At 72.9% G+C, this 57,671-nt stretch carries 49 protein-coding genes and 1 pseudogene (2 of these 50 running past the window's edge); 45 read left to right on the plus strand and 5 right to left on the minus strand.

Features of this window, described 5'->3' with window-relative positions; genetic code table 11:
* On the plus strand, window positions 1-647 hold the 3' end of the coding sequence (locus LG379_RS10400) for an FAD-dependent oxidoreductase (RefSeq protein WP_225754467.1). The gene continues 1,111 nt to the left of window position 1, outside the view; 647 of the gene's 1,758 nt are visible here — the last part of the coding sequence; the start codon falls outside the window, past its left edge; the stop codon is at window positions 645-647.
* Here the strand turns inward: LG379_RS10400 and LG379_RS10405 are convergent.
* Complete coding sequence (locus tag LG379_RS10405; RefSeq protein ID WP_225754468.1) at window positions 577-1,038, minus strand: PPOX class F420-dependent oxidoreductase; 462 nt, start codon at window positions 1,036-1,038, stop codon at window positions 577-579. The genes LG379_RS10400 and LG379_RS10405 overlap by 71 nt on opposite strands.
* A gap of 157 nt (window positions 1,039-1,195) precedes the next feature.
* Between LG379_RS10405 and aspS the strand changes: the two genes are divergently transcribed.
* On the plus strand, window positions 1,196-3,001 hold the full coding sequence (gene aspS / locus LG379_RS10410) for an aspartate--tRNA ligase (RefSeq protein ID WP_225754469.1): 1,806 nt from the start codon (window positions 1,196-1,198) through the stop codon (window positions 2,999-3,001).
* Window positions 3,002-3,049: 48 nt separating this feature from the next.
* A complete protein-coding gene (locus tag LG379_RS10415) occupies window positions 3,050-3,874 on the plus strand; it encodes a GNAT family N-acetyltransferase (protein ID WP_225754470.1) in 825 nt (274 codons plus the stop codon).
* 3 nt (window positions 3,875-3,877) lie between these two features.
* Here LG379_RS10415 and LG379_RS10420 read toward each other — a convergent pair whose 3' ends face one another.
* On the minus strand, window positions 3,878-6,112 hold the full coding sequence (locus LG379_RS10420; protein ID WP_225754471.1) for an MMPL family transporter: 2,235 nt from the start codon (window positions 6,110-6,112) through the stop codon (window positions 3,878-3,880).
* Window positions 6,113-6,189: 77 nt separating this feature from the next.
* On the opposite strand from LG379_RS10420, the gene LG379_RS10425 reads away from it, so the two are divergent.
* From LG379_RS10425 to LG379_RS10520, 20 genes and pseudogenes are all read left to right on the plus strand, one after another.
* Complete coding sequence (locus LG379_RS10425) at window positions 6,190-7,584, plus strand: replication-associated recombination protein A (RefSeq protein ID WP_225754472.1); 1,395 nt, start codon at window positions 6,190-6,192, stop codon at window positions 7,582-7,584.
* 397 nt (window positions 7,585-7,981) lie between these two features.
* Window positions 7,982-8,878 (plus strand): type IV toxin-antitoxin system AbiEi family antitoxin domain-containing protein, encoded by an 897-nt coding sequence (locus LG379_RS10430; RefSeq protein WP_225754473.1) that lies wholly within the window; start codon window positions 7,982-7,984, stop codon window positions 8,876-8,878.
* Window positions 8,879-9,237: 359 nt separating this feature from the next.
* Window positions 9,238-9,864, plus strand: coding sequence for a 30S ribosomal protein S4 (gene rpsD, locus LG379_RS10435; RefSeq protein WP_225754474.1), 627 nt, complete (start codon window positions 9,238-9,240; stop codon window positions 9,862-9,864).
* A gap of 206 nt (window positions 9,865-10,070) precedes the next feature.
* Window positions 10,071-10,433 carry a DUF948 domain-containing protein gene (locus tag LG379_RS10440; protein WP_225754475.1) on the plus strand — a complete coding sequence of 121 codons (363 nt, stop codon included), beginning with the start codon at window positions 10,071-10,073 and terminating at the stop codon, window positions 10,431-10,433.
* Window positions 10,433-10,840, plus strand: a complete 408-nt coding sequence (locus tag LG379_RS10445; protein WP_225754476.1) for a hypothetical protein — start codon at window positions 10,433-10,435, stop codon at window positions 10,838-10,840. The genes LG379_RS10440 and LG379_RS10445 overlap by 1 nt, the downstream gene beginning before the upstream one ends.
* Window positions 10,841-10,948: 108 nt before the next feature.
* Window positions 10,949-13,495, plus strand: a pseudogene (gene alaS / locus LG379_RS10450) (alanine--tRNA ligase); the annotation flags it as partial.
* A 206-nt stretch (window positions 13,496-13,701) separates the two neighbouring features.
* Entirely contained in the window at window positions 13,702-14,184 is a 483-nt protein-coding gene (gene ruvX, locus LG379_RS10455; protein WP_370634495.1) for a Holliday junction resolvase RuvX, read from the plus strand.
* A 22-nt stretch (window positions 14,185-14,206) separates the two neighbouring features.
* Window positions 14,207-15,358 (plus strand): endolytic transglycosylase MltG, encoded by a 1,152-nt coding sequence (gene mltG, locus LG379_RS10460; RefSeq protein WP_225754478.1) that lies wholly within the window; start codon window positions 14,207-14,209, stop codon window positions 15,356-15,358.
* Entirely contained in the window at window positions 15,355-16,233 is an 879-nt protein-coding gene (locus tag LG379_RS10465; protein WP_225754479.1) for a shikimate dehydrogenase, read from the plus strand. Before mltG ends, LG379_RS10465 begins: the two co-directional genes overlap by 4 nt.
* A 97-nt stretch (window positions 16,234-16,330) precedes the next feature.
* Window positions 16,331-18,004, plus strand: a complete 1,674-nt coding sequence (locus tag LG379_RS10470) for a GspE/PulE family protein (RefSeq protein ID WP_225754480.1) — start codon at window positions 16,331-16,333, stop codon at window positions 18,002-18,004.
* Window positions 18,005-18,146: 142 nt separating this feature from the next.
* Window positions 18,147-19,925: a type IV pilus twitching motility protein PilT gene (locus tag LG379_RS10475; RefSeq protein WP_225754481.1), complete on the plus strand. Its 1,779-nt coding sequence runs from the start codon at window positions 18,147-18,149 to the stop codon at window positions 19,923-19,925.
* The gene (locus tag LG379_RS10480; RefSeq protein WP_225754482.1) at window positions 19,925-21,160 is read left to right on the plus strand and encodes a type II secretion system F family protein; all 1,236 of its coding nucleotides are present in this window, start codon (window positions 19,925-19,927) and stop codon (window positions 21,158-21,160) included. Before LG379_RS10475 ends, LG379_RS10480 begins: the two co-directional genes overlap by 1 nt.
* A 556-nt stretch (window positions 21,161-21,716) precedes the next feature.
* Entirely contained in the window at window positions 21,717-22,148 is a 432-nt protein-coding gene (locus LG379_RS17000; protein WP_304522435.1) for a type II secretion system protein, read from the plus strand.
* A gap of 100 nt (window positions 22,149-22,248) precedes the next feature.
* Window positions 22,249-24,030: a prepilin-type N-terminal cleavage/methylation domain-containing protein gene (locus LG379_RS10490; RefSeq protein WP_225754483.1), complete on the plus strand. Its 1,782-nt coding sequence runs from the start codon at window positions 22,249-22,251 to the stop codon at window positions 24,028-24,030.
* Between the two features lie 37 nt (window positions 24,031-24,067).
* Window positions 24,068-24,706, plus strand: a complete 639-nt coding sequence (locus LG379_RS10495; protein WP_225754484.1) for a type II secretion system protein — start codon at window positions 24,068-24,070, stop codon at window positions 24,704-24,706.
* Between the two features lie 489 nt (window positions 24,707-25,195).
* Window positions 25,196-26,239 carry a hypothetical protein gene (locus LG379_RS10500; protein ID WP_225754485.1) on the plus strand — a complete coding sequence of 348 codons (1,044 nt, stop codon included), beginning with the start codon at window positions 25,196-25,198 and terminating at the stop codon, window positions 26,237-26,239.
* Window positions 26,240-26,241: 2 nt separating this feature from the next.
* On the plus strand, window positions 26,242-27,048 hold the full coding sequence (locus tag LG379_RS10505) for an A24 family peptidase (RefSeq protein WP_225754486.1): 807 nt from the start codon (window positions 26,242-26,244) through the stop codon (window positions 27,046-27,048).
* Between the two features lie 80 nt (window positions 27,049-27,128).
* Entirely contained in the window at window positions 27,129-28,178 is a 1,050-nt protein-coding gene (pilM, locus tag LG379_RS10510) for a type IV pilus assembly protein PilM (RefSeq protein ID WP_225754487.1), read from the plus strand.
* Complete coding sequence (locus LG379_RS10515) at window positions 28,175-28,891, plus strand: fimbrial assembly protein (protein WP_225754488.1); 717 nt, start codon at window positions 28,175-28,177, stop codon at window positions 28,889-28,891. The genes pilM and LG379_RS10515 overlap by 4 nt, the downstream gene beginning before the upstream one ends.
* Window positions 28,891-29,700 (plus strand): hypothetical protein, encoded by an 810-nt coding sequence (locus LG379_RS10520; protein WP_225754489.1) that lies wholly within the window; start codon window positions 28,891-28,893, stop codon window positions 29,698-29,700. Before LG379_RS10515 ends, LG379_RS10520 begins: the two co-directional genes overlap by 1 nt.
* Window positions 29,701-29,766: 66 nt before the next feature.
* Here the strand turns inward: LG379_RS10520 and LG379_RS10525 are convergent, their stop codons facing one another.
* Complete coding sequence (locus LG379_RS10525) at window positions 29,767-30,612, minus strand: trypsin-like serine protease (protein ID WP_225754490.1); 846 nt, start codon at window positions 30,610-30,612, stop codon at window positions 29,767-29,769.
* 148 nt (window positions 30,613-30,760) lie between these two features.
* On the opposite strand from LG379_RS10525, the gene aroC reads away from it, so the two are divergent.
* The 8 genes from aroC to nusB all read left to right on the plus strand — a co-directional run bounded on the left by aroC (window position 30,761) and on the right by nusB (window position 36,532).
* The gene (gene aroC, locus LG379_RS10530; RefSeq protein ID WP_225754491.1) at window positions 30,761-31,981 is read left to right on the plus strand and encodes a chorismate synthase; all 1,221 of its coding nucleotides are present in this window, start codon (window positions 30,761-30,763) and stop codon (window positions 31,979-31,981) included.
* Window positions 31,978-32,583, plus strand: coding sequence for a shikimate kinase (locus LG379_RS10535; protein WP_225754492.1), 606 nt, complete (start codon window positions 31,978-31,980; stop codon window positions 32,581-32,583). The genes aroC and LG379_RS10535 overlap by 4 nt, the downstream gene beginning before the upstream one ends.
* Window positions 32,580-33,725, plus strand: a complete 1,146-nt coding sequence (gene aroB, locus LG379_RS10540) for a 3-dehydroquinate synthase (RefSeq protein ID WP_225754493.1) — start codon at window positions 32,580-32,582, stop codon at window positions 33,723-33,725. The genes LG379_RS10535 and aroB overlap by 4 nt, the downstream gene beginning before the upstream one ends.
* A gap of 25 nt (window positions 33,726-33,750) precedes the next feature.
* The gene (locus LG379_RS10545; RefSeq protein ID WP_225754494.1) at window positions 33,751-34,197 is read left to right on the plus strand and encodes a type II 3-dehydroquinate dehydratase; all 447 of its coding nucleotides are present in this window, start codon (window positions 33,751-33,753) and stop codon (window positions 34,195-34,197) included.
* Between the two features lie 56 nt (window positions 34,198-34,253).
* On the plus strand, window positions 34,254-34,883 hold the full coding sequence (locus tag LG379_RS10550) for a hypothetical protein (RefSeq protein ID WP_225754495.1): 630 nt from the start codon (window positions 34,254-34,256) through the stop codon (window positions 34,881-34,883).
* Entirely contained in the window at window positions 34,880-35,395 is a 516-nt protein-coding gene (locus LG379_RS10555) for a hypothetical protein (protein ID WP_225754496.1), read from the plus strand. Before LG379_RS10550 ends, LG379_RS10555 begins: the two co-directional genes overlap by 4 nt.
* Window positions 35,396-35,548: 153 nt before the next feature.
* Window positions 35,549-36,112, plus strand: coding sequence for an elongation factor P (gene efp / locus LG379_RS10560; RefSeq protein ID WP_225754497.1), 564 nt, complete (start codon window positions 35,549-35,551; stop codon window positions 36,110-36,112).
* Between the two features lie 3 nt (window positions 36,113-36,115).
* Window positions 36,116-36,532: a transcription antitermination factor NusB gene (gene nusB, locus LG379_RS10565; protein ID WP_225754498.1), complete on the plus strand. Its 417-nt coding sequence runs from the start codon at window positions 36,116-36,118 to the stop codon at window positions 36,530-36,532.
* Here the strand turns inward: nusB and LG379_RS10570 are convergent.
* Both LG379_RS10570 and LG379_RS10575 read right to left on the minus strand, forming a co-directional pair.
* Window positions 36,510-37,988 carry a bifunctional diguanylate cyclase/phosphodiesterase gene (locus LG379_RS10570; protein WP_225754499.1) on the minus strand — a complete coding sequence of 493 codons (1,479 nt, stop codon included), beginning with the start codon at window positions 37,986-37,988 and terminating at the stop codon, window positions 36,510-36,512. The genes nusB and LG379_RS10570 overlap by 23 nt on opposite strands.
* 101 nt (window positions 37,989-38,089) lie before the next feature.
* Window positions 38,090-41,428, minus strand: a complete 3,339-nt coding sequence (locus LG379_RS10575) for a bifunctional proline dehydrogenase/L-glutamate gamma-semialdehyde dehydrogenase (protein WP_225754500.1) — start codon at window positions 41,426-41,428, stop codon at window positions 38,090-38,092.
* A 107-nt stretch (window positions 41,429-41,535) separates the two neighbouring features.
* Between LG379_RS10575 and LG379_RS10580 the strand changes: the two genes are divergently transcribed.
* From LG379_RS10580 to LG379_RS10645, 14 genes are all read left to right on the plus strand, one after another.
* A complete protein-coding gene (locus tag LG379_RS10580) occupies window positions 41,536-42,435 on the plus strand; it encodes a helix-turn-helix domain-containing protein (RefSeq protein ID WP_225754501.1) in 900 nt (299 codons plus the stop codon).
* 74 nt (window positions 42,436-42,509) lie between these two features.
* Window positions 42,510-43,163 (plus strand): bifunctional pyr operon transcriptional regulator/uracil phosphoribosyltransferase PyrR, encoded by a 654-nt coding sequence (gene pyrR / locus LG379_RS10585; RefSeq protein ID WP_225754502.1) that lies wholly within the window; start codon window positions 42,510-42,512, stop codon window positions 43,161-43,163.
* 5 nt (window positions 43,164-43,168) lie between these two features.
* Window positions 43,169-44,164: an aspartate carbamoyltransferase catalytic subunit gene (locus LG379_RS10590; RefSeq protein WP_225754941.1), complete on the plus strand. Its 996-nt coding sequence runs from the start codon at window positions 43,169-43,171 to the stop codon at window positions 44,162-44,164.
* Entirely contained in the window at window positions 44,161-45,501 is a 1,341-nt protein-coding gene (locus tag LG379_RS10595; RefSeq protein WP_225754503.1) for a dihydroorotase, read from the plus strand. The genes LG379_RS10590 and LG379_RS10595 overlap by 4 nt, the downstream gene beginning before the upstream one ends.
* On the plus strand, window positions 45,498-46,055 hold the full coding sequence (locus tag LG379_RS10600) for a hypothetical protein (protein WP_225754504.1): 558 nt from the start codon (window positions 45,498-45,500) through the stop codon (window positions 46,053-46,055). The genes LG379_RS10595 and LG379_RS10600 overlap by 4 nt, the downstream gene beginning before the upstream one ends.
* Window positions 46,052-47,341 (plus strand): glutamine-hydrolyzing carbamoyl-phosphate synthase small subunit, encoded by a 1,290-nt coding sequence (gene carA / locus LG379_RS10605; RefSeq protein ID WP_225754505.1) that lies wholly within the window; start codon window positions 46,052-46,054, stop codon window positions 47,339-47,341. Before LG379_RS10600 ends, carA begins: the two co-directional genes overlap by 4 nt.
* Window positions 47,325-50,669 carry a carbamoyl-phosphate synthase large subunit gene (carB, locus tag LG379_RS10610; RefSeq protein ID WP_225754506.1) on the plus strand — a complete coding sequence of 1,115 codons (3,345 nt, stop codon included), beginning with the start codon at window positions 47,325-47,327 and terminating at the stop codon, window positions 50,667-50,669. The genes carA and carB overlap by 17 nt, the downstream gene beginning before the upstream one ends.
* 4 nt (window positions 50,670-50,673) lie before the next feature.
* Window positions 50,674-51,582, plus strand: coding sequence for an orotidine-5'-phosphate decarboxylase (pyrF, locus tag LG379_RS10615; RefSeq protein ID WP_225754507.1), 909 nt, complete (start codon window positions 50,674-50,676; stop codon window positions 51,580-51,582).
* A 174-nt stretch (window positions 51,583-51,756) separates the two neighbouring features.
* A complete protein-coding gene (mihF, locus tag LG379_RS10620; RefSeq protein WP_034228230.1) occupies window positions 51,757-52,068 on the plus strand; it encodes an integration host factor, actinobacterial type in 312 nt (103 codons plus the stop codon).
* Window positions 52,069-52,138: 70 nt separating this feature from the next.
* On the plus strand, window positions 52,139-52,702 hold the full coding sequence (gene gmk / locus LG379_RS10625) for a guanylate kinase (protein ID WP_225754942.1): 564 nt from the start codon (window positions 52,139-52,141) through the stop codon (window positions 52,700-52,702).
* Between the two features lie 126 nt (window positions 52,703-52,828).
* Complete coding sequence (rpoZ, locus tag LG379_RS10630; RefSeq protein WP_225754508.1) at window positions 52,829-53,092, plus strand: DNA-directed RNA polymerase subunit omega; 264 nt, start codon at window positions 52,829-52,831, stop codon at window positions 53,090-53,092.
* A gap of 10 nt (window positions 53,093-53,102) precedes the next feature.
* Entirely contained in the window at window positions 53,103-54,302 is a 1,200-nt protein-coding gene (gene coaBC, locus LG379_RS10635) for a bifunctional phosphopantothenoylcysteine decarboxylase/phosphopantothenate--cysteine ligase CoaBC (protein WP_225754509.1), read from the plus strand.
* 73 nt (window positions 54,303-54,375) lie between these two features.
* A complete protein-coding gene (gene metK, locus LG379_RS10640) occupies window positions 54,376-55,575 on the plus strand; it encodes a methionine adenosyltransferase (protein ID WP_225754510.1) in 1,200 nt (399 codons plus the stop codon).
* 130 nt (window positions 55,576-55,705) lie between these two features.
* Window positions 55,706-57,671 carry the 5' portion of a primosomal protein N' gene (locus LG379_RS10645; RefSeq protein WP_225754511.1) on the plus strand. The gene runs 263 nt beyond the window's last position, so only the first 1,966 of its 2,229 coding nucleotides appear in the window; it begins with the start codon at window positions 55,706-55,708; the stop codon falls past the right edge of the window.

A 57,671-nucleotide genomic window follows, 5' to 3' on the forward strand; every position in this document is an offset into this window, starting at 1 on the left:
GCAACCCCCTACGGGCCGTGCGGACGCTCACCCCCTACCGGTGGAGCGAGCGCACGGCGATCGCCCTGGTGATGCAGTCGCTGGACAACTCGCTCGTCGTGCGGCTGCGGCGCGGACCGCTGGGCACGCGCCTCGTGAGCAGGCAGGGCCCGGGGGAGCCGAACCCGACGTGGATCCCGTCGGCGCACCGCACGGCCACGCTGCTGGCAGAGGAGCTCGGCGGTATCGCGGGCGGGTCGTGGGGCGACGTGGCGAACATGCCGCTGACCGCCCACTTCCTCGGCGGCTGCCCCATCGGGGCCTCCGCGGCCGAGGGCGTCGTCGATCCCTACCAGCGCGTGCACGGCCACCCGACGCTGCACGTCGTGGACGGCGCTGCCGTCACCGCCAACCTCGGGGTCAACCCGTCGCTCACCATCACCGCCCAGGCGGAGAGGGCGTTCGGGATGTGGCCCAACGTGGGGGAGGACGACCCGCGCCCCGCGGACCAGACCGTCTACCGGCGCGTCGCCCCGGTCCCACCGGTGCAGCCCGTCGTGCCCGACCACGCGCCGGGTGCGCTGTGGACGGCGGCGGTCAGTCGGCCAGCCGTGGCGGGAAGCCGCCCGTCGCCACCGGCCCCCACGCGTCGATCGTCACGCGGATGAGGGACTTGCCCTGCTCGACCATGGCACGCCGGTACTCGTCCCAGTCGGGGTGCTCCCCGGCGATGCACCGGTAGTACTCCACGAGCGGCTCGACCGAGTCCGGCAGGTCCAGCACCTCCGCCGTGCCGTCCACCTGGACCCACGGGTCCCACTCGTCCGAGACGACGCAGAGGCTCACCGCGGGGTCCCGACGGGCGTTCGTGGCCTTCGCGCGGTCCGGGTAGGTGGAGATCACGATGCGCCCCGCCTCGTCGACGCCGCACGTGACGGGAGACATCTGCGGTGCGCCGGACCGCCGTCGGGTGAGCAGGACGGCGTGGTGACGCGGCCGCAGGAACTCCAGGAGCTCCTCCCGGCTGACACGGTCGGCGGTGGCGATCTTCCGGGCCATGGGGCCTCCTCCTCGGGCGGGTGCTGGTCCATCCTGCCCGCTCCAGGGCGGTGACTAGACTCGTCCGGGCGTCCCGACGGCGACGCCGTGGCGCGTCGGGCGCCCCGCTCACCGTCCGCCGACCAGCACCCCGCTCGACCCATCCGGAAGGACCCTCGTGCTCCGCACCCACACCGCCGGCTCGCTGCGAGCCGACCACATCGGCCAGACCGTCACCCTCACGGGGTGGGTGGACCGGCGGCGCGACCACGGCGGCGTGGCCTTCATCGACCTGCGCGACGCGTCGGGCATCGCCCAGGTCGTCGTCCGGGACGAGACCGTCGCCCACGGGCTCCGCAACGAGTACGTCCTGCAGGTCACCGGGACCGTCGGCGCCCGCCCCGAGGGCAACGAGAACCCCAACCTGGCGACGGGACAGGTCGAGGTGACCGCGAGCGACGTCGTCGTCCTCAACGAGGCCGCGGCCCTGCCGTTCCAGGTGTCCTCGGCGCTCGACGAGCACATCGGCGAGGAGGCGCGCCTGCAGCGCCGCTACCTCGACCTGCGCCGCCCGCGGCCGGCCGCGGCCCTGCGCCTGCGCGCCCGGGTGAACGCGGCGGCACGGCGCGTGCTGGACGGCCAGGACTTCGTGGAGGTGGAGACGCCGACGCTGACGCGCTCGACACCCGAGGGCGCCCGGGACTTCGTCGTGCCCGCGCGGCTGTCCCCGGGCTCCTGGTACGCGCTGCCGCAGTCCCCGCAGCTGTTCAAGCAGCTCCTCATGGTGGCCGGGATGGAGCGGTACTACCAGATCGCCCGCTGCTACCGGGACGAGGACTTCCGCGCCGACCGGCAGCCGGAGTTCACCCAGCTCGACGTCGAGATGAGCTTCGTCGAGCAGGACGACGTCATCGCCGTCGCCGAGCAGGTGCTGGTCGCGCTGTGGGACCTCATCGGCTACACGGTCCCGACGCCCCTCCCGCGGATGACCTACGCCGAGGCGATGGCCCGGTACGGCACCGACAAGCCGGACCTGCGCTTCGGGCTCGAGCTCGTCGAGCTGACGGAGTACTTCCGCGACACGCCCTTCCGGGTGTTCCAGGCGCCCTACGTTGGCGCGGTCGTGCAGCCCGGCGGTGCCGCCACCCCGCGCCGCGGGTTCGACGCCTGGCAGGAGTGGGCGAAGCAGCGCGGAGCCAAGGGGCTCGCGTACGTGACGGTCGCTGACGACGGCGAGCTCGGCGGCCCGGTCGCGAAGAACCTGTCCGACGACGAGCGGGCCGGGCTGGCCGCGGCCGTCGGCGCAGAGCCCGGCGACGCCGTGTTCTTCGCCGCCGGCAAGGCGTCGGAGGCACGGGCGCTCCTCGGGGCGGCCCGCCTGGAGATCGGCCGTCGCGCGGACCTCATCGACGAGGACGCGTGGTCGTTCCTGTGGGTGGTCGACGCGCCGTTGTTCAAGTCCGCCGACGAGGACGACGACGTCGCCCTGGGTACCGGTTCCTGGAACGCGGTGCACCACGCGTTCACCTCGCCGACGCCGGAGTGGATCGACCGCTTCGAGGAGGACCCGGGCAACGCGCTCGCCTACGCGTACGACATCGTCTGCAACGGCAACGAGATCGGCGGCGGGTCCATCCGTATCCACCGTCGCGACGTGCAGGAGCGCGTGTTCGCGGTCATGGGGATCGGTCAGGAGGAGGCGCAGGAGAAGTTCGGCTTCCTGCTCGACGCCTTCCAGTTCGGCGCGCCCCCGCACGGCGGCATCGCGTTCGGCTGGGACCGCATCGTGGCGCTGCTGACCCGGTCGGAGTCCATCCGCGAGGTCATCGCGTTCCCCAAGTCCGGTGGTGGCTACGACCCGCTCACCGGTGCGCCGGCGCCGATCACGCCGGAGCAGCGCAAGGAGGCGGGCGTCGACGCCACGCCGGAGCCGCGGGGCGGCAGCGAGCCCGTGCCCGCCGCCGAGGCGGTCGCGGGGGCCTGACCGACGCGCCGCCGCGACGCGGGCGCGTGACGGTGGCACGGTGTGCCGGTGACTCCTGAGGTGCTCGGGCCGGTGTGGGCCTCGGACCGGATGCTGCTGGGGGACCGGGCACGCTGGGCGGGTGCGACGGTCTCACGCACGGGGGACGAGCGGAGCCTGCTCGTCGCCGCCGAGCGGGGTGATCGGCTCGTCCTGTTCGGCCGCGGTGAACCCGGCGGCGTCGTCGAGCTGCTGCGCGACCGCGTGGCCGCGCTGCGGTCGTCGGCGGGCCTCGGTGTCGCCGGCATGCGGGGCGCCGCAGGCACGCCCGGCCTTGCCGGGTGGATGAGCGTGCCGCGGGGCGCCGTCGTCCCGGAGGACGTCCTGCGGCCGCTGCACCTGGAGCCGTTCTCGACGTGGGACTGGCTCCTCGCGGAGGCCCCACCCGGCACGGTTGCCGGTGAGGACGTCGTCGTCCCGCTCGACCCGATCGCGGAGGCGTCGGCGATCGCGGACTGCCTCGCCGAGGCGAACCCCGGCACGACGGCGGACCCGACCGGCCCGCACGAGGCGGCGTGGGTCGGCGTGCGCGACGAGGACGGCGGCCTGCTGGGCGTCTTCGGCGCCCAGACCCGCGGAGGAGCGGAGGAGGGCGGGTTCTCGTGGCACCTGCACGGGCTCGGCGTGCGCCCGGCCCTGCGCGGGCGTGGTCTGGGCGCGGCGCTCACCGCGGCGCTGAGCCGCGCCGGCTTCGCCGCAGGAGCGCAGTGGGTGTCCCTGGGCATGTACGCGGACAACGAGGTCGCGCGGCGGATCTACCACCGTCTGGGGTTCGCGACGCTGGCCGAGTTCTCGTCGTTCGGGCCGGCGGGGAGCACGCGCCCGCCGACGTGAGGGTCAGTGCTCGATCGCGAAGCGACGGTGGACGCGCTGCAGGAACCGCGGCGCCCACCAGTTGTACCGGCCGAGGAGCGTCATCGTGGACGGCACGAGCAGCATCCGGACGAGCGTGGCGTCGACGAGCACGGCCACGGCGAGGGCGAAGCCGACCGCCTTGATGACGAGCAGCTCGCCGAACACGAAGCCGGTGAACACGACGATGATGATGAGCGCCGCGGACGTGATGATCCGGCCGGAGCGCTGCAGCCCCACCCGCACCGCCTCGTCGTTGGGTCGCCCGGCGTCGTACGCCTCCTTGATCCGCGAGAGCAGGAACACCTCGTAGTCCATGGCGAGCCCGAAGCCGAACGCGATGATCAGTGCCACCACGTACGTCTCGATGCCTCCGGTCGAGGTGAAGCGCAGCAGCCCCTCGAGGTTGCCGTCCTGGAACGCCCACACCATGACACCCAGCGACGCCGCGAGGGAGACCGTGTTCGTCAGCAGGGCCTTCACGGGGATGACGACCGAGCCGGTCATGAGGAAGAGCAGCACGAAGGTCGCGGCCACCACGATGCCGATGGCGAGCGGCGCGCGGTCCACGAGGGCCTGTGTGAAGTCGATCTGGTTCGCGGCCTGGCCGGTCACCCACGTGTCGAAGGCCGGGTCGAGGTCACGGACGGCCTGGACGGCGTCGCGGGCGACGGGGCCGCCGCCGTCGTCGGTGTCCGCCCGGACGCCCAGGAGCACGTACTCGCCGAGCTGCGCGGGCGGGTCGACCGAGGCGACCTCGGGGATGCCGGTGAGCTCCTCCGCCCAGGCGGCGGCCTCCTCCGCCGTGGTGCGCGCGACGACCTGGATCGCGGGCGCCTCGGACGCCGGGTAGTCCTCCGCGATCGTCTCGACGAAGGTGCGCTGCTCCGACCCGACCGGCAGCAGCTCGATGTCGGAGTTGCGCAGCTCCATGTGGAAGACGGGCACGGACAGCAGCCCGAGGACGGCGAGGGACCCGAGCATGACGAGGAGCGGGCGCCGCTGCACGCGCGCGGCGAGGCGGGAGAACGCGCCCTCCTCCGAGGACACGTCGCCCGTGCGGTCCAGCACCCAGGACAGCCCGGGGACGCGGCTGACGAGACCCGGACGGACGAGCCGTCGGCCGGTGAGGCTCAGGAGCGCCGGCACGAGCGTCATGGCGGTCGCCACCGCGATGAGGACGACGACGACGCCCGCGGCACCGAACCCGCGGAGGATGTCGGGCCGGAACGCGAGCAGCCCGGCGATGGAGATGGCGACCGTCACCGCGGAGTAGAAGACCGTGCGGCCCGCCGTCCCCATGGTGCGGCGCAGCGCGGTCTCGACGACCGGGTCGTGGCGGCGGCGACGGTGCGGGACGTCGACGGCCCCGTCCAGGAGCACGTGCAGCTCCTCGCGGTAGCGGGACACGATGAGCAGCCCGTAGTCGATCGACAGGCCGATGCTCAGCAGGGTCACCACGTTGACGACGGAGGCGTCGAGGTCCAGCAGGTAGCTGAGGCCGTAGACGGTGCCCAGGCCCGTCCCGATGGACGCGATCGCGCCGACCATCGGCATCGAGGCGGCGAGGAAGCCCCCGAACACCATGACCATGACCAGCAGCGCGACGGGGAGCGCGATGGCCTCCCCGGTCTGCAGGTCCTCCTCGACCTGCTCCGTGATGGCCTCGATGATGAGCGTCGTCCCGCCGACCTGGCCGGTCGCGCCCGGCGCGGCCTCCTGGAGGCGCTCGGGCGCCTCCCGCAGCAGCGCGACGACCTCCTCGAGCGCCGCGTCCTCCTCGGCCTCCGTCAGGTCCGCGTCGAGGTCGACGACGACGAGGAAGCCGTCCTGGTCGTCCGCGAGCAGCGGGGCGGCGGCGGGGTTGGCCGGGCCCTCGGGCAGGGCGAAGGGGTCGATGACCACCGTGACGCCGTCGACCGCGGTGAGGTCCTCGCGCAGTGCGCCGACGGGCTCCGCCAGACCCTCCGTGGTCGGCGGGGCACCCTCCACGACGAGGCTGACGCTCTCCCCGGCGGTCGCGTTCTCCCGGATGATCTCGTCGGCCCGGGTGCTCTCGGAGCCGGGGATCGCCGGGGCTCCCGTGGACAGGCGCTCGAAGAGCGTCTGACCGCCGAGACCGAGCAGGGCGAGGGCGACGGAGCCGGCGGTGAGGACGGCCCAGAGGGCGATCGCCGTCCGGGGGGCGCGGGCGATGAGCCTGCCGAGGGAGTCGAACACGCCCTGATCCTCGCAGGTCGTGGCACCGTCGAGCAGTCGTGGCGTCGCGCGTCGGTGGTGCTGCGTAGGCTCGCGACATGGACCTCTTCGACGCCACGACGTCGACGACCGAGGGGCTGCCGGAGGTCGACGCCGGCGCGCCCCTCGCGGTCCGCATGCGGCCGCGCTCCCTCGCCGAGGTCGCCGGCCAGCAGCACCTGCTCGCCCCCGGGTCGCCGCTGCGGCGGCTCGTGGAGCCCGCGGAGGAGGGCTCGCGCCGGGCGGCGCCGTCGTCGGTCGTCCTGTGGGGACCCCCGGGGACCGGCAAGACGACGCTGGCGTACCTCATCGCGCTGACGTCCGGGCGCCGGTTCGTCGAGCTGTCCGGTGTGACGTCGGGCGTCAAGGACGTCCGGGCGGTCGTCGCCGACGCCCGACGGCGCCTCGCGACCGGGGGCCCGGAGACCGTCCTTTTCATCGACGAGGTCCATCGCTTCTCCACGACGCAGCAGGACGCGCTGCTGCCGAGCGTCGAGAACCGCTGGGTGACCCTGGTCGCCGCGACGACGGAGAACCCGAGCTTCTCGGTCAACTCGCCGCTCCTGTCCCGGTCGCTGCTGCTCACGCTGCAGCCGCTGGCGACCGACGACGTCCGCGGTCTCGTGCACCGGGCGTTGGAGGACCCGCGCGGTCTGGGCGGTGCCGTCCGGCTCGCGGGGGAGGCGGAGGAGCACCTGCTCCGCCTGGCCGGCGGGGACGCGCGGAAGGCGCTCACCATCCTCGAGGCTGCCGCCGGAGCGGCGCTGGAGGCGGAGGACGGCGTCGATGCTCCGGGGGACCTCGACGCCGACGGTGTGCCGGTCATCGACCTGACGACGGTCGAGCGCGCCGTCGACGTGGCCGCGGTGCGCTACGACCGCGCCGGTGACCAGCACTACGACGTCACGAGCGCCTTCATCAAGTCGATGCGGGGCTCGGACGTCGACGCCGCACTGCACTACCTGGCGCGGATGGTCGTCGCGGGGGAGGACCCGCGGTTCATCGCCCGCCGCATCGTCATCGCCGCCGCCGAGGAGGTCGGCATGGCGGACCCGTCTGCGCTGCAGACCGCCGTCGCGGCCGCGCAGGCCGTCGCCCTCATCGGCATGCCGGAGGCGCGGATCATCCTCGCGGAGGCGGTCGTGCACGTCGCGACGGCGCCGAAGTCCAACGCCGCGTACAAGGCCATCGACGCCGCCATCGCCGATGTCCGCGCCGGCAAGGCCGGGTCCGTCCCGGCCCACCTGCGCGACGCCCACTACGCCGGCGCGCAGAAGATCGGCCACGGTCAGGGCTACAAGTACGCGCACGACGCGCCGCACGCCGTCGTCGGGCAGCAGTACGCGCCGGACGAGGTGGACGGCACGCAGTACTACGAGCCGAGCGACCGCGGCTACGAGCGCGCCGTCGCGGAACGTCTCGCGCGCATCCGCGACACCCTCCGCCACCGCTGACCTCGCCGCCCCGCCCGGCCCCGCCCGGCCCGCCTCCGCCACGCTCCGCCCAGCCTCCGCTGCCCCGCTCCGCCCCCGCCCGCACCGGTTCCGTCGTCGCCATGTGCAGCCGCACATCTGGACGTTTCGGCTATCCCTGACGCTGAAACGTCGAACTCGGCCACCAGGACCGCGCCGTTCGGCGAACCCCGTCGCGGCGGTTCCCGCTCGCACATCTCGACGTTTCAGCGATCCCCGTCGCCGAGACGTCGAACTCGGTCACCAGGACCGCGCGGCGGATCATCGAGGGCGGGACGCCGGGACGGGGCGTCGTCCACGGCGAGTCTCCGGACCGGCGATCCACAGCCCGCGCCGTCCGTCGAGCGCGCGCCTGCGGCCGGCCGACAGCCTCGCCGTCGTGGCGAGCCGACTTCCTCCGCACTGGGTGCCCGACGTCGCCCATCGCCAGGACGGCGTGTTCACCGCGGCGCAGGCGATCCGGGCGGGCGCCACGCCGGCCCAGGTGCGCCACCGGCGCGAGCGGGGTGTCTGGCGGAGGGTCCTCGGCTCGGGTCTCGCCCGGTCCACGCTCGACGACACGCCTCGCAGGAGGGTCCAGGCGGCCGGTCTGACCTGGCCGGGCTGCGTCGCGGCGTTCTTTACGGCGGCTGCCTTCCACGGCTTGCCTGTCCCCGACGACGGGCTCGTCCACGCGTTCGTCGTCCGGGCGCCGCGCCCGCGGGCGGGCATGGTTCCGCACGAGTACCTCGTGACCTCCGAGGACGTCGTCACGGTCGGCGCCGGAGCCGTGACCACGGTGAGCCGCACGGTGCTGGACTGCCTAGGTCGACTCGGCGCCGAGGACGCTGACAGGCTCGCCACGTGGGCGGTCACCCGCGAGCTGCTCACGGCCGACTCCCTCGAGGCCGCGATCTCCGCACGGGCTGGGAAGCGCGGCACCCGTGCGCTCCGCCGCGCGCTCGCCGACATCGGTGACGGCGCCTTGAGCGCCGCGGAGCGCAGGATGCACCGGCTCCTCTCCCAGGCACGCGTGACTGGCTGGGAGGCAGACGTGCGGGTCTTCGACGCCGGCGGACTGATCGGGCGGGTGGACGTGCTGTTCCCCGCCGCGAAGGTGGTCGTCGAGGTCGACGGGTACGCGTACCACTCCCGCGCGGCCTTCCAGACGGACCGCACGAAGCAGAACCGACTCGTCGCCGCCGGCTACACCGTGCTGAGGTTCACCTGGGCCGACCTTCACGACCGCCCGCGCGAGGTCGTCGCGACGATCCGCCGCGCGACTGCGGCGCGCTGATGACCGAGCTCGACGTCTCGGCGACCTGGTTCACCGAGACGTCGAAATGTGCGAAGCGGCGGGGATGGCTGCGGGGAGCGGCGGTGGGGGATGGCTGCGGGGAGGGCGGCGGGGATGGTTGCGGGGAGGACGGCGGAGCGGACGGCGCGGGACGACTGCGGGCGGGGACGGCGGGCCGGCGGGGACGGCGGGCGGCGGGGACGGCGGGCGGTTGGGGGGTGGGGCTGGGGTAGAGTTGTCGGGTTGCCCGCTCGCCGGGCGACCCTGGGGACCTCAGCCGCATCACGAAGGTTGGTCCCACACCCGCCGGGAACACACCCGCCGCGGGTCGTGCCACGACAACGACAGGAAGTATCTCTGTGTCCTCTGTGACTCGTTCGCGCCGCCAGGTGCGTCTGTCCCGGGCCCTCGGCCTGGCCCTGACGCCCAAGGCCGTCAAGCACTTCGAGAAGCGCCCCTACCCGCCCGGTGAGCACGGCCGTGCCCGTCGCCGCACCGAGTCGGACTACGCGGTCCGTCTGCGGGAGAAGCAGCGTCTGCGCGCCCAGTACGGCCTGCGCGAGAAGCAGATGGCCCGGGCGTTCGACGAGGCTCGCAAGACCCCCGGCCTGACCGGTGAGGTCATGGTCGAGAACCTCGAGACCCGCCTGGACGCCTTGGTCCTGCGCGCCGGCTTCGCCCGTACGATCCTCCAGGCCCGCCAGGTCGTCGTCCACCGTCACGTGCTGGTGGACGGCAAGATCGTCGACCGTCCGTCCTTCCGCGTGAAGCCGGGCCAGACCCTGCAGATCAAGCCGCGCAGCCAGGCGAGCGACCAGTTCCTCGTCGCCGCCGCCGGCGCCCACCGCGACGTCCTGCCGGCCGTGCCGGGCTACCTCGACGTCCAGCTCGAGAAGCTCAGCGCCGTGCTCACGCGCCGCCCGAAGCGCGCCGAGGTCCCCGTGACCTGCGAGGTCCAGCTGGTCGTCGAGTACTACTCGCGCTGACCCACCCGGGACGCCCCGCAGCCACGACCTCGGTCGGACGGCTGCGGGGCGTTCTCGTACCCGGGCGCGGCTGGCCGGCGCCGTGGGGCTCCGGCTCTCGCATCGCCGGCGGAGGGCGCACGGCACCCCGATCCCGTCGACCATGACGTCCACGCTCGCCCGGTAGGGTCGGACCCGCCGTCCACCCCCGCAGAAAGGCCCCACAGATGTCCCTCGGAGACGTCGCAGGTCTCATCGCGGCGATCGCGTTCGTCGCGCTCGTCGGCTTCCTGGCGCTGCCGCTCATCAAGCTGGGCAAGGTCTTCGACGCCGCCACGCAGTCGGTCAAGGACATCACCGACCACGCCGTGCCGGTGCTGGACGAGACCGTCACGACGGTCGCGACCACCAACGCGCAGCTGCTGAAGGTCGACACGATGACGACGTCGGCCGCCGAGATCAGCCAGAACGTCTCCGCCCTCACGGCCCTGGTCTCCGCGACCATCGGTGGTCCGCTCATCAAGGTCGCCGCCTTCAGCTACGGCGTGCGCCAGGCCATGTCCGGGCTCGCCGAGAAGGTCCGTCGCTGATGCGGCGCCTGTTCTGGGTGACCGTCGGCGCTGCGGGCGCCGTCGTCGTCGCCCGGCGGCTCGAGCAGACCGCCCGGCGCTACACCCCCGCGGGCGTGGCCGAGCGCGTCGAGGTGGCGGGGGAGCGGACCACCGAGGCCGTCGGCAGCGCCCTCCAGCGCTTCCGCACGGCCCGCGCCGAGCGGGAGCAGGAGCTGCTGACGACGCTCCTGGTCACGCCCGAGGACGGCGACCCGTATGCGGTGCTCGGCCGGGGCCGTCGCGAGCGCGACGCGTGGGACGCCGCGACGCCGCCGTCGGGGGGCACCGGACGGCGCGCCGCGGCCGGACGCGGCGACGACGGCGCGGCAGCTCCGGCCCGCCCGTCCGGCCGCGTGGACGAGGCCGAGCCCCTGTACGACTTCTGACGCACTGCGCAGCACGACGCACACCGCACGACGCACACCGTGAAGCGGGGCCCCGACGGCCCCCATCGACCACCGGGCCCCCGGGCCGCGGACAGACGTGAGGACACCATGCGGACCGCCGAGATCCGACGCCGTTGGCTCAGCTACTTCGAGGGGCGCGGGCACGCCGTCGTGCCGAGCGCCTCGCTGGTGTCCCCGGACCCGTCGACGCTGTTCACCATCGCCGGCATGGTCCCGTTCATCCCCTACATGCTGGGCCAGCAGACCCCGCCGTGGAACCGCGCGACCAGCGTGCAGAAGTGCGTGCGCACCCTCGACATCGAGGAGGTCGGCAAGACCACCCGCCACGGCACGTTCTTCCAGATGAACGGCAACTTCTCCTTCGGTGACTACTTCAAGGAGGGGGCGATCGAGTACGCCTGGGAGCTCGTCACCGGCCCCCAGGCGGACGGCTTCTACGGCTTCGACCCGGACACGGTCTGGGTCACCGTCTACCACGACGACGACGAGGCGGCGCGCCTGTGGCGGCAGGTCGCCGGCCTGCCGGAGGAGCGCATCCAGCGCCGCGGCAAGAAGGACAACTACTGGCACACGGGCCAGCCCGGACCGGCCGGTCCGTGCTCGGAGATCTACATCGACCGCGGGCCGGCACACGGCAAGGACGGCGGACCCGTCGTCGACGAGGACCGCTTCCTGGAGATCTGGAACCTCGTCTTCATGCAGTACGCGATCGAGGACGTGCGGTCCAAGGAGGACTTCACGATCACCGGGGACCTCGCCCAGAAGAACATCGACACGGGCATGGGCCTGGAGCGCGTCGCGTACCTCCTCCAGGGCGTCGACAACATGTACGAGATCGACGAGGTCTTCCCCGTCATCACGGCGGCGCAGGAGATGTCCGGCCGCCGCTACGGCGCGGACCACGACGACGACGTCCGGATGCGCGTCGTGGCGGACCACGTGCGCTCCGCGCTCATGCTCATCGGCGACGGCATCACGCCGTCGAACGAGGGGCGCGGCTACGTGCTGCGGCGCCTGCTGCGCCGCTCGGTCCGGGCCATGCGTCTGCTGGGCGTCGACGAGCCGGCGCTGCCGCACCTGCTGCCGGTGTCGCGCGACGCGATGAGCGCCTCGTACCCCGAGCTGGCGACCGACTTCGACCGCATCTCGCGGGCGGCGTACGCGGAGGAGGAGGCGTTCCGACGCACCCTGGTCGCGGGCACGACCATCCTCGACACGGCGGTCGCGCAGGTGAAGGCGTCCGGCGGGGCGAGCCTCGGCGGCGAGCAGGCCTTCGCTCTGCACGACACCTACGGCTTCCCCATCGACCTGACGCTGGAGATGGCGGCGGAGCAGGGGCTGGCGGTCGACGAGCAGGGCTTCCGCGACCTCATGCAGACGCAGCGGGAGCGGGCGCGCGCGGACGCGAAGGCCAAGAAGGGCGGTGCTGCGGCGACGACGGCGTACCGCGAGCTGCGCGACCAGGGCGCCACCGAGTTCACCGGGTACACCGAGCTGGCGACGCCCTCGACGGTCCGCGGCCTCCTGCGCGACGGTGCCGCCGTGCCCGCGGCGTCCGAGGGCGACACGGTGGAGCTCGTCCTGGCGCGCACCCCGTTCTACGCCGAGTCCGGCGGCCAGGACTCCGACGCCGGCGTCATCACGGCGGACGGCGCACGCCTGGAGGTCCTCGACGTCCAGCGCCCCGTCAAGGGCCTCATCGTGCACACCGTGCGCGTCGTCGAGGGCGAGGTCGCCGCGGGTGCCGAGGTGCTCGCGCAGGTCGACCCGGAGTGGCGCCGCGGCGCGCGCCAGGCGCACTCCGGCACGCACGTCGTCCACGCGGCGCTGCGCGAGGTGCTCGGCCCGAACGCGCTGCAGTCCGGCTCGTACAACAAGCCGGGCTACCTCCGGCTCGACTTCTCCTGGAACCAGGCGCTGTCGCCGGCCACGCGCAGCGAGGTCGAGGACGTCTCCAACAAGGCCATCCGCGAGGACCTCGGCGTGAAGTGGCAGTACATGACGCTGCCCGAGGCGAAGGCGTGGGGCGCGATCGCGCTGTTCGGCGAGACGTACGACGAGCAGGTGCGCGTCGTGGAGATCGGCGGCCCCTGGTCGCGCGAGCTGTGCGGCGGCACGCACGTGGACCACTCGAGCCAGATCGGCATCATCGCGCTGACCGGCGAGTCCTCGGTGGGCTCGGGCTCGCGGCGCGTGGAGGCCGTCGTCGGGCTGGAGGCGTTCCACCACCTGGCGCGCGAGCGTGCCCTCGTCACCGCGCTGACCGACGCCCTCAAGGTGCGCCCCGAGGAGCTCCCCGAGCGCGTGAGCGGGCTCGTGGCGCGCCTCAAGGACGCGGAGAAGGAGCTCGCCGCGCTGCGCCAGGGGCAGCTCCTCGCCGCCGCCGGCTCCATCGCGGCGCGCGCGGCGGACGTCGCCGGGGTCCGCGTGGTCACGCACGAGGCCGGCGCCGTCGCGTCGGCGGACGACCTGCGCACGCTCGCGCTGGACGTGCGCAACCGGCTCGGGGAGTCGCCCGCCGTCGTCGCGGTCGCGGGCCTCGCCAAGGAGCGACCGGTCGTGCTCGTCACGGTGAACCCGGCGGGTCGTGGCGTCGGCCTGCGGGCCGGTGCGCTGGCGAAGGTCGCGGCCGGCGCCCTCGGCGGCGGGGGCGGCGGCAAGGACGACGTCGCGCAGGGCGGTGGCACGGACGTCACCGCGCTGCGCGACGGCGCTCGCCGCGGTCTCCGCGGCCGTCGCCGAGACCGTGGGCGGCCGCTGAGGTGTCGAGCGGCACGGACGGGGCGCGCCTGCCCCGCGGCGTCCGACTGGGGCTGGACCTCGGGACGGTGCGGATCGGCGTGGCGTCCAGCGACCCCGACGGGCTCGTCGCGACGCCCGTGGAGACGGTCGCCCGGGACGCCTCCGGCGCCGGGGCTGACGTCCGCCACCTCGCGGGTCTGGTCGCCGAGCGCGACGCCGCCGTGGTGTACGTCGGGCTGCCCCGGCACCTGTCGGGGGCCGAGGGTTCGTCAGCACAGGACGTCCGCACGTACTGTGGGATCTTGGCGCGCGCGGTCGCACCGGTGCCGGTGCGGCTCGTGGATGAGCGGATGAGCACGGTGACCGCGCATCAGGCGCTGTACGCGTCCGGACGTTCCGGGCGCCGCCACCGGCAGGTCGTCGACCAGGCGGCCGCGGTGGTGATCCTGCAGTCCGCGATGGACGCGGAGCGCACCACGGGGGCGCGGTGCGGGGAGCTCGTCGTGATCGAGCACCCGCCCGAGGACGTTCCGCAGGCCGGGGGACCGGCCGCAGGAACGGGCGAGAGGGACGCACGGTGAGGGCGCGACAGGAGGCTGGACGGTGAACGACGTGTTCCTGGACGAGGTGATCCAGCCGGATCCGTCCGAGCAGGGTGGTGACCGCCGGCGCGGCGGCCGCGAGGACCGAGAGCGCAAGCGCCGGCAGCGGCGGCGCCGCAGCCTCATCGCGGTGCTCATCGCCGTGCTCGTGCTCGGTGGCGCCGCGTACGCGCTGGTCCAGGTCGTGGGGCCGATGGTCACCTCGCTCGGGGACCGCGAGACGCCGGTCGAGGACTTCCCCGGGCCGGGCAACGGCAGCGTCGAGGTCACCATCGAGGCGGGCGCGTCCGGCGGGCAGATGGGTGCGGCGCTCGAGGAGGCCGGCGTCGTCGCGTCGGCGACCGCGTTCTCACGGGCGTTCGCCGCGAACCCCGACGCCGCGGGCATCCAGCCCGGCACCTACCGCCTCATGCTGGAGATGCGCGCGCAGGACGCCGTCGCCGCGCTGCTCGAGGGCGGCAACCGGGTGCAGACCCGTGTGACGATCCCCGAGGGGCTGCGCGCCGACCAGATCCTGGAGCGCCTGTCCTCCGTGACGGCGATCCCCGTGGCCGACTTCGAGGCCGCGATGCAGGACACGGCCGCGACCGGCCTGCCGGCCGAGGCCGAGGGCAACTACGAGGGCTGGCTGTTCCCCGCCACCTACACGTTCGAGCCGGGCACCACACCCGCGGAGATGATCGGGCAGATGGTCGGCGAGACGATCCGCCTGCTCGACGAGCGTGGTGTCCCGGCGGACCAGCGCGAGACCGTCCTCACCAAGGCGTCGCTCGTGGAGCGCGAGGCGCGCTCGGCGGAGGACCGCCGCAAGGTCGCCCAGGCCATCGAGAACCGCCTCGCGATCGACATGAAGCTCGACATCGACGCCGCCGTCGCCTACGGCCTCGGCAAGTCCGGCACCGAGCTGACCCGGGACGACACCGCGAACAGCGACACCCCGTACAACCTGTACCGCTACACGGGCCTGCCGCCGACGCCGATCGCGTCCCCGAGCCTGGAGTCCATCGACGCCGTCCTCAACCCCGAGCCCGGACCGTGGCTCTTCTGGGTGACGGTCAACCTCGACACGGGGGAGACCCGCTTCGCCGAGACGTTCGCCGAGCACAACGAGAACGTCCAGCTCCTGCGGGAGTGGGAGGCGCAGAACGGGTGAGCGCCGCCGCTGACCGTCCGGGTCGGGCGCCCGGGCGGCGCGCGGCCGTTCTCGGGCACCCCATCGCCCACTCGTTGTCGCCGGTCCTGCACCGCGCCGCGTACGCCGCGCTCGGGCTGGACGACTGGCAGTACGAGGCCGTCGACGTCACCGAGGAGCAGCTGGCCGGCTTCGTCGGGCGGCTCGACGGCTCGTGGGCCGGCCTGAGCCTGACGATGCCGCTGAAGCAGACGGTCATCCCGCTGCTGGACCACGTCGAGCCTCTGGCGGAGGTCGTCGGCGCGGTGAACACGCTGCTCGTCCAGGCGGCTCCCGGCCGTCCCGTGCTGGTCGGGGCGAACACCGACGTGCACGGCGTCGCCGCCGCGCTGCGGGAGGGGCTGGGGGAGCAGCGCCGGATCGGGTCGGCCGTCGTGCTCGGTGCCGGCGCGACGTCGTCGTCGGCCCTCGCCGCGCTCGCCGAGCTGGGCTGCACGACGGCGCAGATCTACGTCCGGTCCCTCGGCCGGGCCGGCGTGACGATGCGCGCGGCGCACCGCATGGGCGTCGAGCCGCGGTTCCTCGTCATGGACACGCCGCCGCGGATGCTGGACGCGCTGCGCACGGCCGACGTCGTCGTGTCCACGCTGCCGCCCCGCGCGGCGGACCCCTGGGCGGAGCAGCTCGGCGACGCCGTCGGCGGCGTGCTACTGGACTGCGCGTACGACCCCCGGCCGACGGCGCTCGTGGCGGCCTGGACCGCGGCGGGCGGGCGCGCCGTGAGCGGCGAGCGGATGCTCCTGCACCAGGCGACGGAGCAGGTCCGGCTCATGACCGGGCGGCCCGCGCCGCGCGAGGCGATGGAGCGCGCCCTGGAGGACGCTCTCGCCGGCTGATTTCCTCCTTCACTCGCCCGGGTGAGGTGCCGATAGGTAGGGAGCGAGGTGCCGACGCGCCCCGCGCACCGCGGCAGACCCCCTGGGAAGGACACCCGTGAAGCAGCTCGGCGACATCCTGCTCGAAGAGGGGCTGGTCACGGAGGGCCAGCTCATGGCAGCCCTGGACGAGCAGGCGATGCGGGGGGAGTCCCTCGGTCGGGTGCTCGTCGAGATCGGGATGCTCACCGAGTCCCAGCTCGTGCGCGCGCTGGCGAACCAGGTCGGCATGGAGTTCGTCGAGCTGGCCGAGTTCCCGGTCGACCGCGCCGCCGTCGCGCTCCTCCCGGGCACGCTGTGCCGGCGCTACACCGCGCTGCCGGTCGGCATCCAGGACGGGTACCTCGTGCTCGCGATGGCCGACCCGGGCAACGTGGTCGCCGTCGACGACGCGCGGACGCTGTCGGGCCTGCCGGTGCGCACCGTCGTCGCGACGCACGACGACCTCAGCGCGGCGATCGACCGGTACTGCCGCGCCGACGACGAGATCGACGACCTGGCGTCCGCGTTCGAGGACGCCGCCGGGACGGACACGACGGACCTGTCGCAGGTCGGGGACTTCGTCGACGACGACGCCCCGATCGTGCGGTTCGTCAACATCCTGGTGCAGCAGGCGATCCAGGACCGCGCGTCGGACATCCACATCGAGCCGGCGGAGACGGACCTGCGCGTCCGGTACCGCATCGACGGCGTGCTGCACGAGATGCAGCGGGCGCCCAAGCAGATCCAGGGCGGCGTCATCTCCCGCCTGAAGATCATGAGCGACATCGACATCGCCGAGCGGCGCAAGCCGCAGGACGGCCGCATGTCGGTCACCCACAACGGCCGCAAGATCGACCTCCGCGTCGCGACGCTGCCCACGGTGTGGGGCGAGAAGGTCGTCATGCGCATCCTCGACAACTCCACGGCGAGCCTGGACCTGCGCGACCTGTCGTTCCTCGACGACAACCTCGAGGTCTACAAGGAGGCCTACACCAAGCCATACGGGATGATCCTCGTCACCGGGCCGACCGGCTCGGGCAAGTCCACGACGCTGTACGCGACGCTCAACGCGGTGTCCAAGCCGGAGATCAACGTCATCACCGTCGAGGACCCGGTCGAGTACCGGCTCGCGGGGATCAACCAGGTCCAGGTCAACCCCAAGGCGGGGCTCACGTTCGCCGGCGCGCTGCGGTCGATCCTGCGCTCGGACCCCGACGTGGTGCTGCTCGGTGAGATCCGCGACCACGAGACCGCCCAGATCGCGATCGAGGCGGCGCTCACCGGACACCTCGTGCTCTCGACCCTGCACACCAACGACGCGCCGAGCGCCGTGACCCGTCTGGTGGAGATGGGGATCGAGCCGTTCCTCGTCGGCTCGGCGCTGGACTGCGTGGTGGCCCAGCGCCTCGCGCGCCGGCTCTGCACCAAGTGCAAGGACCCGTACCAGCCGAGCGAGGTCGAGCTCATCTCCGCGCGGTTCCCGTGGAGCCCGGGGGAGGAGATCCCGACGCTGTTCCGTCCCGCGGGCTGCAGCTCGTGCTCGCGGACCGGCTACAAGGGCCGGATGGCGATCCACGAGGTCATGCGCGTCACGGAGGACATCGAGCGGCACGCGGTCGCGCAGTCCTCCTCGGCGGACATCGGCCGGACGGCGCGCGAGCAGGGCATGATCACGCTCCGCAACGACGGCTGGACGAAGGTGCTGCTGGGGGACACCTCCATCGAGGAGGTCCTGCGCGTCGTGTCGTGAGGCGCGTCGTACGGCTGCGCCGGACGGGTGCACCGTCCGGTTCAGCCCGGTCATCCAGCGCCGGTGGGCTCAAGCCGGACGCGAAGAGGTCGATGAGCACTGGGGGACGTCCGTCGGGACGACCACGATCGAGAGGGCCGCTGTGAACCAGTTCTTCCCCGAGCCGCAGGGCGGTGACCGCCCGGTTCCTCCGATGCCGCCTCTCGGCGGGCCGCAGGCCCAGCCCTTCGGTGGTCCGGTCACTGCTCCGGCCGGTGCCGCCCCCGTCGTCCCGACGCTCGAGCCGGCCGGCCCGCCCCCGGCGGCGCCGTACGGTCACAGCGCACCCGGTGCGGGGGAGGCGCCGTCGGCGTTCCCGACCCGCCGGTCGATGGCCAACGGGGCGCCTGCGGGTGGTGCCGGCGCGCCGCCCCAACCGCCGACGGCGTCCTTCGCGCCCGGAGCGCCGGTGGCCCGCCCCGTCGGTGCTGCCGGCGGCCAGCCCCCCGCGCCGCCGCGGCCGGTGGGTCCGCCCGGACCGCAGCCGACGTTCTCCGAGGCGCCCCGCGCCGTGGCCGGTCCGCCGGCACCACCGGTCGTCCCGTCCGCTGCGCGTCCCGCCGCCGGACCGGCCTCGGTGAGCCAGCTGCAGCGCGCCTCGGGCATCCCGACCGCCGAGGGCGGACCACGGCAGTCGCAGGACATCCCGCAGCGGGCTCCCGCCAAGGAGCGCAGCTCGCGCCTCGGTGTGGCCCTGTCGCAGGACGGTGACCTCGACCTCGACCTGGCGCTCAAGAAGATGATCGAGGTCGGCGCGTCCGACCTCCACGTCACCGCCGGTGCTCCGCCGAACGTCCGGCTCGACGGCGGCCTCAAGCCGCTCGAGGGATTCCCGAGCATGCTGCCGGACGCGATCCAGCGGACGCTCTACGGGATCATCAGCCAGCGCCAGCGTGAGACGTTCGAGGCGAACCTCGAGCTCGACTTCGCGTACGCGGTGCGCGGCGTCGCCCGGTTCCGCGTGAATATGTACCAGCAGCGCGACTCGCTCGGTGCGGCCTTCCGCGTCATCCCCTACGAGATCAAGCCGCTCGAGGCGCTGGGCGTGCCGCCGATCGTCGCGAACTTCGCCACCATGGCGCGCGGTCTGGTGCTCGTCACGGGCCCGACGGGCTCGGGCAAGTCCACGACGCTCGCCGCGATCATCGACCTGGCGAACCGCACGCGGTCGGACCACATCATGACCGTCGAGGACCCGATCGAGTTCCTCCACCGGCACAAGAAGTCGCTCATCAACCAGCGCGAGGTCGGGGCGGACACCCACTCCTTCGCCAACGCGCTCAAGCACGTGCTGCGGCAGGACCCGGACATCATCCTCGTCGGCGAGATGCGCGACCTGGAGACCATCTCCGTGGCGCTGACGGCCGCCGAGACCGGTCACCTCGTGTTCGCGACCCTGCACACGCAGGATGCCGCGCAGACGATCGACCGCGTCATCGACGTGTTCCCGTCCCACCAGCAGGCGCAGGTGCGCACACAGCTCGCCGGGGCCATCCAGGGTGTCGTCTGCCAGACGCTGTGCAAGCGGGCGGACGGTCCCGGCCGTGCGGTCGCGACCGAGGTCCTCATCGCGACGCCAGCGATCCGCAACCTCATCCGCGAGGGCAAGACGCACCAGATCTACTCGTCCATGCAGGCCGGTGCCCAGCTGGGCATGCACACGATGGACCAGCACCTCGCGGAGCTGGTGAAGAACGGGAAGATCACGTACGAGCAGGGGCTCGAGAAGTGCCACCACGCCGCCGACTTCAACCGCCTGACGGGCCGTTTGGGTGACGGCGGCGGCGGGACGTCGCTCGGCGCCATGAGCGGCGGAGACCCGCTCGGCGCGGTCAGCCTCGCCGCCGGCAACCAGGCGCAGTACACGATGGGGAGCCACTGATGGCGACGGCGACGGCCACCAAGACCTTCGAGTACTCCGTCCGGGACCGCGCGGGGAAGGTCGTCAAGGGCCGGATCGAGGCCAACAACCAGGCCGCCGTCGCGAACCGCCTGAAGACGATGGGCATGGCGCCCATCGCCATCACCGAGGTGGCGTCAACCGGTCTGCAGAGGGAGCTCTCGATCCCGGGCCTCACGGACCGGATCGGCCTCAAGGACCTCGCCATCATGGCGCGCCAGATGGCCACGATGATCAACTCTGGCCTGTCGCTACTCCGGGCGCTGTCGATCCTCGCGGACCAGACCGAGAACAAGGCGCTCGCCAAGATCCTCCAGCAGGTGCGCAACGACGTCGAGACCGGCCTGGCGCTGTCCAACGCCATGGCGAAGCACCCGAACGTCTTCCCGCCGCTCATGGTAAACATGATCAAGGCGGGCGAGATCGGCGGGTTCCTCGACCAGGTCCTCCTGTCCATTGCCAGCAACTTCGAGGCCGAGGTCAAGCTGCGGGGCAAGGTCAAGTCGGCCATGACGTACCCGGTCGTCGTTTTCGTCATCGCGATCCTTGCCGTGACGGGAATGCTGCTGTTCATCGTGCCGGTCTTCGCGGGCATGTTCTCGTCCCTCGGCGGTGAGCTGCCGATGCCGACGCGCATCCTCATGATGCTGTCGACGGCGATGAAGTTCACCGCTCCGATCACCGCGATCGCGCTCATCGTCTTCGCCGTCTGGTGGGGTAAGCACAAGAACGACGAGGGCGTCAGACGGCGCGTGGACCCTTTCAAGCTCAAGGTGCCAGTCTTCGGTTCGCTCTTCCAGAAGATCGCCATCTCGCGTTTCACTCGGAATTTCGGCACGATGATCCACGCCGGCGTGCCGATCCTTCAGGCGCTCGACATCGTCGCTGCCACGTCTGGGAACTACGTGGTCGAGAGGGCCGTCAGAGCCGTCCAGGAGTCCGTGAGGACAGGTCAGTCGCTCAGCGGCCCACTGACCCAGCACCCCGTGTTCCCACCGATGGTCGTGCAGATGATGGCCGTCGGCGAGGACACCGGTGCCCTCGACACGATGCTGCACAAGATCTCCGAGTTCTACGACCAGGAGGTCGAGGCGACGACGGAACAGCTCACGTCGCTCATTGAGCCGATCATGATTGTCGTCATTGGCAGCATTATCGGCGCTATGATCATCGCTATGTACATGCCGATCTTCGGAGTGTTCGAACTGATCGGCTAGTCCCCGTGGGATCCGCGCTGACGTCTCGGAGACTTTCTGCCTCGTAAGTGCGGCGGATGAAGAGACGTGCCGCCGTTGAGACGCGTGGGTCTGCCGCCTTCGCACCGTGGAGCCGCCCGGATTAGTCCGTTCGACATGACCCCCAGCGCCACTCCCGCTGTGCGAGGCGTCTCGGGCTGCTAGAGCAGCAACCGCTCCGTCACTTCCTGCGTGGATGCAGATCCTGCGGCGGCGCGTGCGGGGGATCGACCGGACGCGAAGCAGCAATACACGTGCGCGATCGGCAGCACGGTCAGCTACAGCGACCCGGACGCGCCGTGCAGCGAGCGCAAGAGCTGTTCACGTGCGGCCTCAGCGCAGGGCCAATCGACGCGGCGCTACTTGATGTCTGCTCACAGAAGTTGGACGAACGTCCCATGACGTTGGTCCGCTCGGGTGAAACCCGGGTGAAGAGTCCGCAATGGACTCAAGAGCCAGCCGGGCACCCCGATGTACTTCACGTAGTCACCTACCGCCGAGTCCTCGGCACCTGACACAGCACACGAAGGGGAGCGTCATGATCGCTCGTATTCACAAGTCCATGCGCGAGAAGGACCAGGGCTTCACCCTGATCGAGCTGCTCGTGGTGATGATCATCATCGGCATCCTCGCCGCGATCGCCATCCCGGTCTTCCTCAGCCAGCGCGAGAAGGCCCGTGACACCTCCACCAAGGCCGACCTGTCGACCGTCGGCAAGGAGATCGCTGCTTACTACGTCGAGCCGATCGGCGACCTCGTCGTGACGGCAAACGCCACCACCGTCACGCTGACGAACGGCACAAACGTCTCCACGGTGGACATCAGCGAGGGTACGGTCTTCGACGCGACGACCACGTACACCCCGGCTCAGTCGACCACGTGGTGTGTTGACGCGATCAACACCAACGGCGACGTCCAGGACTACAGCTACGCGGCCAACGCCGGCCTCACGCCTAACGACGTCTGCTGATAGGTAGATCCAACCCGGGCGGGGTGGGGGCCACTGGCCCCCACCCCGCCCGAGCATCCAGACAGACATCGATGAGAGGTGCAAAGTGCGGCATCTTCGGGTGAGCGAGCGGTCCCGCGCAGATGACGGGTTTACGCTCATCGAGGTGCTTCTCGCCATGTTCATCGTGGCAGTGGTCATGGTGTCGTTGATCGGTGTCTTGATCTCGAGCCTTTCCACGGTGACGCACGCGCGCCAGCGTCAGACCGCAACGGCTCTTGCAACCCAGGCGCTCGAGCGACTCCGCGCACTTCCGTACGACGAGGTGACGCAGCCGGCGGCCGGAAGCGTCGACGCTGCGCTCGAGTACGTGGCCACTGTCAGCGGCGTAGTTCGTTTCCAGCCCACGGCGGTGCTTCCGGGCGTTGACGAGGCTCTCGTGGTCAACAGCCGCTCAGGGCGAGTTCAGACGCAGGCCGTCGACGGAGTGACCTACAAGATCCAGACCTACGTGACGAAGCCGGCCGCTACGCCTGCCGGGCAACAGACCTTCAATCTGACTGCGCTCGTCTCCTGGTCCAGCTCGGTCACCAACGGCACGCGCACCACGGCACAACGGTCCGTGACGTATTCGCCGGCTGGCTGCCTCTCGACGGCGCAGAGCCCCTTTGCAGCACCCTGCCAGGCTTACTTCACCGCCCAGGCAGGCACCGTGCTCGGGGGTATCTCGGTCGCCAATGCTGTCGACTCGAAGCTTCCCGTCGAAGGCTTCGGCAGCGGCACCCTGCTCGACCTCACGCTGAGCGGGGTGAACTCCAACCTCTTGCTGGAGCAGACGGCGAGCGCGACCTCGAACGCGCAGACTTCAAGTGCCCGGTCTGACAGTGCGGCGAGCGGCGGCCAGATCGCTGTCGCAGCCGTGGACTCCGACCCGTCGTCCGTCGAGGGTCAGATCTCCGGCAGCGGGACATCCGGACAGACGAGTGGAGCCCAGTCCCTCACCGGCGCCGCAGGCACGCTTTCCCTGAAGCCGTCGACGGCGGACTCCGGCCGCGCGGACGCAGCAATCCAGGCCACCACAACGGAGTGCATCGGGGCCTCAGGTGTCGCCCTGGCAACCGGTCCGTCGGCGGCACTGCGGCCCTGCGCCTCGTCGCGCATCACTCCGAGCGGCGGCGATGCGTCCCTCGATTGGACTCCCCCGAGCGGCGGCGCCATGACCCTCGCTCAGCTGACCGAGACCGGGTCCGTGTGGCGATCTGTTGCGGCCAACCTGACGAGCTCGAACGCCGGCGCCTGCATCCAGGGCTCCGGGCCAACCGTCCTGGGCTGCGCGCACGCCGCCGCCAGCCGTTCGTATGCAGACGTTCTGGTCGGTGGCACCGGGACTCCAGAGGCCTTCCCAACGGGCTGGAACACGGCGACCAATCCCGGGGCGATCGTGCGGCTCACCGGCTTCGCAGAGTCGGCGACCGCTGAGGATGGAACCGGCGCGGGGGCGCCCACGTACTCACGCACAGGCTCCCTGTTGGTCTGGAACGGCAGCACGCACCAGGTCATCGATGTGACTGCCCCCCCGTCGGTGCCTGTCGACATCCCAGCGACGTCCTTCAAGTACGGGTCCTACTACCTGACGTACGAAGGGACCGTCTCGGTCGAGCCGCCCAGCACGTCGCGCACACCGGCGGCCCGCTCAGGCAACGCCCTCACGGACTGCAAGGCCGAGGCGTGTGTCAGCCGGGTCAGTGGGGGCGCCGGCGTTGTCGTGAACCTTGAGGTGACGATCACGGCCGTCCCGTATGACCCGCTGTCTGTCGCCCCACCCCTCGGGCGCTTCTCCATGGGCCTGAACCTCGGTGGGCTCGTCGCGCAGGCGTCGTACAAGGCGGCCCCTAATGCGTGACAACTGGCGCCGACGTCGACCGCAGGGCGACGCCGGCATGACCCTGACGGAGCTGCTCGTCTCGATGATCGTCTTCTCGATCGCCATCGGAATGGTGTACTCCGCCGTCATCCTCACCATGCAGTGGAGCCGCGAGACGCAGCAAGCCGCTGATGCCGTCACGGAGTTGCGCCAGGGTCTCGCGCAGATCGACCGGCAGGTCCGGTCCGGGAACGTGCTCTTCAGCCCAGAGGACGAGGACGCATGGCTCACTACGTGCCAAGACGGCGGCGTCGGCAGCAACGCGGGCACGTGCATGCGGATCTTCACCCAGTCCAACGGCGACCAGAAATGCGTCCAGTGGCAGATCGGCCCCGATCCCGCTGATGCCACCAAGAGGGTCCTCCAGACGCGCAGCTGGGAGACCAATTGGCAGACCGGTGGCTCCGTCTCAGCCTGGAACGTCGTCGCCCGGGACATTAACTTCGTGATGGGCACGACCCCCATGCCGTTCACTCTTGAGGGCGCGTCAACGCCGTACAAGGAGCGGATGCTTCGCGTTCACCTCGAGGTCATGGACGAACGCCAGAATCTGCCCGTGGAGATCGACTCGTCGCTGACCGGACGAAACACCAGTTACGGCTATGACAGCGGGCAGTGCGAGCCCGTTCCTGGCGCCACCGTCGTTGTGCCGTGACCACCTCCTCGTCTCAGAAGAAGGGCTAGACCGATGATCGCTACCGTGCGGCGGTACGTCCGGAGTCGAACGGGCGGGGACGACGGCATCGCCATGATCGTATCGATTTCATTGATGGGGCTCGTAGCCATCCTGGTCCTGGCTCTCGTTTCCGTGGCAATCGGTGAAGCTCGCGGCACAGGCCGCGACCGCCAGCGCTCCGTGTCCGTCATGAGCGCGGAAGGAAGGGTGGACTCGCTGCTTTCGGTCATTCAGTCCACCGCGCCTGCTGTTCTCCCTTGCGGTGACCTGGCGGCCGTCAACCAGTCCGTGGTCTCGGACCAACTAGCCGTAGGGTCGAAGGTCACCTACTTCACTGACGCCGGGATTGAGGTCCCATGTGCGTCGGTCGCCACCGCGGCGAATATCCGGCAGGCAAAGATCAGTGCGACGACGAAGGCCACAGCGATTTCTGGGACGCTGCCGGCTCAGCGCACGGTCGAGACGCTCGTGCGGCTCACGCCCTCCTACGGCAACGACCTCGACAAGGCGATCTTCGGGAACGCCGGCGTGGTCGTCCAGAACAACGGCACCATCACCACCCCGGACGGTCAGCCCAACGCCGACGTGTACAGCAACGGGAATGTCATCTGCGACGGCAACCAGACGTACCAAGGATCGATTCAGGCGAAGGGGTCCATCACGCTGAGCACAGGGTCGTCCTGCGTCGTGGCGGTCGACGCCCACGCCGGCCTGGGCATCACGGCCAACGATCCGTCGGCCGTCATCAACGGTCGAGCACTCGCCGCCGGTGGCAACATCGTCATCAAGGGCCACCTCGGGCAGTACGCCCAGGCGAAGTCGCCATTCACGGCAACGGGTTCCGGGTGCACGCCGGCAACCAAGTGCCAGACCGTGGCGGACGTGCCCATGCCGCCGTCCGAGACGTTCCCCGAGATCACCTGGACCAAGGTCGGTTCTGCGTGGCAGAGCGAGCTGGGCTTCACGAACATCGTCACCGACCCCGTGACGTGCGGGGTCCCGGGCCCCGGCGACAAGACCGACAAGGTCGGAGAGTGGATCAAAAACAACGCCTCGTCTCTGCCCGGGAACACGGTGCTCATCTCGACGTGCGCGAACCCCATCTACATGTCCGGCGTCGACCTGTCGTTCAACGCCAACTTCGCCGTCTTCGCCAAGGGCGGGATCAAGCTCGAGGGGAACCCGATCGTCAAGTCCACCTCGACGACCGCGCGCAACCTCTACCTCATGCATCCGTACGACTCCACCTGCACCGCCGGCGTCCCGGGGATCGACATCGGCAACAACGTCGCCTTCACCACGACGGCGAACGTCATGCTGTACTCGCCGTGCGACATTCAGAAGCGGAATCAGACGGACGTCATGGGGCAGATCTACTCCGGCGGCACCGCGTACCTCAGCAACAAGACAGCGATGACGTTCGTCATGCTGCCCATGGCCGGGGTCGACGTCGTGACGTCGACCATCGAGTACTACAACCTCGAGATCCTCTACAAGCGGGAGAACCTCTAACCATGGGGGTTCTCGACATGGCGGTCGTCTCCGTTGCAGGCCTCGCGGGTCTCGGTGTGGTCGGGCTGCTCATCGGCTCGTTCCTCAACGTGGTCGTGTGGCGTGTACCCCGCGGTGGATCCGTCGTCGCGCCACCCAGCGCCTGTCCGTCGTGCGACACGCGGATCAGGCCGCGGGACAACGTGCCCGTCGTGTCGTGGTTGGTCCTCGGTGGCCGGTGCCGGGACTGCTCGACGCCGATCTCCGCCCGGTACCCGCTGGTCGAGGCCGCCACGGGCGTGCTGTTCCTGCTCGTCGGTCTGCGGTTCGGTCCTTCGTGGGCTCTGCCGGCGTTCCTCTACCTCGCCGCGATCGCCGTGGCGCTGGCGCTCATCGACCTCGACACGCACCGCCTGCCCGACGCCATCGTCCTGCCCGCGTACCCCGTGACAGCGGCGCTTCTCGTCGTCGCCAGCTGGGGCGAGCAGGACTGGCCGGCCCTCCTCCGCACCGGGATCGGGGGAGCGGCGCTGTTCGCCGTCTACTTCGCGCTCGCCGTTGCGAAACCGGGCGGCATGGGTTTCGGCGACGTCAAGCTCGCCGGAATTCTCGGCGGTGCACTGGCCTGGGTCGGATGGGGTGCCCTCGTCGTCGGAGGATTCGCCGCCTTCCTGCTTGGCGGGCTGTTCTCCATCGGCCTGCTCGTCACGAAGCGCGCTGGTCGCGCGTCAGGCATCCCGTTCGGCCCCTGGATGCTCCTGGGCGCCGCCGTCGGTGTTGCCGTCGGTGAACAGCTCTGGACCGCGTACCTACGCCTCTTGGGCGTCTGACGCCGGAAGTCCTCAAGACGGACCGACGTACACCCGATAAGCCCGATGGGTGCCTTGCGGCGCCGGGAGGAGGACGGCCAGTGGCCAAGTCAGGAGTCATCGGGCTCGACATCGGCACGACCAGTGTCCGTGCGGCCGAGGTCGTGGGCGGCAGGGGTCGCCAGGGCGGCACGCTCGTGCGGTACGGCGAGGTGGCGCTGCCACCGGGCGCCGTGCGGGACGGCGAGGTCGCCGACCAACCGACCGTGACCGCGGCCCTCAAGCAGCTGTGGGCGGGAGCGAAGTTCAGCACCCGACAGGTCAACATCGGCATCGGGAACCAGCGGGTCGTCGTCCGCGAGATGGAGCTGCCGTGGATGCCCCTGCCCCAGCTCAAGGCATCCCTGCCGTTCCAGGTGCAGGAGATGCTGCCCATGTCGACCGACGAGGCGCTGCTGGACTTCTACCCGACCGGTGAGGTGACGACCGCCGCAGGTCGGATGGTCCAGGGGATGCTCGTCGCGGCGACCAAGGACACGGTGCGTGCCAACGTCATGGCCGTCGAGTCAGCGGGGCTGCGTCCGCAGCTGGTCGACCTGAGCCCCTTCGCGCTCATGCGCGCCGTGGTCCACGGCGAGATGGCGGGTCGGACCGTCGCCGTGGTCGACATCGGGGCCCGGATCACGCAGGTCATCATCGCGGCCGAGGGCACGCCGCGCTTCGTGCGCGTCCTCCCCTCAGGCGGCGGCAACGTCACCGACGCCGTCGCCGGCGCCCTCGGGTGCTCGGCGCCGGACGCCGAGGCTATCAAGCGCGAGGTCGGCATCGGCTTCGCGGTGCCCCCAGAGCGGACCGCGGCCGCCGAGGCCATCAGCAACGTCGTGCGTCCTCTCGTCGAGGCCGTCCGCAACACGTTCGTCTACTACGCCAGCAACCACCCCGGCGCCGGCATCGACATGGTCGTGCTCACCGGCGGCGGGTCACAGCTGCCGGGTCTCGGCCAGTACCTGGCCAGCGCCAGCCGCCTCGCGGTCTCGATGGCGGACCCGCTGAGCATCCTGCGCGTCGGCAAGGGTCTCGGCATCGACCCGAGCCGCCACGCCACCTTCCCCGCGATGCCTCTCGGCCTGGCCTACGGAGTCGCAGCATGACCGCCACCCTGGAACGGCCCGCCGCCCCGAGCGGGGGCAAGAAGAACCGTTCGCGCTCGGGTGGCCTGGTGTCGACCCTGCCGCAGGTCAATCTGCTCCCGCCGGAGGTCTACGCCGCCAGGACGCTCACCCGGGTCAAGCGTTGGCTCGCCGTCGTCGTCGTGCTGGCCCTGATCATCGCTGCAGGGATCGTGGCGCTCAGCGTCATGACCCAGCAGGCGGTGGACGAGGAGCTCGCCGCCGAGCAGCTCCGTACCGAAGCGCTCCTGGAGGAGCAGAGGCAGTACGCCGAGGTGCCCGTCGTCCTGTCGCAGCTCGACAGCATCCGTACGGCGCGGGAGCTCGGCATGTCCACCGAGGTGCTGTGGCGTGACTACATCTCCGCGATCGCCGCCTCCGCGCCCGACAGCGTCAGCATCGAGACGGTCAGCATCCTCGCGGCGTCGCCCATGGAGGTGCCGCCGGCACCCTTGACGCCGCTCGACGAGGCCGCCGTGGGGACCATCACCTTCACGGCGAACTCCCTCACTGTCCCCGACACGGCCCAGTGGGTCGAGGCGCTCGGCAGCGTCACAGGGCTCACGAACGCATGGTTCAGCTCGGCGACCATCACCGAGGACGAAGAGCTCGCGTACTACACCGTCACCGGGACGATCCAGATCACCGAGGACGCCCGCGCGAACCGCTTCGCCGCCACCGAGGGAGAGGGCTGATGACCGGATCACGCACCGTCGGCTGGGTCGTCGGCACCGTCGTCCTCGTCCTGGCGATCCTCGCCGGCACCTGGTTCCTCCTCGCGGCTCCTCGCTTCGAGGCGGCGGCGGAGACGATGCTCGAGGTCGAGAACTCCCGCTTCCAGAACGACCTGCTCCAGACGCAGAACGCCCAGCTCAAGGCCGACTTCGCGAACCTCGAGGCGTACAAGGCGGAGGTGGCGACGCTGCAGCAGCAGATCCCCGGCACCGCCGCCCTCCCGGCCTACGCCCGGACGGTCGCGGATCTCGCAACCGCGAACGACGTCGCGCTCCTGGAGGTCTCACCGGGCGCCGCCACCGTCTTCACCGTCCCCGTGCCGGTCGTCGAGGCGCCGCCCGCACCCGTGGAGGGTGCGGAGGGTGAGGTCAGCACGGAGTCGGAGACCGGCACGATCGCCGACGCCGGCCTCGGCTCGAACGAGCCGGCGGCACCCGCCGGCCCGGTCGCGCCCGAGGGGCTCGTCGCCGTTCCCTTCACCTTCAAGGTGCTCGGGACCTACGACGCGACGAACGCGTTCCTCGCCGCACTCCAGACGGGCACCGAGCGTCTCTTCCTGGTGACCCAGGTGGACGGCACCAGTCAGCAGGAGGCTGAGGCGACGCCGTCGAAGCCGGCGATCGCGGAGGGCGACGTCGAGCTCACGGTGACCGGGTACACGTACGTGCTCCCCGAGCTGGCGCCCGTCCAGGCACCGGTCGAGGGCGAGCAGCCTGCGCCCGCGCCCCTGCCGAGCACCACGCGGAACCCGTACGCGCCGCTCGACTGAGACGTGAACGACGGTGGGCCCCGACCGGAGCGGTCGGGGCCCACCGTCGTTCTTCAGCCGAGAGGCTCAGCCCTCGGGGGTCTCCCAGTTCTCGCCGGGGAAGATCCCGAACGTGGCAAGCCACGCCAGGTCATCAGCGGTGTCGACGCGGTATCCGCCGCCCGTGCCGGCACAGATGGCGTTGAGGCCGTACGACGTCACGGCCGCGACGACGTTCGAGCCCTCGACGAAGATCGGGCCACCCGAGTCGCCGCTGCACGTGCCGCCGGTGGCCGCGTTGTTCGTGAAGAGCACCGAGTTGCCGGCCTTCTTCTCACCGAACGCTGCGTCCTGGTTGATGATCTTCAGTGTCGCCTGGCGCCGCTCCAAGGAGCGCTCGGTCAGCCCGGCCCCGGCGGGCATCGAGCGCTGCAGTCCGTAGCCCACCGCCGTGAAGAGCTGCTTGTTCTGGCCCCGCTTGACGAAGAAGTCGTCGAAGTAGCCCTCCTCGGGGATCACCCCGTACGAGTCCATGTACACCGGCTCGTCCAGGACGACGACCCCGAGGTCGTTGAGGTAGAACGCCGCGTCGTCGTAGGCGGGGTGGGTGTACGGCGTCCCCTCGACCGACGTCTCGCCGCCGAGCGGGTAGCCCGACGCCTCACGGTCGTTGACGTCCTCGTCGAACCAGATCGTGACGTTCGCGGCATCGAACGTGCAGTGGCCGGCGGTCAGGAAGATCGTCGGCGAGATCAGCGTGCCGCTGCATCGCCACATCGGGGTCCCGTCCGCGTCGTCGGCGACCATGATCCCGACGTACGGGTGCTCCTCGTTGTCGGGCTCGCCGTACCGGATGGCGGCGGCGGGGGAGGCGGAGACTGCTGCCAGGCCGAGTGCGGCCGTCAGTGCCACCGCTGCGCGGGTGAAGCGCATGGGGGCGTCCTCTCTCGAAGGAGACCTGCGTCATTACAGGATGCGCGGGACGCTACTCCCCGGTACGCCGTGACGGGAGACCCAGCACCACGTCCGACGCCCGGACGACGACGGTGTCGTGTCAGCACGTCATGGGAGGATCGCGACCATGTTGCGCTGGCTGACCGCAGGCGAGTCCCACGGCGAGGCGCTCGTCGGCATCCTCGAGGGGCTCCCGGCGGGGGTCCGCGTCACGACCGAGGATGTCCAGGACCGCCTCGCGCGCCGCCGTCTCGGCTACGGCCGCGGCGCCCGGATGAAGTTCGAGAAGGACGCCGTCCGCATCCTCGGCGGCCTGCGCCACGGCGTCACCCAGGGCGGCCCGGTCGCGATCGAGGTCGCCAACACCGAGTGGCCGAAGTGGGTCGACGTCATGTCCGCCGACCCGATCCCTGCCGAGCGCCTCCAGGTCGACGCGGGCACCGGTGACGTCCGCGAGGTCGCACGCAACCGCCCCCTCACCCGCCCCCGGCCGGGACACGCGGACCTCGTCGGCATGCGCAAGTACGGCTTCGACGACGCCCGCCCCGTGCTCGAGCGCGCGTCCGCCCGCGAGACGGCGACCCGCGTCGCGCTCGGCACCGTCGCCGCGCACTTCCTCGAGCAGGCCGCCGGCATCCGTCTCGTCTCGCACGTCGTCGCCATCGGCTCGGTCGGCGTGCCCGACGACGCCGAGCTGCCGACCCCGGACGACGCCGCCGCCCTCGACGCCGATCCCGTCCGCTGCTTCCACGGCCCGACGTCGGCCGCGATGGTCGCCGAGATCGACCAGTGCCACAAGGACGGCGACACGCTCGGCGGCGTCGTCGAGGTGCTCGCCTACGACGTGCCGAGCGGTCTCGGTAGCTACACCCATTGGGACCGGCGCCTCGACGCGCGACTGTCCGCCGCACTCATGGGCATCCAGGCCATCAAGGCCACCGAGGTCGGCGACGGGTTCCGCACGGCCACCCGCCGCGGGTCGCAGGCGCACGACGAGATCGAGCGCGACCCCGTGACCGGCCGCATCCGCCGGCGCAGCAACCGCGCGGGCGGTGTCGAGGGCGGCATGAGCAACGGCGAGGTCCTCCGGGTCCGCGCCGCCATGAAGCCGATCTCCACCGTCCCGCGCGCGCTCGCCACGATCGACACCGCCAGCGGCGAGCCCACCGCTGCCCAGCACCAGCGGTCCGACGTGTGCGCCGTCCCGCCGGCCGCGGTCGTGGCCGAGGCGATGGTCGCCCTCGTCCTCGCCGACGCGCTGCTGGAGAAGACCGGCGGCGACAGCGTCGCCGAGGTCGCCCGCAACCTCCAGGCGTACCTCGACGCGATCCCCGAGCTGCAGCGATGAGCGAGACGAGGCCGCCGGCCTCCCGCCCGGCCGCCGTCCTCATCGGCCCACCCGGATCGGGCAAGAGCACCGTCGCGCGCCTCCTCGCCGACCGGCTCGGCGTCACCTTCCGGGACACCGACGCCGACGTCGAGACGGTCGCCGGCAAGACGATCTCCGACGTCTTCGTCGAGGACGGCGAGCCGCGCTTCCGCGAGCTCGAGCGCGAGGCCGTCGCCCGGGCACTGGCCGAGCACGACGGCGTCCTGTCGCTCGGCGGGGGAGCCGTCCTCGATGAGGGGACGCAGCGCCTGCTCGAGGCGCACACGGGGGCAGGCGGCAGCGTCGTCTTCCTCGACGTCAGCCTCACGCACGCGGCGCCCCGGGTCGGCTTCAACACCTCCCGTCCGCTCCTGCTCGGCAACCCGCGCGCGCAGTGGCAGGGGCTCATGAACGCCCGCCGCCCCGTCTACGAGCGGCTCGCCACTCTCAACATCTCGACCGATGGGCTCCGGCCCGGGCAGGTCGCGGACCGCATCGCCGAGGCGCTGAGCGACACGGCTGCGTCAGCCGACGAGGCGACGACGATCAGCGGGGTCGAGCACGGCGGGGCCCAGGCATGAGCGAGGCACCGCGCTCCGATGCCCCCACGACGATCACGGTCAAGGGTGACCAGCCCTACGACGTCGTCGTCGGCCATCATCTGCTCGGGGAGCTGCCCCGCCTGCTCGGCACGGGCGTGCGGCGCGTCCTCGTCATCCACCCCGGCGCCCTCGCGACGTCGGCGGAGGCGGTCCGGGAGGACCTCCTCGCCCAGGGGTACGAGGCCTACCTCGCGGAGGTCCCGGAGGCCGAGGAGTCCAAGACCGCCCAGGTCGCGGCGTTCTGCTGGCAGGTCCTCGGCCAGGCCGAGTTCACGCGCTCCGACGCGATCGTCGGGCTGGGCGGCGGCGCCACGACCGACCTCGCCGGGTTCGTCGCGGCGACCTGGCTGCGGGGCATCAAGGTGATCCACGTCCCCACGACGCTCCTGGCCATGGTCGATGCGGCCGTCGGCGGCAAGACCGGGATCAACACCGCCGAGGGCAAGAACCTCGTCGGCGCGTTCCACCCGCCGGCCGGCGTCCTGTGCGACCTCACCGCCCTCGAGACCCTGCCGCGGCACGACCGCACCGCCGGGCTCGCCGAGGTCGTCAAGACGGGGTTCATCGCCGACCCGCGCATCCTCGAGCTCATCGAGGCCGACCCCGCAGGCCTGACCGCCGATCAGATGGATGACGACGCCCGGCGCACGCTGCGCGAGCTCGTCGAGCGGTCCATCGCCGTCAAGGCGCGCGTCGTGGGGGAGGACCTCAAGGAGGCGGGCCTGCGCGAGATCCTCAACTACGGCCACACCTTCGGCCACGCCATCGAGCTCACCGAGCGGTACCAGTGGCGCCACGGCGCCGCCGTCGCCGTCGGCATGGTCTTCGTCGCGGAGCTCGCGCGCCTCGCCGGACGCCTCGACGACGACGTCGTCGACCGCCACCGCGCGATCCTCACCGCGCTCGGGCTGCCCGTGACGTACCGCGGCGACCGGTGGGAGAAGCTGCTCACCGCGATGCGCCGGGACAAGAAGAGCCGCGGGGACCTGCTGCGCTTCGTCATCCTCGAGGACGTCGGCCGCCCGACCCGTCTCGAGGGCCCGGACCCGGCACTGCTGGCCGCCGCGTACGCCGAGGTCAGCCGCGACCTGCCGACCACCCGGACGCCCGTGTCCCTGTGACAGCGGCTGCCCTAGCCTTGCGGCCATGACGCGCGTCCTCGTCCTCAACGGACCCAACCTCGGCCGCCTCGGCGTGCGCGAGCCCGAGGTCTACGGCTCGGCGACGCTCGCCGACCTCGAGTCCGCCGCGACGGCGTGGGGCTCCGAGCTGGGCCTCGACGTCGTCGTGCGCCAGACCGACGACGAGGCCGAGATCATCGGCTGGGTCCACGAGGCGGTGGACAGCGGCGCCCACGTCGTCCTCAACCCCGCCGCCTTCACGCACTACTCCTACGCGCTCCGCGACGCCGCAGCGCAGATCACGACGGCGGGGCTCCTGCTCGTCGAGGTCCACCTCTCCAACCCCCTCGCGCGCGAGGACTTCCGGCACGTCAGCGTCATCGGACCGGTGGCGACCGGGACGGTGGCCGGGTTCGGTCTCGAGTCCTACCGGCTCGCTCTTCAGGCGGTCGCCGCCCGTCTCCCAGGCTGACAGGACACAAACCCCCACCCTTGTACCACAGGGAACCATGCCCTAGGCTTGTTCCCGTGCTCGTGATCACCGTCGACCAGCAGGGAAGCCGCCGCGTGGGCGACCGCGTCGACGACCTCCTCGCGCGACTCGGTTCGTGGCAGGACGGCCGCGCGGGCGTGGTGCGCCGCTTCGAACGCACCGTGGGCGACGAGGTGCAGTGCGTCCTCGACGACGCCGACGACGCCGTCGACGTCGCCCTCCGGCTGCTGCGCTGGGGCGGGTGGTCCGTCGGCATCGGTGCGGGCCCCGTGGACGAGCCGCTGCCCGCGTCGTCGCGCGCCGGGTCGGGGACCGCGTTCGTGCTGGCCCGCCAGGCCGTGGAGCGGGCCAAGACCCGGGGTCGCCCGGTCCCGCTCGCCGTCGACGGCGCCGGTGCGCTCGAGGCGTCCGACGCCGAGGCCGTGCTGACCCTCCTCGGGGTCGTGACGGAACGGCGGACGGACAGCGGCTGGGAGGTCGTCGACGCGCTGACCCGCGCCTCCACCACGCAGGAGCGTGTGGCTGAGAGCCTGGGGATCACCCAGCAGGCAGTCAGCCAGCGCCTGCGGGCGGCGCTGTGGGCCGAGGAGCAGGCGGCGCGGCCGGCGGCAGCGCGTCTGCTGCGCCGGGCTGACCGTCGCGACCACCAGGGGGACGAGGGATGACCGAGGCGATCGCCGTCCTCATCGGACTGGGCGCGCTGCTCGTCAGCGCGATCGGTGGGTGGCCGCTCACCGCGGCCGTCCTGCGCTGGGCGGCGCGTTCGCGGGACGCGGGCACGGACCCGTCGCCCGCCCAGCCCGAGGACGACGGCGAGCCGACGACCGCTCCGGCGGTGCCCGCGAGCAAGGAGTCACCGGCGACGTCGGCCGCCGCCTCCTCGCCCGCCGACGCCGCAACCCAGCCCGCGGGCAGCGCCACGACGACGCCCGACCCGGAACGCGCCGTCCTGCGCGGTGGCACGTGGATCGGGATCCTCGAACGCCTCGCCGTCACCGGCACGCTGGCCCTCGGCTACCCCGAGGGTGTCGCGTTCGTCATCGCCGTCAAGGGGCTCGGCCGGTACCCCGAGCTGCGGGAGCACCCCGGCCTGTCGGAGCGGTTCGTCATCGGCACGCTCGCGTCGCTGGCGTGGGCAGCCGCACTCGGGGCCGCGGCGCGGGCGCTCGTCGTCTGAGTCGCACCCGTCGGGCCGCACCGCCGTCGTCGGAGCGATCACCTCCGGCCCGCTAGACTGGCCGCCGCTCCACGCGCCCGGGCCGTCCGCACGGTCCCGCGCCGCACCCCGCGGCCCCGCGTGGCTCCCCGGACGCCGACCCGAAGGACTCCTGTGGCCACGACCAACGACCTCAAGAACGGCACCGTGCTGAACCTCGACGGCCAGCTCTGGGCGGTCGTCGAGTTCCAGCACGTCAAGCCCGGCAAGGGCGGCGCCTTCGTCCGCACGAAGCTGAAGAACGTGCTCTCGGGCAAGACGGTCGACAAGACCTTCAACGCAGGCACCAAGGTCGAGACGGCGAACGTCGACAAGCGCGACATGCAGTACCTGTACAAGGACGGCAACGACTTCGTCTTCATGGACACCGCGACGTACGACCAGCTGCACGTGGGCGAGACCGTCGTCGGCGACGCCGCGAGCTACATGCTCGAGAACCAGACCGCGATCGTCGCCACGCACGAGGGCACGCCCCTGTACGTCGAGCTGCCCGCGTCCGTGGTGCTGGAGATCACCTACACCGAGCCGGGCCTGCAGGGCGACCGCTCCACCGGCGGTACCAAGCCCGCGACGCTCGAGACCGGCGCCGAGATCCAGGTCCCGCTGTTCCTCGAGGCCGGCACCAAGGTCAAGGTGGACACGCGTGACGGGTCGTACCTCGGCCGCGTGAACGACTGACGCGTGGCCGCACGCACCAAGGCGCGCAAGCGCGCCGTCGACGTCCTCTTCGAGGCCGACCAGCGGGGGACCGCGCCGCTCGACGTCCTGCGCGACCGCATCGCGCAGCCGGGCACGGAGGCCGCCCTGCCGCAGTACTCGGTCGACCTCGTCGAGGGCGTCATGGCGCACGCCGAGCAGATCGACGAGATCCTCACGACCTACTCGCAGGGCTGGACGATCGCACGCATGCCAGCGGTGGACCGGGCCGTCCTGCGCGTCGGCGTCTTCGAGATCCTCTGGAACGACGACGTCCCGGACGCCGTCGCCGTCGACGAGGCCGTGGAGCTCGCCCGGTCCCTCTCGACGGACGACTCGCCGTCGTTCGTCAACGGTCTGCTCGGCCGCGTCGTCCAGCTCAAGCCGACGCTGCTGGACTGAGCCGGGGGACCGGCCCGCCGCCCATCGACGGCGCGGCGTGCGCGCGCCGCGGGATCGTCCGCGACGGGCGACCCAGCAGGAAGCCCTGCACGGTCGGGACACCCATCGCCGACAGGGCGGCGAGCTGCTCCGGCTCCTCGACGCCCTCGGCGACGACGTCGAGCCGGTGCGCGCGCGCCAGCGACACGATGGCCTGCACGACAGCGGCGCCCTCGGTCGTCACGACCCGCTGGACGAAGCTCCGGTCCACCTTGAGCACGTGCAGCGGCAGCGTCCCGAGCCGCGCCAGCGAGTTGTAGCCGGTGCCGAAGTCGTCGATCGCGACCCGCACCCCGAGGGCGACGAGGCGGCTCAGCGCCCGCTCGGCCACGTCGAGGTCCTCCAGCGCGTCCGACTCGGTGATCTCCAGCGTGAGCCGGTCCCACAGGCCCGGACCCCACGCCTCCTCGACGGCGGCGACGAAGCCCGGGTGCTCCACCTGCGACGGCGCGACGTTGACCGCGACCGGCAGGCCGGACCGCTCGGTCACGGCCCGGGCGGCGCGCAGCACCCCGAAGCCGATGGTCGCGACGAGGCCTTCCTCGTCGGCGAGGTCCCACCACTCCGCCGGCTCGAGCAGCCGGCCGAACCGGTGCCACCGCGCGAGCGCCTCGAGGCCGACGACGTCCAGCGTCGTCGTGTCCGTCACCGGCTGGAAGACCGCCACGATGTCGCCGTGGGCCACCGCGTCGACGAGGTCCCGGCGCAGCCGCTCCCGGCGGACGACGTCGTCCCGCAGCGGCGCGTCGTAGAAGGCAGGTGTCGCCGCCTCGCCGGGGCGCCGCGTGCGGCGCGCCTGCCCCAGCGCCAGCTCCGCGTCCGCGAGCACCTGCCCGGCGTCCGTGCCCTGGCCCGGCGTCCACACGGACGCCCCGACCCAGAAGAGCACCTCCTCGCCGTGCGGGCCGACCGCGGGCGCCCCGAGCTCGCGGGCGAGCAGGATGAGGTCCGCGTCCGTCACGGGCTCCTCGAGCAGGAGCGTGAACTGGTCGCCCCCCGTGCGGGCGACGTAGGCGTCCGGTCCGGCGACGGCCACGAGGTGGTCGGCGGCGAACCGCAGCAACTGATCGCCGCCCGCCCGGCCGTGCCGGCGGTTCACCTCGTGCACGCGCTGCACGTCGCACACGACGACGGCGAGCCGGCCCATCGTCGCGCGCGCCCGGGCGTGCGCCTCGACGAGCCGCTCCTCGAGCGGCGCGCGGCCAGGCAGCCCGGTGAGCGCGTCCCAGGACGACGACGGCGGCGCGGCGAGGGTGCCGGCGACCGGCGTGCGCAGGTGCCGGCGACGTTCCTGCAGCAACGCCACGACGGCCAGGACGGGAAGCAGCACCGCGAGTCCCACGGTGCCGAGGGCGATGGCGAGCTCGACGCCGGACAGCACGACACCGCTTCCTTCCGCCGGCATGAGAACGATCACAACGAGGAGTATCCGGGCAAATCGGACGCAGGCCTGGGACGCTCGGCCCCCGACACGCCGACCGTCCGTGCGGTGGGGCCGCCGGACGGTGCCGCAGCGCCTCAGACCGCCGTCGGCCGCCGCTCCCCGACGTCCTGGCTCACGTGGCCGAACCGGTGCATCGTGCGGCTCACCGCCTGCTCGCGCACCACCGTGAGCAGCTCGCGCCGACCGCTGAGCACCACCGGGGCGTCGAGCACGACGACGTCGCCGACCCGTTCGGCCGCCGCCTCGCGCAGCCCGGGAGCGGTGCCGACGACTCGCACCCGGCCGGAGACCTCACCGGAGCGGACCCGCGTCGCGAACGCGGCGTCGTCCTCCTCGGCGCGCGTGCTCACCGTGACGGCGACCCCCGCGACCTCCGCCGCCGCCAGCACGCGGGTGACGTGCCGCCCCAGTGCGCCGTCGCCGACGCGGACCGTGAGGTGGTCGACCGGGCGGTACCGGAAGACGTTGGCCTCGGCGCGCAGCCCGCTCGCGTCGTGCTCGACGCCGAGGTCGCTCGCCCACACGCGCTCGTCGTCGGCGCGGGCCGCGGCGAGCCACGCGTCGTCGTCAGCGGGGACGCCCGGGGCGTCCTGCCACCGGCCGAGCTGCGCGACGTAGTTGGGGCCGCCCGCCTTCGCGCCCGGTCCGACCGAGGAGGCCTTCCAGCCGCCGAACGGCTGGCGCTGCACGATCGCCCCGGTGATGTGCCGGTTGACGTACGCGTTGCCGACCTCGACCCGCTCGAGCCAGTGCGCGATCTCCCGCTCGTCGAGGGAGTGGATCCCGCCCGTGAGGCCGAACGGCACGGCGTTCTGCAGGTCGATCGCCTCGTCCAGCGTCTCGACGCGCATGACGCCGAGCACCGGCCCGAAGTACTCCGTGAGGTGGAACGGCGAGCCGGCTCGCACGCCGTGCTTGACGCCGGGGCGCCACAGCCGGCCCTCGTCGTCGAGGCGTTGGGGTCGGACGAGCCAGCGCTCGCCCTCGTCGAGCGACGTCAGCGCGTCGAGCAGCTTGCCCGAGGCGGGCTCGGTGAGCGGGCCGACGCCGGTCGACAGGTCCGTCGGCAGCCCGACCCGGAGGGACCGGACGGCGTCGGCGAGCTGGCGGTGCAGGCGCCGGGAGCGGCCCGCGCCGCCGACGAGGATCAGCAGCGACGCGGCGGAGCACTTCTGCCCGGCGTGGCCGAACGCGGACCGCACGGCGTCGGCGACGGCCAGGTCGACGTCGGCCGAGGCGGTGACGACGAGCGCGTTCTTGCCGGACGTCTCGGCCAGCACGTCCAGGTCGGGCCGCCAACGCCCGAACAGCCGCGCGGTCTCGATGGAGCCGGTGAGCAGCACGCGGGCGACGTCGGGGTGCGTGACGAGGTGCCGCCCGATCTCGCCTTCGGGGGAGTCCACGATCTGCAGCACGTCCCGCGGCACGCCCAGGTCGTCCATCGCGCGGTGCACGGCCGCGACCGCGACACCGGCGCACCGGGGCGTCGGGGGAGCGGGCTTGATGACGACGGGAGACCCGGCCGCCAGGGCCGCGAGGACGGAGCCGATGGGGATCGCCACGGGGAAGTTCCACGGCGGCGTCACGACCGTCACGCCGTCGGGCCGGAACTGCGCGTGGCGCACCGTGCCGTCGGCGAGCTCCGCCGCGCGCTCGGCGTAGTAGCGGGCGAAGTCGACCGCCTCGCTGACCTCCGGGTCGACCTCGGGGACCGTCTTGCCGGCCTCCTGGACGGCCGTCGCGACGAGGTCGCCGCGGGCGGCCTCGAGGTGCACGGCCGCGCGGCGCAGCAGGGCTGCGCGCTCGGCCGGCGCGACGGCGGCCCAGCGCTCGCGTACCGCCGCAGCGCGGGCGATCACCGCGTCGACGTCGGCGGTCGACCGGATCGCGATCGGCTCCGGCACCTCGACCCGCCGGGTCAGCACCTCCCGCGCCCACGCGCGCGACTCGAGCACCGCCGGGTCGGTGTCCGCGGCGTTCTCGAAGCCCTCGGGCGCCGGGGCGTCGAGGTCCACCGGCGGACGCGGCGTCCGACGGCGCTGCGTGCCCACCGTCGCGGCGTCCCGCACCGAGGCGACGAAGGCCCGCTCCTGCGCCCCGATCCCGTGCGGCGAGCCCGGCGCGGCGGCGAACATCGCGTGCAGGAAGTTCTGCTCCGCGGCGTTCTCCTCGAGGCGACGGACGAGGTAGGAGATCGCGACGTCGAAGTCCTCGCGCGCCACGACCGGCGTGTAGAGCAGCACCTGCCCGCCACCGATGGCGACCGTGTCCCGCACCGCGCGGGCCTGCGCCGGGGCCATGCCCTGCAGCATCTCGACGTCCACGTCGGCGGTCACGCCGCGCTCGCCGGCCAGGAGGTGCGCCAGAGCGAGGTGGAAGACGTTGTGGCTGGCCACACCGATCCGCACCGACCGGGTGCGCGACGGGTCGAGCGCACGGTCGAGCAGGCGGACGTACGAGGCGTCGACGTCGGGCTTGCCGGCGTACGGTGCCTGCGGCCAGTCGTGCAGCTCCGCCTCGACCTGCTCCATCGCCAGGTTCGCGCCCTTGACCAGCCGCACCTTGATGCGGGCGCCGCCGGCCTCGACGCGCCGGCGGGCGAGGTCGGTGAGCTCCTCCAGGGCGTCGTGGGCGTCGGGCAGGTAGGCCTGCAGGACGATCCCCATCTCCTGGTCCGCGAGCTCGGGGTCGGCGAGCAGCTGCTCGAAGACCGCGACGGTGAGCTGGAGGTCGCGGTACTCCTCCATGTCGAGGTTGAGGAACGTCCCGTGCCGCTTCGCGGTGAGGTACAGCGGTCGCAGCCGCTCGACGACCCGGTCGCGCGACCCCGTGGTGTCCCACGTCGACAGCTGGCTCGCGACCGAGGAGACCTTCACCGAGACGTAGTCGACGTCGGGCCGCTCGACGAGCGCGGTCACCCGCTTCAGACGCCCGGCGGCCTCCTGCTCGCCGAGGACCGCCTCACCGAGGAGGTTGAGGTTGAGGCGGAAGCCCTCGCCGGTGACGCGGGCGATGTGCGCGCCGAGCCCGGGCCCGGCGTCCGCGACGAGGTGGCCGACGAGCTGTCGCAGCCGCAGCCGGGCCGCCGGGACGACGACGCCGGGCAGCACGGGCGCCACGAGCGTGCCGAGGCCGAGCAGCGCCCGGTCGACCGGACCGAGGAAGCCGCCGGCCGCCCGGGTGTAGGGCGCGAGCGCCGCCAGCTCGGCCGCCGCCGTCCGGTCGTCCTCCGGCCGCGCGACCCGGTCCACGAACCGCAGGGCGAGCTCGAGCCCGGCGGGGTCACCGACGAGCGACGCCAGCCGACCGGTCGTGCGCCGCTCGTCCGCGGTCTCCCCGGCGGCGGTCGCGTCCAGCCACTCGTGCGCGAGGCGGACGGCGGCGTCGGTGAGGTCGGTCACGGTGGCGGTCATCCGTGCATCCTCGCCCCGGCGGGTCGCGCCGTCTTGTACGCAGTCGACCTGCCACGCGACCGGCCGGGTCAAATCGGGCCGTGGCGCGCCGGTAGGCTCGCCGCGCGATGAGGCCCTCCGACGACGACGCACCCGGGCGCGACCCGCTCGCGCACCGTGCCGACGCCGAGCCTGTGCGGTCCGCGGCGCCCGCGCCGTCCCCGGCGCCCACCGTGACGCCGGTCCGCTGGCCGGAGGGGGAGCGGCTGCTCGCCGCCCTGACGCCGGAGCTGGTCCGGCTCATGGACGGGCTCACCGGGACCATGTTCTGCGCCAAGGACACGACCGGCCGGTACGTCGCCGTCAACCAGGCGTTCGTGGACCGCACCAACGAGACCTCCCGCCGCGCCGTCGTCGGCCGCCGCGCGGAGGACCTGTTCGTCGGCCACCTCGCCGCGCACTACGCGGCGCAGGACGAGCGCGTCATGACGACCGGCGAGCCGCTGCGCGACGAGCTCGAGCTCATCCTGCGGCCGGGCGGCTCGCCCGGGTGGTACCTCACCTCCAAGGAGCCGGTCCGCTCGGGCGACGTCGTCGTCGGGCTCGTCAGCGTCTCCGAGGACCTGCGCACGTCCGACCCGGCGGACGTGGCGCTCAGCTCGCTGTCGCGGGTCGTGGCGCTCGTGCACGAGCGGCTCGGCGAGCCGGTGACCGTGGCGGAGATGGCCGCCGCGGCCGGGTGCTCCGCACCGGCCCTGGACCGCCGGATGCGCAAGGTGTTCTCGCTCTCCCCGCGCCGGTACGTGCTGCGCGCGCGCATCGACCGCGCTGCGGCGCTGCTGACGACGACGGACGAGCCCATCGCGGCCATCGCGACGGCGACGGGCTTCTACGACCAGGCCGTGCTCACGCGCACGTTCGGGCGGCTGACGGGGCAGACGCCCGCGCAGTACCGGCGGTCCTCCCGCGAGGCGGGCGGCCGTCCGCCGGCCGGGCCGCCGGGGATGAGACCCGACGGCGGCCAGTAGTCGCGGTGCAGTAGCCTCGCGGCGTCAGACATCCTTTAAGGCCCGTCCTGTGAGGCGGGGAAGGAGGTCGCCAGATGTCCTCTGGCCCTGCCGTGCCCGGCGCTCCCACGGAGCCCCCCGTCCCGCCCCTCGCGTCGAGCGAGCCCACGCCGCCCGATGCCGCACCGCCCGACGACGCCGTCGGCACCGAGGTGCTCGGGCCGGCGGAGGTGCACCGGTCCCTCACCCGCATCGCCCACGAGATCCTCGAGCGCACCAAGGGCGCAGAGGACCTCCTGCTGCTGGGCATCCCGACGCGCGGGCTGCCGCTGGCGCGGCGCCTCGCGGAGCGCATCGCCGAGGTGGAGCCGGGCGTCGACCCGGACCAGCTCGCCGGCTCCATCGACGTGACGATGTACCGCGACGACCTGCACCGGCACCCGACGCGGACGATCGGCCGCACCGAGCTGCCGGCCGGGCGGTCGGTGGACGGGCAGGTCGTCGTCCTCGTCGACGACGTGCTGTTCTCCGGTCGGACCGTCCGCGCCGCGCTCGACGCGCTCAACGACCTCGGCCGGCCCCGCGCGGTCCAGCTCGCCGTCCTCGTCGACCGGGGCCACCGGGAGCTCCCGATCCGCGCCGACTACGTCGGCAAGAACCTCCCCACGTCGCTGGTGGAGACCGTTCGGGTCCTGCTGGCGGAGACCGACGGCGTCGACTCCGTCGTCATCGCGGGAGGCACCCGATGACCGGCCTGCGGCACCTGCTCAGCGCGGCGGACCTCGACCACGAGACCGCGATCGCCGTCCTCGACACCGCCGCGCAGATGTCCGCGACGCAGTCGCGGGAGATCAAGAAGCTGCCGACGCTGCGCGGGCGCACGGTCGTCAACCTGTTCTTCGAGGACTCCACGCGGACCCGGATCTCCTTCGAGGCGGCGGCCAAGCGCCTGTCCGCGGACGTCATCAACTTCTCGGCCAAGGGCTCGAGCGTGTCCAAGGGCGAGTCGCTCAAGGACACGGCGCTGACGCTGCAGGCCATGGGCGCGGACGCCGTCGTCATCCGCCACCACGCCTCGGGCGCGCCGCACCGCCTGGCGCACGCCGGCTGGGTGGACGCCGCCGTGGTCAACGCGGGGGACGGGACGCACCAGCACCCCACGCAGGCGCTGCTCGACGCGTTCACGCTGCGCCGGCACCTGGCCGGTGACGCCGACAACCCCGACGGGGTCGGCCTCGACCTCGCGGGCAAGCACGTCGCGATCGTCGGGGACGTCCTGCACTCGCGCGTCGCCCGCTCCAACGTCCTGCTGCTCCACACGCTCGGGGCGCGCGTCACGCTCGTCGCCCCGCCGACCCTCGTGCCGGTCGGCGTAGAGGCGTGGCCGTGCGCCGTCTCCTACGACCTCGACGGCGTCATCGCGGACCAGCAGCCGGACGCGATCATGATGCTGCGGGTGCAGCGGGAGAGGATGGGCGCCGGCGGCGGGGGGACGACGGGCGCCACGAGCTTCTTCCCGAGCCCGCTGGAGTACACGCGGACGTTCGGGCTCGACGCGCGGCGCCTGCGGATGCTGCCGGACCACGCGATCGTCATGCACCCCGGCCCGATGAACCGCGGCCTGGAGATCTCCGCGGACGCGGCGGACTCCGACCGCGCCGTGATCGTCGAGCAGGTCGCGAACGGCGTGGCGGTCCGGATGGCGGTGCTGTATTTGCTGCTGGCGGGGGAGAGGGAGGCCTGGTCATGACCACGTACCTGCTGCGAGGGGCGTCCCCGCTGGGCGGTGACGCGACCGACGTCCTCCTGGCCGACGGACGCATCGCCGCGCTCGGCACGGACGCCGGTGCCGGTGCTGACACCGACACGGAGACCGTCGACGCGGACGGGCTGGTCCTCCTGCCCGGGCTCGTCGACCTGCACACCCACCTGCGCGAGCCGGGCCGCGAGGACGCCGAGACCGTCCGCACGGGCACCCGGGCGGCCGCGGCCGGCGGTTTCACCGCCGTGCACGCCATGGCCAACACCTCCCCGGTCGCGGACACGGCGGGCGTCGTCGAGCAGGTGTGGCGCCTGGGCCGCGACGCCGGCTGGGTCGACGTCTTCCCGGTCGGCGCCGTGAGCGTCGGGCTCGCGGGCACGCAGCTCGCGGAGCTGGGCGCCATGGCCCACTCCGCGGCGCGCGTGCGGGTCTTCTCGGACGACGGCCACTGCGTCCACGACCCGGTGCTCATGCGCCGCGCCCTGGAGTACGTCAAGGCGTTCGACGGCGTCATCGCCCAGCACGCGCAGGAGCCGCGGCTCACCGTCGGCGCACAGATGCACGAGGGCGTCGTCTCCGCGGAGGTCGGGCTGGCTGGATGGCCGGCCGTCGCGGAGGAGGCGATCATCGCCCGCGACGTGCTGCTTGCCGAGCACGTCGGCTCGCGCCTGCACGTGTGCCACCTCTCCACCGCCGGGTCGGTCGAGATCGTGCGCTGGGCCAAGGCCCGCGGCATCGCGGTCACCGCCGAGGTCACGCCGCACCACCTGCTGCTGACGGACGACCTCGCGCGGACGTACGACCCGCTGTACAAGGTCAACCCGCCGCTGCGGACCGCGGAGGACGTCGAGGCGCTCCGCGGCGCCCTCGCCGACGGGACGATCGACATCGTCGCCACGGACCACGCGCCGCACACCCGCGAGGACAAGGACTGCGAGTGGGCCGCGGCGGCGTTCGGCATGACCGGCCTCGAGACGGCCCTGCCGATCGTCGTCAGCACCATGGTCGAGACCGGCCGCATGACCTGGGCGGACGTCGCCCGCGTCCTGTCCTCCGCGCCGGCGCGCATCGGCCGGGTGGACAGCGGGCCGACGGCGCAGGGTCGCCCGGTCGCCGTCGGCGAGCCCGCCAACCTCACGCTCGTCGACCCGGCGGCGCGGTGGACGGTCGAGCCGCGCCGGCTGCTCAGCGCGAGCACGAACACCCCGTACGGCGGACGCGAGCTGAGCGGGCGCGTCGTCGCCACGTTCCTGCGGGGGCGCGCGACGGTCCTGGACGGCGCGCCGGTCGAGCCCGCCGACGCACCCGGGGCAGGTGCGCGGTGACCGACCGGACCTGGCTCGCCGTCGGCGTCCTCCTGCTCCTCTTCGCGATCGTCGCCGTGTCGATGGTCCGGTCCCTGCGCGCGAAGGAGCGGTCCTCGAGCGCGTCCGTGCCGCCGCCGCCCGAGGTGCCCGACGCCGCCGTCCTCGGTGCCGCGCGCACCGAGGCGCTCGAGGCCACGTACGTCTCGACGACGACGGCGCAGGACTGGCTCGACCGCGTGCCCGGGCACACGCTCGGGCGCCGGTCCCCGGCCCGCGTGCAGGTGCACGACGCCGGCGTCATCGTGCTGCGGACCGGCGAGCGGGACCTCTTCCTGCCGGTGGCGGACCTCGTCGACGTGCACCGCTCGCCGGGTCAGGCCGGCAAGTACCCCGGCGGCGAGGGGCTCGTCGTCCTGCGCTGGACGCTGCGCGACGTCGACGCGGACCTCGTCCTCGACACCGGGCTGCGTCTGCGGCACCGCGCCGACGCGGACCTGCTGGTCGACGCGGTCGAGCGTCTCGTCGCCGATCGCGACGACTCCACCACACCCACGAGCGAGGAGCCCCGATGAGCGAGCAGACCGCCGTGCAGACCGCCGCGCGCACCGGGACGCGGGCCGCCGTCCTCGTGCTCGAGGACGGACGGACCTTCACCGGCCGCGCGTTCGGCGCCCGCGGCAGCACCGTGGGCGAGATCGTCTTCAACACCGGGATGACCGGCTACCAGGAGACGCTCACCGACCCCTCGTACCACCGGCAGATCGTCGTCATGACGGCGCCGCACATCGGCAACACCGGCGTCAACGAGGAGGACCCGGAGTCGACGCGCATCTGGGTCGCCGGGTTCGTCGTGCGCGACCCCGCCATCCGCCCGTCGAACTGGCGCTCGACGCGCACCCTCGACGACGCGCTGGCGGCGGAGGGCGTCGTCGGGATCAGCGACCTGGACACCCGGGCCCTCACGCGGCACCTGCGCGAGCGCGGCGTCATGCGGGCGGGCATCTTCTCGGGCGAGGCGCTCCTGGACGGCAGCGGGCGGCGCAAGGTCGAGCAGGACCTCCTGGACGAGGTCACCGCGGCCCCGGTCATGACGGGCGCGGACCTGGCCCGCGAGGTGACCGTCGCGGAGCCGTACACGGTGGAGCCGATGCGCGGCCCGGCCAGCGGGACCGAGGCCGTGGCCACGGTCGTCGCGATCGACCTCGGCATCAAGTCGATGACGCCGCAGCGGCTCGCCGAGCGCGGCGTGCGCACGCACGTCCTGCCTGCCACCGCGACCACCGAGGACGTGCTGGCCCTCGCCCCCGACGGCGTGTTCTTCTCCAACGGCCCGGGCGACCCCGGTGCGGCGGTGCACGAGGTCGAGCTGCTGCGGGACGTGCTCGACCGCCGCATCCCCTTCTTCGGCATCTGCTACGGCAACCAGCTGCTCGGCCGTGCCCTCGGCTACGGCACCTACAAGCTCCAGTACGGCCACCGGGGCGTGAACCAGCCGGTCCTGGACCGCCGCACCGGCAAGGTCGAGATCACCGCGCACAACCACGGCTTCGCCGTGGACGCACCGACCGACGCGGAGTCCACCGCCCCGCACGACGACGGCCGCTACGGCCGCGTCGCCGTCTCGCACGTCGCCCTCAACGACCAGGTGGTCGAGGGGCTGGAGTGCCTGGACCTGCCCGCCTTCTCGGTGCAGTACCACCCGGAGGCGGCGGCCGGCCCGCACGACGCGGACTACCTCTTCGACCGCTTCGTCGACCTCATGACCACCGGGTCCGTCCCCGACCGCGCCGTCGGTGCCACCGGCACCGCGGGCACCGGCGACGCCACGAAGGAGCCCACCGATGCCCCGTCGCACTGACATCACCAGCGTCCTCGTCATCGGCTCCGGCCCCATCGTCATCGGGCAGGCGGCCGAGTTCGACTACTCCGGGACGCAGGCCTGCCGCGTGCTGCGGGACGAGGGGCTGCGCGTCATCCTCGTCAACTCCAACCCGGCGACGATCATGACGGACCCGGAGTTCGCGGACGCCACCTACATCGAGCCCATCACCCCCGAGGTGGTCGAGGCGATCATCGCCAAGGAGCGCCCCGACGCGATCCTCCCCACCCTCGGCGGGCAGACCGCCCTCAACACCGCCATCGCGCTCGACGAGGCCGGGGTGCTGGAGAGGTACGGCGTCGAGATGATCGGCGTCAACACGGCCTCCATCCACCTGGCTGAGGACCGCCAGGCGTTCAAGCACGTCGTGGAGCGCGCGGGCGCGGAGAGCGCCCGGAGCCACATCACGCACTCCATGGACGAGGTGCTCGCCGCCGTCGAGGACCTCGGGTACCCCGTCGTCGTCCGGCCCTCCTTCACGATGGGCGGGCTCGGGTCGGGCATCGCGTACGACGAGGCCGAGCTGCGCCGGATCGCGGGCGCCGGCCTGCACTACTCGCCGACCACCGAGGTGCTCCTGGAGGAGTCCATCCTCGGCTGGAAGGAGTACGAGCTCGAGCTCATGCGCGACAACGCGGACAACGTCGTCGTCGTCTGCTCCATCGAGAACGTCGACGCCGTCGGCGTGCACACCGGCGACTCGATCACCGTCGCGCCGGCCCTGACGCTCACCGACCGCGAGTACCAGCGGCTGCGCGACATCGGCATCGCGGTCATCCGCGAGGTCGGGGTCGACACCGGCGGCTGCAACATCCAGTTCGCCGTGCACCCGGAGACCGGTCGCGTCGTCGTCATCGAGATGAACCCCCGCGTGTCGCGCTCGTCGGCGCTGGCGTCCAAGGCGACCGGCTTCCCGATCGCGAAGATCGCCGCGCGCCTCGCCGTCGGCTACACGCTCGACGAGATCCCCAACGACATCACCGGGTCCACGCCGGCGTCCTTCGAGCCGTCGCTGGACTACGTCGTGGTCAAGGTGCCGCGGTTCGCGTTCGAGAAGTTCCCCTCCGCGGACCCGCTGCTGACGACGACCATGAAGTCCGTCGGCGAGGCCATGGCCATGGGCCGCAACTTCGCCGAGGCGCTGGGCAAGGCGATGCGCTCCATCGACAAGGCCGGCTCCACCTTCCACTGGGACGGTCCGGTCCCGACGGGGGAGCGGCTCGCCGAGTTCCTGGCCGCCGTCCGGATCCCCACCGAGGGCCGGCTCATCGAGGTGCAGCAGGCGCTGCGCTCCGTGGGCGCCGACGGCGGGACCACGGTCGAGGAGGTCTACGCCGCCACGGGCATCGACCCGTGGTTCCTGGACCAGGTCGTGCTCATCAACAGCATCGCCGACGACGTCGCGCGGGCGAGCGAGCTCGCCCCGGACCTGCTGCGGCACGCCAAGCGGCACGGGCTGTCCGACCGGCAGATCGGGAGCCTGCGCGGCATCGCCGAGAGCACGGTCCGCGAGGTGCGGCAGGCCCTCGGCGTCCGGCCGGTCTACAAGACCGTGGACACCTGCGCGGCCGAGTTCGCGGCCCAGACGCCGTACCACTACTCCTCCTACGACGAGGAGACCGAGGTCGAGCCCCGCACGCGCGAGGCCGTGATCATCCTCGGCTCGGGACCGAACCGCATCGGCCAGGGTATCGAGTTCGACTACTCGTGCGTGCACGCGGCGCTCGCGCTGCGCGACGAGTACGAGACGATCATGGTGAACTGCAACCCTGAGACGGTCTCGACCGACTACGACACGTCCGACCGCCTGTACTTCGAGCCCCTGACCTTCGAGGACGTCCTTGAGGTCTACCAGGCCGAGCTCGCCGTCGGGCCCGTGAAGGGCATCATCGTGCAGCTCGGCGGGCAGACGCCGCTCGCCCTCGCCGAGCGCCTCGAGGCGGCGGGTCTGCCGATCCTCGGCACCCCGCCCGCGGCGATCGACGCGGCGGAGGACCGCGGCGTCTTCGGCCGCGTCCTCACGGACGCCGGGCTGCCCGCGCCCGCCTTCGGCACCGCCCGGTCGCTCGTCGAGGCGACCGAGGTGGCCCGCGGCATCGGCTACCCCGTGCTCGTGCGCCCCTCGTACGTGCTCGGTGGCCGCGGCATGGAGATCGTCTACTCGGACGGCCAGCTCGCCGGTTACGTCGAGCGGGCGCTCGGGGCGGCCGTGGCGACCGACGGCGGCACGGGGGAGATCCCGCCGCTGCTCATCGACCGCTTCCTCGACGACGCCATCGAGCTCGACGTCGACGCGCTCTACGACGGCACGGAGCTCTACCTCGGCGGCGTCATGGAGCACATCGAGGAGGCCGGCATCCACTCCGGCGACTCGGCGTGCGTCCTCCCGCCCGTCACCGTCTCCGAGGCCGAGCTGGAGCGGATCCGGCAGTCGACCCGGGCGATCGCGGAGGGCGTCGGGGTGCGCGGCCTGCTCAACGTGCAGTTCGCGCTCGTCTCCGACGTCCTCTACGTCCTGGAGGCGAACCCGCGCGCGAGCCGCACGGTGCCGTTCGTCTCCAAGGCCACCGGGGTGCCGCTCGCCAAGGCGGCCGCCCTGGTGATGGTCGGCCACACCATCGCGGACCTGCGCGCCGACGGCGTCCTGCCGGCGCACGGCGACGGCAGCCACCTCGGCCTGGACGCCCCGATCGCCGTCAAGGAGGCCGTGCTGCCGTTCCGGCGCTTCCGGACCGCCTCCGGCTCGATGGTGGACACGGTGCTCGGCCCGGAGATGCGGTCGACGGGCGAGGTCATGGGCTTCGACGTCGACTTCCCCCGCGCGTTCGCGAAGTCGCAGGCCGCGGCGTTCGGTGGCCTGCCGACGAGCGGCACGGTGTTCATCTCCGTCGCCGACCGCGACAAGCGGTCCATCACGTTCCCCGTGAAGCGGCTGGCCGAGCTCGGCTTCGAGATCCTCGCCACCGAGGGCACCGCCGCGGTCCTGCGCCGGAACGGGATCCCCTCGCGCCTGGTGCGGAAGCACTCCGCCGGCCGTGGGCCCGAGGGGGAGCCGACCATCGTGGACCTCATCGTCTCCGGCGAGGTCGACATGGTCGTCAACACCCCCTCCGGCCAGGGCGCGCGGGCCGACGGGTACGAGATCCGCACCGCGGCCGTCTCGGCCGACAAGCCGATCGTCACGACCGTCCAGCAGCTCGGTGCGGCCGTGCAGGGGATCGAGTCGCTCCTGTCGGGGCCGTTCTCGGTGCGCAGCCTCCAGGACCACGTGCTCGAGCTCCGTGAGGCCACGAAGGCGAGCCGGTGAGCCGGTGAGCCACAGCACGGGACCCGCCGACGACGGCGCCGCGGCCACCTTCGGCGCCCGGCTCGCGGGCGCCATGGACCGCCACGGACCGCTGTGCGTCGGGATCGACCCGCACCCGGCCCTCCTGGAGCGGTGGGGCCTGACGGACGACGTCGACGGCCTGCGGCGGTTCTCGCTCGGGGTCGTCGAGGCGCTGGCCGGTCAGGTCGCGGCGCTCAAGCCGCAGTCGGCGTTCTTCGAGCGGCACGGCTCGGCCGGCGTCGCGGTCCTGGAGGAGGTCGTGGCGGCGACGCGGGGCACGGGCACCGAGCTCGTCGTCGACGCCAAGCGCGGCGACATCGGCTCGACGATGGACGGCTACGCCGACGCCTACCTGCGCGACGGCTCCCCGCTCGCCGGTGACGCGCTCACGGTGAGCCCGTACCTGGGGTTCGGCTCGCTGGGGCCGGCGGTGGAGGCGGCGAGCGCGTCCGGCCGCGGCCTGTTCGTCCTCGCCCTCACCTCGAACCCCGAGGGTGCCGCCGTCCAGCACGCGCGGACCGTCGCCGCCGACGGCGCGCCGGGGGAGTCCGTCGCGGGTGCCGTCGCCGCCGCGGCCGCGCTGCTCAACGCCGCCGAGACGGCGCGCACCGGCGCCCCGCTGGGATCGGTCGGGCTCGTCGTCGGCGCGACGATCGGGGCGGCCGCCCGCACGCTCGGCGTGGACCTCACCGCTGTCGGCGGCCCGCTCCTGGCACCGGGCGTCGGCGCGCAGGGTGCGGGCCCGGCGGAGCTGGAGGACGTCTTCGGCGACGCCCGTCGCGCCGTCCTGGCGTCGGTCTCCCGGGGCGTGCTCGGCGCCGGCCCGGCCCCCGCCGACCTCCTCGCGGCGGCGCGACGGACCGCCGACGACGTCGCGCGCGTGCTGCGGTGAGGCGCACCCGGCACGCCCCGCGACGCCTCGCCGCGGCGCGCTCGGGGCCCTGTCGGCGCCCCTGACCTGCAAGACTCGTCCGATCTCGTCGTCGCTCTGCGTTGCCCTGAGCGGCACCTCCTCGCTACTTTCGAGTGTCCGCCCCCGTCCCTCCCGCGAAGAAGGTGACCCCGCGTGGCCCTACCCCCTCTGACCCCCGAGCAGCGCGCCGCTGCACTCGAGAAGGCTGCCGCCGCTCGCCAGGCGCGAGCCGAGGTCAAGAACCGGCTGAAGTACTCCCAGGGCTCCCTGGCCGAGGTCATCGAGCAGGGCCGGACGGACGACGTCATCGGCAAGCTCAAGGTGTCCGCCCTGCTGGAGTCCCTGCCCGGCGTCGGCAAGATCAAGGCCCGCGCGATCATGGCGGAGATCGGCATCTCCGAGACCCGACGCCTGCGCGGCCTGGGGCCGCACCAGGCGCAGGCCCTCATCGAGCGCTTCGGCTGAGGTGCGGGACGACCACGGGACGCGTGACGCCTCCCGCCCCTCCGGGCAGGAGCCGGACCCGAGCGCGCGCCTGACCGTCCTGGCGGGGCCCACCGCGGTGGGCAAGGGCACCGTCTCCGCCGACGTCCGCGCCCGGTACCCCGAGGTCTGGCTCTCGGTCTCGGCCACGACGCGGCGGCCGCGGCCGGGGGAGATCGACGGCGTGCACTACCACTTCGTGGACGACGTGACGTTCGACCGGATGGTCGCCGAGGGGGAGTTCCTCGAGTGGGCCGTCGTGCACGGCCGGAACCGCTACGGCACCCCGCGCGCCGCCGTCATGGAGCGGCTGGCCACCGGGACCCCCGCGCTGCTGGAGATCGATCTCGCCGGCGCCCGCCAGGTGCGCGAGGCGATGCCGGAGGCGCGCTTCGTGTTCCTCGCGCCGCCGAGCTGGGACGAGCTGGTCCGGCGCCTCGTGGGACGCGGGACCGAGGACGAGGAGGAGCGCGAGCGGCGCCTCGCCACCGCGCGGGTCGAGCTCGCCGCCGAGGCCGAGTTCGACCACGTCATCGTCAACGACGAGGTCCACCGCGCGACGGACGAGCTCATCGACGTCATGGGCGTCCGGACGCGCTCGGGCGTCGGCTGCTGAGACCCTCGCGCGTACGACGAGCGCTGCCGGCGCGCCTCGCGGACGGACCGTTCCGCCGCGGGCGATAGGATGGCCAGTCGACCACCGACCGACCACCTCCCACGTCCCCTTTTGGAGCCGCGCCTCATGTCCGGAACCGTCGCCAAGCCCGAGGGCATCACCGACCCGCCGATCGACGACCTGCTCACGGCCACCGACTCCAAGTACGCGCTGGTCATCTACTCCGCCAAGCGCGCGCGCCAGATCAACGCGTACTACTCGCAGCTCAACGAGGGCCTCCTCGAGTACGTCGGCCCGCTCGTCGAGGCGCGCCACCAGGAGAAGGCGCTCTCCATCGCCATGCGCGAGATCAACGCGGGCCTCCTGACGCTCACCAGCAACGAGTCCTGACGCACCTGCCGTGCGCATCCTCCTCGGTGTCGGGGCGGGCATCGCCGCCTACAAGTCGGCCCTGCTCCTCCGGCTCCTGACGGAGTCCGGTCACGAGGTCCGTGTCGTCCCGACACGGGCCTCGCTGGCGTTCGTGGGCACCGCGACGTGGGAGGCCCTCTCCGGGCGTCCGGTCACGACGGACGTCTTCCAGAACGTGCCCGAGGTCGAGCACGTCCGCCTCGGCAAGGAGGCCGACCTCGTCGTCGTCGCGCCGGCGACGGCGGACCTGCTCGCCCGCGCCGCGACGGGTCGGGCCGACGACCTGCTGACCGCCGCGCTCCTCACGGCGCGGTGCCCCGTGCTGCTGGCGCCGGCGATGCACACCGAGATGTGGGAGCACCCGGCCACCCGCGCCAACGTCGCCACCCTGCGCTCGCGCGGGGTGCACGTGCTCGACCCCGCCGTCGGCCGGCTCACCGGTGCCGACTCCGGTGCGGGGCGGCTCCCGGAGCCGGAGGAGATCGCGGAGGCGGCCCTCGCGCTCGTCGGGACACCGTTGCGACAGGACCTCGCGGGACGGCGCGTCGTCGTCAGCGCTGGGGGGACGCGCGAGCCGCTGGACCCGGTGCGCTTCCTGGGCAACCGCTCGACCGGTCGGCAGGGGTACGCGCTGGCGAGCGCGGCGGCGGCACGGGGTGCCGAGGTCACCCTCGTCGCGGCGAACGTCTCGCTGCCGGACCCTGCGGGCGTCGCGGTGGTCCCGGTCGAGACGACCGCCGAGCTGCGCGCGGCCGTCCGGGAGCACGCGGCGGCGGCGGACGTCGTCGTCATGGCCGCCGCGGTGGCGGACTACCGCCCGGCGACGACCGCGAGCAGCAAGCTCAAGAAGGACGGCGACGGCGGGCTCACCCTCGAGCTCGTGCAGAACCCTGACGTGCTCGCCGAGCTGGCCCAGGACCGGCTGCGACCCGGCCAGGTCGTCGTCGGCTTCGCCGCCGAGACCGGGGACGCGTCCGGCTCGGTCCTGGAGCACGGGCGCGCGAAGGCGCTCCGCAAGGGCGCGGACCTCCTCGTGGTCAACGCGGTCGGTGCAGGGCGCGGGTTCGGCGAGGTCGAGAACGAGGTGGTCGTCCTGGACCGGGAGGGGACCGACGTCGTCCGCTCGGGCGGCACCAAGGAGCACGTCGCGCACGCGGTGTGGGACGCGATCCGGACGCGCCTCGTCTGACGGGGCGGGTGGCGCCGCGGTCCGCACGCAGGTCGGCGACCGGCGCGTCGGTGGCCGGAACTAGGCTGCGGCCATGACCACCACGCCGCTGCGTCTGTTCACGTCCGAGTCGGTGACCGAGGGGCACCCCGACAAGATCTGCGACCAGATCTCCGACGCGATCCTCGACAGGATGCTCGAGCAGGACCCGGCCGCACGCGTGGCGGTGGAGACGATGGTGACGACCGGCCTGGTGCACGTCTCCGGCGAGGTGACGACCGAGGCGTACGTCGAGATCCCGCAGGTGGTCCGCGACGTCGTGCGCCGGATCGGCTACACCTCGTCGGCCATCGGGTTCGACGCAGACTCCTGCGGTGTCTCCGTGTCCATCGGCCAGCAGTCCCCGGACATCGCGGCCGGCGTCGACAAGGCGTGGGAGTTCCGGACGGGGGAGCAGGTCGACCCGCTGGACGCCCAGGGAGCCGGCGACCAGGGACTCATGTTCGGGTACGCGAGCGACGAGACGCCGTCGCTCATGCCGCTGCCGATCTGGGTCGCCCACCGGCTCGCCGAGCGCCTGGCGTCCGTGCGGAAGGAGGGGACGCTCGGCTACCTGCGCCCCGACGGCAAGACGCAGGTCACCATCGGGTACGACGGCGACCGGCCGGTGCGCGTGGACACCGTCGTGCTCTCCACGCAGCACGACCCGGGCGTGGCGCTCGACGCGACCCTCGCCCCGGACGTCGCCGAGCACGTCATCGCACCGGTGCTCGACGAGCTCGGGCTGGACACGACCGGCCACCGGCTGCTCATCAACCCCACCGGCACGTTCGTCATCGGCGGGCCCCAGGGCGACGCGGGCCTCACCGGTCGCAAGATCATCGTGGACACCTACGGCGGCATGGCGCGGCACGGCGGGGGTGCGTTCTCCGGCAAGGACCCCTCGAAGGTGGACCGCTCCGCGGCCTACGCCATGCGCTGGGTCGCAAAGAACGTCGTGGCCGCGGGCCTCGCGCGCCGCTGCGAGGTGCAGGTCGCGTACGCGATCGGCGCCTCCCACCCCGTGGGGCTTTACGTCGAGACCTTCGGCACCGAGACCGTCCCCGTGGAGCGCCTCACCGCGGCGATCCGCGAGGTGTTCGACCTGCGACCCGCGGCGATCGTGCGGGACCTGGACCTGCTGAGGCCGATCTACTCCCGCACCGCCGCCTACGGGCACTTCGGGCGCGAGCTGGCCGACTTCACGTGGGAGCGGACCGACCGGGTGCTCGACCTGCACAGCGCCCTGTCCTGACGCCGGGTCGCAGTCGGCAGCCGGGGACCCAGGATGTCGCCGGCCGTGTCGGCAGCCGTCGCGGCAGCGGTGTCGGCACAGCGTGGTGGGATGTCCGCGTGGAGAGCCCGGCGGACCGGATGAGGGGTCGATGAGCGAGGCCGTCGCGGGGCAGGGCGGGTCCTCGGGCGACGAGGGTGTGCAGCCGACCCTCACCGGCCTGCCGACGCCCCGCAGGCGTCGCGTGCGCGGTCCCGTGCCGCTGGCCGAGCGACGCCCGGTCGCCCGGGTGGTCGTCGACAGACCGCTGACGCACCTGGACCGCGTGTTCGAGTACGGGGTGCCGGCGTCGTTGGACGCCGACGTGCGCGCCGGCGTGCGCGTGCGCGTGCGGTTCGGCGGGCAGGACGTCGACGGCTTCGTCGTCGACCGGGCCGACGAGCCGGAGCACGACGGCGAGCTCGTGCCCCTGCGTCGCGTGGTGTCCCCGGAGGTCGTGCTGACGCCCGCGGTGCTCGCGCTGGCGCGGGCCGTGGCCGACCGCTGCGCCGGCACGCTCGCCGACGTCCTCCGGCTGGCCGTGCCTCCGCGCCACGCGCGCACCGAGGCCGAGGACGCCGGCCCCGGGAGTGCCGGCGGCACGGCGGACGCACCACCCGGCGAGGTCGGTCCCGCGGTGGCCGGGACGACCGCCGGGGGCGGCGCGGGCGCGTTGGGGACCACCGCCCCGCCGACCGACACCACACCCCCCTGGGCGCCCTACGCCGGCGGCACGGCCTTCCTCCGCCACGTCGTCGACGGCGGGGCCCCGCGCGCGGTGTGGTCCGCGCTGCCGGGCCGGGCGGGGCAGGCGTGGGCGGACGCGCTCGCCGCTGCTGTCGTGGCCGCCCTGCGGGGTGACCGCGGCGCGCTCGTCGTGGTGCCGACCGCGACGGACGTCGACGTCGTCACCGCGGCCCTCGAGGCCGCCGGCGTGCCCGCGTGGGTGCCGGGCGCTCCGGTCGACGGCACCGGGTGGGTGCGGCTCGTCGCCGAGGACGGCCCCGCGGCGCGGTACCGCGCGTTCCTGGCGGCCGTCCGCGGCCACGCCGGCGTCGTCGTCGGCACGCGGGCCGCCGCGTTCGCCCCGGTCGCGCGGCTCGGGCTCGCCGTGTGCTGGGACGAGGCGGACCCGCTGCACGCCGAGCCACGGGCGCCGTACCCGCACGCCCGCGACGTGCTGCTGCTCCGGTCCCAGCAGGAGGGCGCCGCGCTGCTCGTCGGGGGCTTCAGCCGCTCGACCGACGTGCAGCGCTGGGTGCGCGACGGGGTCGCCCGTCCGGTCCAGGCGGACCGCGCCGCGGTGCGTCGTGCCGTCGCCAGGATCGCCGCCCTCGGCTCCGCGGACCTGGCGGTCGAGGGACCGGCGGCCGCCGCCCGCCTCCCCGCGCCCGCCTGGCGCGCCGTGCGGGACGGTCTCACGCGCGGGCCCGTCCTCGTCCAGGTGCCCCGGGCCGGGTACGTCCCGGCGGTCGCGTGCGTCCGCTGCCGGGCGACCGCGCGCTGCCCCGCGTGCCACGGGCCGCTGGGGCTGCCCGGCGCGTCGTCGGCGCCGTCGTGCCGGTGGTGCGGACGGCTCGCGGTCGGCTGGCGGTGCCCCGCGTGCCGGGCGGAAGGGTTGCGCGCCGTGCGCGTCGGCTCGACCCGGACCGCCGAGGAGCTGGGGCGCGCCTTCACCGGGGTGCCGGTCCGGCAGTCCGGCGCCCAGGCCACCGACGGCGTCCTCACGACCGTGCCGGACCGCCCCGCCCTCGTCGTGGCGACGCCCGGCGCCGAACCCCGTGCCGACGCCGGCTACGCGGCCGCCGTGCTCCTCGACGCCGCGGTCGTGTCGTCGCGCGACGCGCTGGACGTCGGCGAGAGCGCGCTGCGGACGTGGATGCGCGCGGCCGCGCTCGTGCGCCCCGCGCCGGAGGGCGGTGTCGTCGTGCTCGTGGGTGACGGGGCGCCCCGAGCGACCCAGGCCCTGGTCCGCTGGGACCCCGCCGGGTTCGCCGAGCGCGAGCTCGCCGAGCGGGACGAGCTGCGCCTGCCCCCGGCGGTCCACGTCGTCGCGATCGAGGGTCCGCGGCATGCCG

Source organism: Actinotalea sp. Marseille-Q4924 (assembly GCF_916618755.1).
In the GTDB taxonomy this organism is placed as follows: domain Bacteria; phylum Actinomycetota; class Actinomycetes; order Actinomycetales; family Cellulomonadaceae; genus Actinotalea.

What these genes read in the sequence shown, in the direction of transcription:
- LG379_RS10425 (WP_225754472.1), top strand. Translation starts at nt 6,190, where the DNA reads ATGGACCTCTTCGACGCCACGACGTCGACGACCGAGGGGCTGCCGGAG.
- LG379_RS10505 (WP_225754486.1), top strand. Translation starts at nt 26,242, where the DNA reads ATGGGGGTTCTCGACATGGCGGTCGTCTCCGTTGCAGGCCTCGCGGGT.
- LG379_RS10525 (WP_225754490.1), bottom strand. Translation starts at nt 30,612, where the DNA reads ATGCGCTTCACCCGCGCAGCGGTGGCACTGACGGCCGCACTCGGCCTG.
- LG379_RS10595 (WP_225754503.1), top strand. Translation starts at nt 44,161, where the DNA reads ATGACCACGTACCTGCTGCGAGGGGCGTCCCCGCTGGGCGGTGACGCG.
- LG379_RS10495 (WP_225754484.1), top strand. Translation starts at nt 24,068, where the DNA reads ATGACCCTGACGGAGCTGCTCGTCTCGATGATCGTCTTCTCGATCGCC.
- LG379_RS10555 (WP_225754496.1), top strand. Translation starts at nt 34,880, where the DNA reads ATGACCGAGGCGATCGCCGTCCTCATCGGACTGGGCGCGCTGCTCGTC.
- LG379_RS10515 (WP_225754488.1), top strand. Translation starts at nt 28,175, where the DNA reads ATGACCGCCACCCTGGAACGGCCCGCCGCCCCGAGCGGGGGCAAGAAG.
- LG379_RS10545 (WP_225754494.1), top strand. Translation starts at nt 33,751, where the DNA reads ATGACGCGCGTCCTCGTCCTCAACGGACCCAACCTCGGCCGCCTCGGC.
- rpoZ (WP_225754508.1), top strand. Translation starts at nt 52,829, where the DNA reads ATGTCCGGAACCGTCGCCAAGCCCGAGGGCATCACCGACCCGCCGATC.
- LG379_RS17000 (WP_304522435.1), top strand. Translation starts at nt 21,717, where the DNA reads ATGATCGCTCGTATTCACAAGTCCATGCGCGAGAAGGACCAGGGCTTC.
- LG379_RS10580 (WP_225754501.1), top strand. Translation starts at nt 41,536, where the DNA reads ATGAGGCCCTCCGACGACGACGCACCCGGGCGCGACCCGCTCGCGCAC.
- pyrR (WP_225754502.1), top strand. Translation starts at nt 42,510, where the DNA reads ATGTCCTCTGGCCCTGCCGTGCCCGGCGCTCCCACGGAGCCCCCCGTC.
- LG379_RS10535 (WP_225754492.1), top strand. Translation starts at nt 31,978, where the DNA reads ATGAGCGAGACGAGGCCGCCGGCCTCCCGCCCGGCCGCCGTCCTCATC.
- LG379_RS10520 (WP_225754489.1), top strand. Translation starts at nt 28,891, where the DNA reads ATGACCGGATCACGCACCGTCGGCTGGGTCGTCGGCACCGTCGTCCTC.
- LG379_RS10575 (WP_225754500.1), bottom strand. Translation starts at nt 41,428, where the DNA reads ATGACCGCCACCGTGACCGACCTCACCGACGCCGCCGTCCGCCTCGCG.
- LG379_RS10480 (WP_225754482.1), top strand. Translation starts at nt 19,925, where the DNA reads ATGGCGACGGCGACGGCCACCAAGACCTTCGAGTACTCCGTCCGGGAC.
- LG379_RS10445 (WP_225754476.1), top strand. Translation starts at nt 10,433, where the DNA reads ATGCGGCGCCTGTTCTGGGTGACCGTCGGCGCTGCGGGCGCCGTCGTC.
- carB (WP_225754506.1), top strand. Translation starts at nt 47,325, where the DNA reads ATGCCCCGTCGCACTGACATCACCAGCGTCCTCGTCATCGGCTCCGGC.
- LG379_RS10405 (WP_225754468.1), bottom strand. Translation starts at nt 1,038, where the DNA reads ATGGCCCGGAAGATCGCCACCGCCGACCGTGTCAGCCGGGAGGAGCTC.
- LG379_RS10440 (WP_225754475.1), top strand. Translation starts at nt 10,071, where the DNA reads ATGTCCCTCGGAGACGTCGCAGGTCTCATCGCGGCGATCGCGTTCGTC.
- aroC (WP_225754491.1), top strand. Translation starts at nt 30,761, where the DNA reads ATGTTGCGCTGGCTGACCGCAGGCGAGTCCCACGGCGAGGCGCTCGTC.
- carA (WP_225754505.1), top strand. Translation starts at nt 46,052, where the DNA reads ATGAGCGAGCAGACCGCCGTGCAGACCGCCGCGCGCACCGGGACGCGG.
- aroB (WP_225754493.1), top strand. Translation starts at nt 32,580, where the DNA reads ATGAGCGAGGCACCGCGCTCCGATGCCCCCACGACGATCACGGTCAAG.
- metK (WP_225754510.1), top strand. Translation starts at nt 54,376, where the DNA reads ATGACCACCACGCCGCTGCGTCTGTTCACGTCCGAGTCGGTGACCGAG.